This window comes from Eleftheria terrae (assembly GCF_030419005.1).
In the GTDB taxonomy this organism is placed as follows: domain Bacteria; phylum Pseudomonadota; class Gammaproteobacteria; order Burkholderiales; family Burkholderiaceae_C; genus Caldimonas; species Caldimonas terrae.
This window is the reverse complement of sequence record NZ_CP106952.1, coordinates 57672-114045: the sequence shown is the minus strand read 5'-3', so window position 1 is coordinate 114045 and position 56374 is coordinate 57672. Positions and strand designations below refer to the sequence as shown.

The 56374-nt window shown below is 68.9% G+C and carries 47 protein-coding genes (2 of these 47 only partly in view); 29 read left to right on the top strand and 18 right to left on the bottom strand.

The features are described from left to right. On the top strand, nt 1–533 hold the 3' portion of the coding sequence (locus tag N7L95_RS24860) for an HAD-IA family hydrolase (RefSeq protein WP_301260308.1). Its footprint begins 190 nt before the window's first position; only the last 533 of its 723 coding nucleotides appear in the window; its start codon lies beyond the left edge, outside the window; the stop codon is at nt 531–533. 25 nt (nt 534–558) lie between these two features. On the opposite strand, the gene N7L95_RS24855 is transcribed toward N7L95_RS24860, so the two are convergent. Both N7L95_RS24855 and tsaE read right to left on the bottom strand, forming a co-directional pair. Next, a complete protein-coding gene (locus tag N7L95_RS24855; RefSeq protein WP_301260307.1) occupies nt 559–1935 on the bottom strand; it encodes an N-acetylmuramoyl-L-alanine amidase in 1377 nt (458 codons plus the stop codon). Between the two features lie 4 nt (nt 1936–1939). Then, a complete protein-coding gene (gene tsaE, locus N7L95_RS24850; protein ID WP_301260729.1) occupies nt 1940–2413 on the bottom strand; it encodes a tRNA (adenosine(37)-N6)-threonylcarbamoyltransferase complex ATPase subunit type 1 TsaE in 474 nt (157 codons plus the stop codon). Here tsaE and queG point away from each other — a divergent pair. Together queG and N7L95_RS24840 are read left to right on the top strand one after the other, a co-directional pair. Continuing rightward, entirely contained in the window at nt 2408–3517 is a 1110-nt protein-coding gene (queG, locus tag N7L95_RS24845; RefSeq protein WP_301260306.1) for a tRNA epoxyqueuosine(34) reductase QueG, read from the top strand. The genes tsaE and queG overlap by 6 nt on opposite strands. Nucleotides 3518–3982: 465 nt before the next feature. Further along, nucleotides 3983–4528, top strand: coding sequence for a DUF4256 domain-containing protein (locus N7L95_RS24840; RefSeq protein ID WP_301260305.1), 546 nt, complete (start codon nt 3983–3985; stop codon nt 4526–4528). A 117-nt stretch (nt 4529–4645) separates the two neighbouring features. Here the strand turns inward: N7L95_RS24840 and N7L95_RS24830 are convergent, their stop codons facing one another. Next, nucleotides 4646–7138 carry an oxidoreductase gene (locus N7L95_RS24830; protein ID WP_435870115.1) on the bottom strand — a complete coding sequence of 831 codons (2493 nt, stop codon included), beginning with the start codon at nt 7136–7138 and terminating at the stop codon, nt 4646–4648. Nucleotides 7139–7254: 116 nt separating this feature from the next. Between N7L95_RS24830 and N7L95_RS24825 the strand changes: the two genes are divergently transcribed. From N7L95_RS24825 to N7L95_RS24790, 8 genes are all read left to right on the top strand, one after another. Further along, nucleotides 7255–7791: a PadR family transcriptional regulator gene (locus N7L95_RS24825; RefSeq protein WP_301260304.1), complete on the top strand. Its 537-nt coding sequence runs from the start codon at nt 7255–7257 to the stop codon at nt 7789–7791. Between the two features lie 281 nt (nt 7792–8072). Next, nucleotides 8073–8708 carry a PIG-L deacetylase family protein gene (locus N7L95_RS24820; RefSeq protein WP_301260303.1) on the top strand — a complete coding sequence of 212 codons (636 nt, stop codon included), beginning with the start codon at nt 8073–8075 and terminating at the stop codon, nt 8706–8708. After that, entirely contained in the window at nt 8705–9691 is a 987-nt protein-coding gene (locus N7L95_RS24815) for an NAD-dependent epimerase/dehydratase family protein (RefSeq protein ID WP_301260302.1), read from the top strand. The genes N7L95_RS24820 and N7L95_RS24815 overlap by 4 nt, the downstream gene beginning before the upstream one ends. Beyond that, entirely contained in the window at nt 9657–10406 is a 750-nt protein-coding gene (locus N7L95_RS24810; RefSeq protein ID WP_301260301.1) for a WecB/TagA/CpsF family glycosyltransferase, read from the top strand. The genes N7L95_RS24815 and N7L95_RS24810 overlap by 35 nt, the downstream gene beginning before the upstream one ends. Before the next feature lie 40 nt (nt 10407–10446). Beyond that, nucleotides 10447–12000, top strand: coding sequence for a B12-binding domain-containing radical SAM protein (locus N7L95_RS24805; RefSeq protein ID WP_301260300.1), 1554 nt, complete (start codon nt 10447–10449; stop codon nt 11998–12000). After that, the gene (locus N7L95_RS24800) at nt 12000–13496 is read left to right on the top strand and encodes a B12-binding domain-containing radical SAM protein (RefSeq protein ID WP_301260299.1); all 1497 of its coding nucleotides are present in this window, start codon (nt 12000–12002) and stop codon (nt 13494–13496) included. Before N7L95_RS24805 ends, N7L95_RS24800 begins: the two co-directional genes overlap by 1 nt. Nucleotides 13497–13501: 5 nt before the next feature. After that, nucleotides 13502–14551, top strand: coding sequence for an NAD-dependent epimerase/dehydratase family protein (locus N7L95_RS24795; protein ID WP_301260298.1), 1050 nt, complete (start codon nt 13502–13504; stop codon nt 14549–14551). Nucleotides 14552–14579: 28 nt separating this feature from the next. Then, nucleotides 14580–15749, top strand: coding sequence for a glycosyltransferase family 4 protein (locus N7L95_RS24790; RefSeq protein WP_301260297.1), 1170 nt, complete (start codon nt 14580–14582; stop codon nt 15747–15749). Nucleotides 15750–15768: 19 nt separating this feature from the next. Here the strand turns inward: N7L95_RS24790 and N7L95_RS24785 are convergent, their stop codons facing one another. Further along, entirely contained in the window at nt 15769–16914 is a 1146-nt protein-coding gene (locus N7L95_RS24785) for a glycosyltransferase family 4 protein (protein WP_301260296.1), read from the bottom strand. A gap of 318 nt (nt 16915–17232) precedes the next feature. Between N7L95_RS24785 and N7L95_RS24780 the strand changes: the two genes are divergently transcribed. The 4 genes from N7L95_RS24780 (at nt 17233) to ahpF (ending at nt 22845) form a co-directional block, all read left to right on the top strand. Then, nucleotides 17233–17601, top strand: coding sequence for a VOC family protein (locus N7L95_RS24780; RefSeq protein WP_301260295.1), 369 nt, complete (start codon nt 17233–17235; stop codon nt 17599–17601). Nucleotides 17602–18094: 493 nt separating this feature from the next. Further along, nucleotides 18095–20050: a hypothetical protein gene (locus N7L95_RS24775; protein ID WP_301260294.1), complete on the top strand. Its 1956-nt coding sequence runs from the start codon at nt 18095–18097 to the stop codon at nt 20048–20050. Between the two features lie 549 nt (nt 20051–20599). Beyond that, complete coding sequence (ahpC, locus tag N7L95_RS24770; RefSeq protein ID WP_301260293.1) at nt 20600–21163, top strand: alkyl hydroperoxide reductase subunit C; 564 nt, start codon at nt 20600–20602, stop codon at nt 21161–21163. A 119-nt stretch (nt 21164–21282) separates the two neighbouring features. Then, nucleotides 21283–22845, top strand: a complete 1563-nt coding sequence (gene ahpF / locus N7L95_RS24765) for an alkyl hydroperoxide reductase subunit F (protein WP_301260292.1) — start codon at nt 21283–21285, stop codon at nt 22843–22845. A gap of 82 nt (nt 22846–22927) precedes the next feature. Here ahpF and N7L95_RS24760 read toward each other — a convergent pair whose 3' ends face one another. Next, a complete protein-coding gene (locus tag N7L95_RS24760) occupies nt 22928–23383 on the bottom strand; it encodes a GNAT family N-acetyltransferase (RefSeq protein ID WP_301260291.1) in 456 nt (151 codons plus the stop codon). Between the two features lie 287 nt (nt 23384–23670). Between N7L95_RS24760 and N7L95_RS24755 the strand changes: the two genes are divergently transcribed. Both N7L95_RS24755 and N7L95_RS24750 read left to right on the top strand, forming a co-directional pair. Beyond that, a complete protein-coding gene (locus N7L95_RS24755; protein ID WP_301260290.1) occupies nt 23671–24129 on the top strand; it encodes an Rrf2 family transcriptional regulator in 459 nt (152 codons plus the stop codon). 97 nt (nt 24130–24226) lie between these two features. Further along, nucleotides 24227–25120: an NAD(P)/FAD-dependent oxidoreductase gene (locus N7L95_RS24750; protein ID WP_301260289.1), complete on the top strand. Its 894-nt coding sequence runs from the start codon at nt 24227–24229 to the stop codon at nt 25118–25120. 280 nt (nt 25121–25400) lie between these two features. On the opposite strand, the gene N7L95_RS24745 is transcribed toward N7L95_RS24750, so the two are convergent. Continuing rightward, entirely contained in the window at nt 25401–25952 is a 552-nt protein-coding gene (locus N7L95_RS24745; protein ID WP_301260288.1) for a hypothetical protein, read from the bottom strand. A gap of 131 nt (nt 25953–26083) precedes the next feature. After that, nucleotides 26084–26902, bottom strand: a complete 819-nt coding sequence (locus N7L95_RS24740; RefSeq protein WP_301260287.1) for an aminotransferase class IV family protein — start codon at nt 26900–26902, stop codon at nt 26084–26086. A gap of 158 nt (nt 26903–27060) precedes the next feature. On the opposite strand from N7L95_RS24740, the gene N7L95_RS24735 reads away from it, so the two are divergent. Continuing rightward, a complete protein-coding gene (locus N7L95_RS24735; protein ID WP_301260285.1) occupies nt 27061–28059 on the top strand; it encodes a LysR substrate-binding domain-containing protein in 999 nt (332 codons plus the stop codon). A gap of 189 nt (nt 28060–28248) precedes the next feature. Here the strand turns inward: N7L95_RS24735 and N7L95_RS24730 are convergent, their stop codons facing one another. From N7L95_RS24730 to N7L95_RS24720, 3 genes are all read right to left on the bottom strand, one after another. Beyond that, nucleotides 28249–28377, bottom strand: a complete 129-nt coding sequence (locus N7L95_RS24730) for a hypothetical protein (RefSeq protein WP_301260284.1) — start codon at nt 28375–28377, stop codon at nt 28249–28251. 338 nt (nt 28378–28715) lie between these two features. Then, on the bottom strand, nt 28716–29909 hold the full coding sequence (locus N7L95_RS24725; RefSeq protein WP_301260283.1) for a glycosyltransferase family 4 protein: 1194 nt from the start codon (nt 29907–29909) through the stop codon (nt 28716–28718). A gap of 149 nt (nt 29910–30058) precedes the next feature. Next, nucleotides 30059–30367 carry a hypothetical protein gene (locus N7L95_RS24720; RefSeq protein WP_301260282.1) on the bottom strand — a complete coding sequence of 103 codons (309 nt, stop codon included), beginning with the start codon at nt 30365–30367 and terminating at the stop codon, nt 30059–30061. 384 nt (nt 30368–30751) lie between these two features. Here N7L95_RS24720 and N7L95_RS24715 point away from each other — a divergent pair, with 384 nt between their 5' ends. Beyond that, nucleotides 30752–30922: a hypothetical protein gene (locus N7L95_RS24715; protein ID WP_301260281.1), complete on the top strand. Its 171-nt coding sequence runs from the start codon at nt 30752–30754 to the stop codon at nt 30920–30922. A gap of 87 nt (nt 30923–31009) precedes the next feature. Here the strand turns inward: N7L95_RS24715 and N7L95_RS24710 are convergent, their stop codons facing one another. The 3 genes from N7L95_RS24710 to N7L95_RS24700 all read right to left on the bottom strand — a co-directional run bounded on the left by N7L95_RS24710 (nt 31010) and on the right by N7L95_RS24700 (nt 35189). Beyond that, nucleotides 31010–32233: an MFS transporter gene (locus tag N7L95_RS24710; protein ID WP_301260280.1), complete on the bottom strand. Its 1224-nt coding sequence runs from the start codon at nt 32231–32233 to the stop codon at nt 31010–31012. Between the two features lie 92 nt (nt 32234–32325). Further along, nucleotides 32326–33636: a hypothetical protein gene (locus tag N7L95_RS24705; RefSeq protein ID WP_301260279.1), complete on the bottom strand. Its 1311-nt coding sequence runs from the start codon at nt 33634–33636 to the stop codon at nt 32326–32328. Nucleotides 33637–33890: 254 nt separating this feature from the next. Beyond that, on the bottom strand, nt 33891–35189 hold the full coding sequence (locus N7L95_RS24700; RefSeq protein ID WP_301260278.1) for an MFS transporter: 1299 nt from the start codon (nt 35187–35189) through the stop codon (nt 33891–33893). 70 nt (nt 35190–35259) lie between these two features. Here N7L95_RS24700 and N7L95_RS24695 point away from each other — a divergent pair, with 70 nt between their 5' ends. From N7L95_RS24695 to N7L95_RS24675, 5 genes are all read left to right on the top strand, one after another. Next, nucleotides 35260–36156: a LysR family transcriptional regulator gene (locus N7L95_RS24695; protein WP_301260277.1), complete on the top strand. Its 897-nt coding sequence runs from the start codon at nt 35260–35262 to the stop codon at nt 36154–36156. A gap of 252 nt (nt 36157–36408) precedes the next feature. Further along, nucleotides 36409–37146: a glycoside hydrolase family 16 protein gene (locus N7L95_RS24690; RefSeq protein WP_301260276.1), complete on the top strand. Its 738-nt coding sequence runs from the start codon at nt 36409–36411 to the stop codon at nt 37144–37146. A gap of 296 nt (nt 37147–37442) precedes the next feature. Continuing rightward, the gene (locus N7L95_RS24685) at nt 37443–38648 is read left to right on the top strand and encodes an acetyl-CoA C-acetyltransferase (protein ID WP_301260275.1); all 1206 of its coding nucleotides are present in this window, start codon (nt 37443–37445) and stop codon (nt 38646–38648) included. 12 nt (nt 38649–38660) lie between these two features. Further along, nucleotides 38661–40808 carry a 3-hydroxyacyl-CoA dehydrogenase NAD-binding domain-containing protein gene (locus tag N7L95_RS24680; protein ID WP_301260274.1) on the top strand — a complete coding sequence of 716 codons (2148 nt, stop codon included), beginning with the start codon at nt 38661–38663 and terminating at the stop codon, nt 40806–40808. Nucleotides 40809–40946: 138 nt separating this feature from the next. After that, nucleotides 40947–41582: a TetR/AcrR family transcriptional regulator gene (locus N7L95_RS24675; protein ID WP_301260273.1), complete on the top strand. Its 636-nt coding sequence runs from the start codon at nt 40947–40949 to the stop codon at nt 41580–41582. 431 nt (nt 41583–42013) lie between these two features. Here N7L95_RS24675 and N7L95_RS24670 read toward each other — a convergent pair whose 3' ends face one another. Next, nucleotides 42014–42925, bottom strand: a complete 912-nt coding sequence (locus tag N7L95_RS24670) for an SDR family oxidoreductase (protein ID WP_301260272.1) — start codon at nt 42923–42925, stop codon at nt 42014–42016. A gap of 518 nt (nt 42926–43443) precedes the next feature. On the opposite strand from N7L95_RS24670, the gene N7L95_RS24665 reads away from it, so the two are divergent. From N7L95_RS24665 to N7L95_RS24650, 4 genes are all read left to right on the top strand, one after another. Next, nucleotides 43444–44691 carry an aminotransferase class I/II-fold pyridoxal phosphate-dependent enzyme gene (locus N7L95_RS24665; protein WP_301260271.1) on the top strand — a complete coding sequence of 416 codons (1248 nt, stop codon included), beginning with the start codon at nt 43444–43446 and terminating at the stop codon, nt 44689–44691. Between the two features lie 157 nt (nt 44692–44848). Then, complete coding sequence (locus N7L95_RS24660; protein WP_301260727.1) at nt 44849–45526, top strand: class I SAM-dependent methyltransferase; 678 nt, start codon at nt 44849–44851, stop codon at nt 45524–45526. A 6-nt stretch (nt 45527–45532) separates the two neighbouring features. Further along, nucleotides 45533–47971 carry a GNAT family N-acetyltransferase gene (locus N7L95_RS24655; RefSeq protein WP_301260270.1) on the top strand — a complete coding sequence of 813 codons (2439 nt, stop codon included), beginning with the start codon at nt 45533–45535 and terminating at the stop codon, nt 47969–47971. Nucleotides 47972–48063: 92 nt separating this feature from the next. Then, nucleotides 48064–48408 (top strand): DMT family transporter, encoded by a 345-nt coding sequence (locus N7L95_RS24650; RefSeq protein ID WP_301260269.1) that lies wholly within the window; start codon nt 48064–48066, stop codon nt 48406–48408. Between the two features lie 386 nt (nt 48409–48794). On the opposite strand, the gene bla is transcribed toward N7L95_RS24650, so the two are convergent. Further along, entirely contained in the window at nt 48795–49700 is a 906-nt protein-coding gene (gene bla / locus N7L95_RS24645) for a class A beta-lactamase (protein ID WP_301260268.1), read from the bottom strand. A gap of 924 nt (nt 49701–50624) precedes the next feature. Here bla and N7L95_RS24640 point away from each other — a divergent pair. After that, entirely contained in the window at nt 50625–52961 is a 2337-nt protein-coding gene (locus tag N7L95_RS24640; protein ID WP_301260267.1) for a peptidase inhibitor family I36 protein, read from the top strand. 176 nt (nt 52962–53137) lie between these two features. On the opposite strand, the gene N7L95_RS24635 is transcribed toward N7L95_RS24640, so the two are convergent. From N7L95_RS24635 to N7L95_RS24625, 3 genes are all read right to left on the bottom strand, one after another. After that, nucleotides 53138–53911, bottom strand: a complete 774-nt coding sequence (locus tag N7L95_RS24635) for a ferredoxin--NADP reductase (protein WP_301260266.1) — start codon at nt 53909–53911, stop codon at nt 53138–53140. Nucleotides 53912–54021: 110 nt separating this feature from the next. Then, on the bottom strand, nt 54022–55077 hold the full coding sequence (locus tag N7L95_RS24630; RefSeq protein WP_301260265.1) for an MDR family NADP-dependent oxidoreductase: 1056 nt from the start codon (nt 55075–55077) through the stop codon (nt 54022–54024). Then, on the bottom strand, nt 55074–56374 hold the 3' portion of the coding sequence (locus N7L95_RS24625) for a phytoene desaturase family protein (RefSeq protein ID WP_301260726.1). It continues 403 nt past the right edge of the window; the window shows 1301 of its 1704 coding nt (coding positions 404–1704); the start codon falls outside the window, past its right edge; the stop codon is at nt 55074–55076. Before N7L95_RS24625 ends, N7L95_RS24630 begins: the two co-directional genes overlap by 4 nt.

Sequence of the window (56374 nt, the reverse complement as noted above, 5' to 3'; positions counted from 1 at the left end):
CGGACGCCCCGCCGCCGGGAGCCGCGCGCGAACGGCTGGCCGGCGAACTGCACCGTCGCAAGAACCGCTTCCACCTCGAGCGGCTCGCGGGTGCCGGCCTGCCGCTGCGGCCGGGTGTCCGGGCGCTGATGGAGGAGGGCCGCAGCCTGGGCGTGGCCCAGGCGATCGCCACCACCAGTGGCCGGGCCAATGTGGAGGCCCTGCTGCGCCCCGCGCTGGGAGCCGGCTGGCCGGGCCGCTTCGCCGCGGTGGTGTGTGCCGAAGACGCGCCTCGCAAGAAGCCCGACCCCCAGGCCTACCGGCTGGCCTTGCAGCGGCTGGGCTGCCGGCCCGTCGAGGCGGTGGCGCTGGAAGACTCGCCAAACGGGCTGGCCGCGGCCCGGGCCGCCGGCATCGCCACCGTCATCACGCGCAGCGCCTACTTCGCGGCCGGCCCGTTCGACGGTGCGCTGCGGGTCTGCGACGACCTGTGCACGCCGCAGCCTGTCACGCTGGCACGGCTGGGCGAGTGGCTGCGCGAAGGGGGAGCGTGAGGGTCGGCCGGCCGCCGCTGCGCCGTCAGAGCTGCCGGTTGCGGGCCAGCGGCGGGTTCTTGGCGAAGTAGCGCCGGATGCCGGTCATGATGGCATCCACCAGTTCTTCCTGGTAGTCGGCGCTCTTGAGCTTGGACTCTTCCTCGGGATTGGAGATGAAGGCGGTTTCCACCAGGATCGAGGGAATGTCGGGGGCCTTCAGCACCGCGAAGCCGGCCTGCTCGACCCGCGACTTGTGCAGCTTGCCGACCTTGCCGATCTGGCCCAGCACCTCGCTGCCGACACGCAGGCTGTCATTGATCTGGGCGGTGGTGGACATGTCGAGCAGGGCCCGCATCACATGGCTGTCGGCATGCTTCACGTTGACGCCGCCCACCAGGTCGGCCGCGTTTTCCTTCTGCGCGATCCAGCGCGCGGCGGTGCTGGTGGCCCCGCGCTCGGACAGCGCGAAGACCGAGGCGCCGCGCGCCTGCGGCGTGATGAAGGCATCGGCGTGCACCGAGATGAACAGGTCGGCCTGCACCCGGCGGGCCTTGTCCACCCGCTGGTTCAACGGCACGAAGAAGTCCGAGTCGCGGGTCATCAGGGCCCGCATGTTGGGCTCGGCGTTGATGCGCTCGCGCAGCTTGCGCGCGATCTGCAGCACCACGTCCTTCTCCTTCAGCCCGCTGGGCCCGATGGCCCCCGGGTCCTCGCCGCCATGGCCGGGATCCAGCGCCACGATGACTAGGCGGTCGATCTTCTTCTTTTCCTTCGCGTCCAGCTCGGCCTTGCGCGTACCGGGGCCCGGGGGCGCCGCCGGCCCGGCGGCCGGTGACTCGGGCGGGGCCGAGGCCGCTGCCACCGGCGGCGGGGCGGCCGGCGGCTTGCTGTTGTTGCCCTTGCTGCGGTCGATGAACTCGCCGAGCGCGTCGTTGATGGCCGCCTGGGCCTGTCGCTCCGCCTTTTCCTTGTCGCGGATCAGCGCCAGCAACGGATCGGGCTCCACGGTGGGGTGGAGGTCGAACACCAGCCGGTGCTGGTAGTGGGCCACCGGTGCCAGGGTGAACATCTGCGGCAGTGCGGCCTGCTTCAGGTCGATGACCAGCCGCACCACGCGGGGCTGGTTCTGGCCGACCCGCACGCCGGCGATGTAGGGATCATCCGCCCGCACCTTGCCGACGATCTCGCGCAAGGCCGGGCTCAGCTCCAGGCCCTCGATGTCGATCACCATGCGGTCGGGGTTGCCCACCACGAAGTGCTTGGCCTGCAGCGGCGTGTCGCTTTCCAGGGTCACGCGGGTGTATTCGTCGGCAGGCCACACCCGCACCGCCACGATGCTGGCGCCGAAGGCGAGGCGGGGGGCGGTGAGCAGCAGCACCAGGCTGCCGGCATGTCGAAGGAGTTCGCGCCGCTGTGTCATGGGGTCATGCAGCCAGCAAGGCCTGGCCGAGGGGGGTGTGGGCAGTGAGGGTCACTTCGCGTTGGTCATCCGGCGCCGTGGCAAGTTCCATGCGCAGGTCGGCGACCGGCAGCAGGCCACCGGCGCGCTCGGCCCATTCCACCAGCTTGAGGCCGGGGCTGGCGAGGACATCGCGAAAGCCGGCGTCCTCCCATTCGCGGGGGTCGTCGAAGCGGTAGAAGTCGAAATGCCAGGCCGGCAGGCCAGGCAGCTCGTAGGGCTCCATCACCGCGTAGGTGGGGCTCTTGATGCGGCCGGTGACGCCCAGGGCGCGCAGCAGGTGGCGCACGAAGGTCGTCTTGCCGGCGCCCAGGGGGCCCTGCAGTTCGATGAAGGCAGTGCGCAGTTCGGGCCGCCGGGCGAGGCCTTGCGCAAAGGCGGCACAGGCGGCCTCGTCGGCCCAGTGCAGGCGGCGGCTTTCTAGAATCGGGGGATGCATCAATCCAAGGTCGTCGATCACGCCGCCCTGCTGGCCGAGGTCGGACAGTGGGCGCGTGAGCTGGGATTTTCACAGATCGGCGTCGCGGGCGTCGACCTGGCCAGTGCCGAGGCCGGCCTGCTGGCCTGGCTCGCCGAAGGATTTCACGGATCGATGGCCTATATGGAGGCGCACGGCCTGAAACGGGCGCGGCCGGCGGAGCTGGTGCCCGGCACGGTGAGCGTGATCACCGCCCGCATGGACTACCTGCCGCGCGGCACGCCGCCCGGCTGGCAGGCGGTGGAGTTCGACCGGCTGCGGCGACCCGAAGCGGCCACCGTGTCGCTCTATGCCCGCGGGCGCGACTACCACAAGGTGATGCGCCAGCGCTTGCAGAAGCTGGCCGACCGCATGGCCGAGCGGCTGGGGCCCTTCGGCCACCGCGTCTTCACCGATTCGGCACCGGTGCTGGAGGCCGAGCTGGCCAGCCGCAGCGGGCAGGGCTGGCGCGGCAAGCACACCCTGGTGCTGCACCGGGAGGCGGGCTCGATGTTCTTCCTCGGCGAGATCTACCTCGACCTTGCGCTGCCGCCGAGCGCTCCCGAGAGCGCGCATTGCGGCTCCTGCAGCGCCTGCCTGCAGGCCTGCCCCACCGGCGCCATCGTGGCGCCGCACCGGCTGGATGCCCGGCGCTGCATCTCCTATTTGACGATCGAGCATGCCGGGCCGATTCCGCCGGAGCTGCGGCCGCTGATGGGCAACCGCATCTATGGTTGCGACGACTGCCAGCTCGCCTGCCCTTGGAACAAGTACGCCCAGCGTGCCTCTCTGCCGGACTTCGACGCCCGCGCGCCGCTGACCGATCCCCCCCTGCTAACCCTGTGGGCGTGGAGCGAAGCCGATTTCCTGCGCTACACCGAAGGCAGCCCGATCCGCCGCATCGGCCATGAACGCTGGCGCCGCAACCTGGCGGTGGCGATGGGCAACGCGCTGCGCGCCGGGCCGCAGCCGGCGATGGAGCAGGCCCTGCGCGAGGCACTGGCAGCGGCCAGCCCGCTGCTGGCGGAGCACATCGAGTGGGCGCTGCGGCAAGGCGGACCGGACGCCGGGAGCCGGAACCCCTGAACGGCCGCCAGGGGCGCCCTTCGGGGAAGGCCCCCTCCTGCGCACCCCCCACAGGCTGGACGTGCAACGCTCGGCACGAGAACCGCTCCGCGAGGGCGCGGGTGGGGCTGGTGGACGCCGATGACCCGCCTTCCTCCCTCCCCCGGGCCAGAGCGTACGGGACCGGCCCCGGCCCCAGTCCCCGCTGCCCCGGCAAGGCACGGCGACCCCAGGCGATCGCAGGATGGCAGGTTCGGAGAGGCGGCGCCGGACGGCCGGCGATATAAATGGGGCCGCAACAAGCCGGGGCGGCCCCGCGATCGGGGAGGGCCGACGGTGGGTCGGTGCCTGCCCGGCCGCAAGGGGCGCTCGCCCGTGACCCAGGCCGGCGCTGCCGCCCGGACCGGCCAGTTGCGCCACCGGAGGTGCCAGCCGTCGCGGCCCTGGCGCCTGTCTTGCAACTCAACACCAGCTGGCTCCAAGAACATGAAGGCACAAGAACGCAGCGAACTGCTCCAGGCATTGAAGGCGCGGTTCGAGAAGAACATGCAGCGCCACCACGGCATCGCGTGGGCGGACGTCCAGGCCCGGCTCGAAGGCAGCGCCGATGCACTGAAGTCGCTCCTGGCCATGGAGCAGACCGGCGGCGAGCCGGACGTGATCGGCAGGGACCCGCAGACCCAGCGCCTCACCTTCTGCGATTGCTCGCGGGAAAGCCCGAGCGGCCGCAGGAGCCTCTGCTACGACCGTGCCGCGCTGGACGCACGCAAGGAGCACAAGCCCGAGGGCAGCGCGATCGAGATGGCGGCCGACATGGGCATCGAGGTGCTCACGGAAGACCAGTACCGGGCGCTGCAGGCACTTGGCGAGTTCGACACGAAGACCTCCAGCTGGATCCGGACGCCGCCGGAGCTCCGTTCACAGGGCGGGGCGCTCTTCGGCGACCGCCGCTATGGCAGGGTGTTCGTGTATCACAACGGCGTGCAGTCCTACTATGCCGCACGCGGCTTCCGCGGCCTGCTTCTTGTGTGAGCAGGCGCCGGCAGTGAAGGGTCCTGGCGGGCCGCGCCGGGGGCGCTGCCGTGGGTCGGCGCCGGGCCAGGCCGGCGCTGGAGCACGGCGCTTCCCGCCCCGTGCTCGCAGCGGCGTTCAGGCGGTCTTCATCGCCGCCAGGTAGGGCGCCAGCCGGCGCCCCATTTCCTCACCCAGCGCCTGCAGGCCGCTCATTGGCCGGATCATCACCTCGAAGTCGACGATCTTGCCGTCCTCGTCGAAGCGGATCATGTCAATGCCCTTGAGCTGCTTGCCTTGCACGGTGGCGCTGAACTCGAGCACCACGCTCTGGCCGTCCGCATCGATGAACTCACGGTGGTAGGCAAAGTCCTCGAAGACCTGGATGACGGTGCCCAGGATCAGCTGCACCGCCTGGGCGCCCGGGTAGGGCGTGTGGGCCATTGGCGAGCGGAACACCGCACGGGGGTGCAGCAGCTCCGGCAAGCCGGACATCCGGCCCTGCTGCACCATGGCATGCCAGGCCTGCAGCGACTGCGCGGCCTTCGGAGCAAGCCGCGGTGCCGGCATGGATGATGGCGCCGGCTCTGCGGCCTGCGGCGCATCCGGGTCAAAGCGCAGCGCGAGCTCGGTCCCCTGGCCGATCGCCCGCTTGGCGTCGAGCTCCATCGCCCGGTCGGCACCGCCGATGAGGTGGACACGGCAGCCGGCGGCCTCCAGCCCGGCCTGCAGCTCCCGCTGCGGCTCCTGGCCGGCGCAGACGATCACCTGGTCCACCGGCAAGGTGAGGTCGCGGCCGTCCACCGTGATGTGCAGGCCTTCGTCGTCCACCTTGCGGTAGCTGACCCCGGGGATCATCTCCACGCCCCGCTGCTTCAGCGAGGCGCGGTGGATCCAGCCCGTCGTCTTGCCCAGGCCGTCACCCACCTTGCTGGTCTTGCGCTGCAACAGCCAGATCTTGCGAGGCGCCGGTGGCCGCTGCGCCGGCTTCAGGCCGCCGCGTGCGGTGCCGCTGCGGTCCACGCCCCATTCATCGAAGAACCGGGCGGCGTCCAGGCTGGGCGACACACCCTCGTGCAGCAGGTACTCGGCCACGTCGAAGCCGATGCCGCCCGCGCCGATGATGGCCACCTTGGCGCCCACCGGCTGCTGGGCCCGCAACACGTCCAGGTAGCCCAGCACCTTGGGATGGTCCACGCCCTCGAACTGCAGCGTGCGCGGCGTCACCCCGGTGGCCAGCACGACGTGGCGGAAGCCGGCCTCGACCAGGTCGGTGGCGCTGACGGCCTGCCCCAGGCGCAACTGCACGCCGGTGATTTCGAGCTGCCGCCGGAAGTAGCGCAGCGTCTCGTGGAACTCCTCTTTGCCGGGCACCTGCTTGGCGATGTTGAACTGGCCGCCGATCTCGTCGGCGGCGTCGAACAGCGTGACGTCGAAGCCGCGGCGTGCCGCGGTGGTGGCGAACGCCAGCCCCGCCGGGCCAGCCCCGACCACCGCGATGGACTCGCGCCGCGGCGCGGGCGACGCGACCAGCAGCGTTTCATGGCAGGCACGCGGGTTCACCAGGCAGGAGGTGACCTTGCCCGCGAAGGTGTGGTCGAGGCAGGCCTGGTTGCAGCCGATGCAGGTGTTGATCTCGTCCGCCCGGCCGGCCGCCGCCTTGGCGACGAAGTCCGGGTCGGCAAGGAAGGGCCGCGCCATCGACACCATGTCCGCCATGCCGTCGGCCAGCACCTGCTCGGCGACCTCGGGCGTGTTGATGCGGTTGGTGGCCACCAGCGGAATGCCGACCTTGCCCTTCAGCTGCTGCGTCACCCAGGCGAAGGCCGCCCGAGGCACCTTGGTGGCGATGGTGGGGATGCGTGCCTCGTGCCAGCCGATGCCGGTGTTGAGCAGCGTCACGCCTGCGCCTTCCAGTGCCTGCGCGAGGCGGACCACCTCGTCCACCGTGGAGCCGCCTTCCACCAGGTCCAGCATCGAAAGCCGGAAGATGATGATGAAGTGGGGCCCGACCCGCGCCCGGGTGCGACGCACGATCTCCAGCGGGAAGCGGATGCGGTGCTCGTAGCTGCCGCCCCATTCGTCGCTGCGCTGGTTGGTTTGCTCGGCGATGAACTCGTTGATCAGGTAGCCCTCAGAGCCCATGATCTCCACGCCGTCGTAGCCGGCGCCCTGAGCCAGCGCCGCGGCATTGGCGAAATCCTCGATGGTCTGCTCGACCTCGGAAGAGGTGAGGGCATGGGGGCGGAACTGGTTGATGGGCGCCTTCAGGGCGCTGGGCGCCACCAGCTGCGGGTGGTAGGCATAGCGGCCGAAGTGCAGGATCTGCATGCAGATCTTCCCGCCGGCCTCGTGCACAGCCCGGGTCACCACGCGGTGCCTGTCGGCCTCGGCTTGCGTGGTCATCGCGGCGCCGCCGGGCATGGGCCGGCCCCGGTCATTGGGCGCGATGCCGCCGGTGACGATCAGGCCGACCCCGCCACGGGCCCGCTCGGCATAGAAGGCGGCCATCCGCTCGAAGCCGTTGTCCACTTCCTCCAGCCCCACATGCATCGAGCCCATCAGCACGCGGTTGCGAAGGGTGGTGAAGCCCAGGTCCAGCGGGGCCAGCAGGTGCGGGTAGGGGGTCATCGGTGTCTCCTCTCGAATCGTGGGCGGTGGAATGCAACCAGTTGCATAGTCTAGTGGCGGTCGGCGCATTCATGCAACTGGTTGCATAGCCGGGCCGTGTCGTATGCTTCGCCCCCATGTCCTTGCCCCATGCCCTGTTGACCTCGCTGACAGAGAAATCGTCGTCTGGCTACGACCTGGCCCAGCGCTTCGACAAGTCGATCGGCCACTTCTGGCACGCGACCCACCAGCAGATCTATCGGGAGCTGGCACGCATGGAAGAGCGCGGCTGGATCGCGTCCCAGCCGGCTGCGGATGCCGGCAAGACGCGCAAGCGCGAGTACCGCGTGCTGCCCAAGGGCCGTGCCGAACTGGCGCGCTGGGCCAACGAGGCGAGCGTGCCGATCGACTTGCGCGATGGCTTGATGGTGAAGGTCCGCGCAGCCGCGGCGGTGCCGGCGATCGAGCTCGACGGCGAGATCGAGGAACGGCTGCAAGCGCATGCGCAGCAGCTGGTCCGCTACCGCGAGATCGAGCGGCGCGACTTCGCCGGCCCCGACCTGACGCGCACCCAGCGCCTGCACCACCTGCTGTTGCGGCGAGGCATTCTTTACGAGGAAGCGTCCATCGCCTGGCTTGAGGAGCTGCGGCAGGTACTGCAACAAGGGGCTTGAGCGGCCAGGGGCCGCTGCCGCGCGGCAGCGGCGTCGCACCGGTCGCGGGCCGTTTCGGCGTGGGCGACGCCAGGCCGCGGTGCCCGCGGAATCGAAGACACGAAGTTTCATCTTCAAGTCGAAGCTGTCGGCACGGAGCCGCCATGCCCCACGGGGCCGGGGCTGCTGGCTGGGAGGAGCCGGTTGCAGCAAAGTCACAAATGCATCGTTGACAGGCGGGATCGCACCACCCAGCATAGGTCGCGATGGCTTCGGCTCAAGCGCCCTGCGCGACACACTCCATGCCCACCGCACCCGAACGTGTCCTCGTCTTTTCCCCGCATGCGGACGATGAAGTTCTCGGTTGCCACTCGTTCCTGACGCCGTCCTGCCATGTCGTGTACTTCGGCGTCGAAGATCGTGCCGAGGTCTCCCGGCAGGAACGCCTCGACGAAGTCGAGCGCAGTGCGCGGAAGTCCGGTTTCCGGTGGGAAGCGCTGGAGCACACGGTCAATGCCTACCAGGTGACGGCCTTGATTCCGGTCATGGAGCAACTCCTGCAACGCCACCGGCCCGACACGGTGCTCTTGCCCCAGCCCTCCTACAACCAGGACCATCGCGCCGTGCACGATGCAGCCATCACCGCCCTGCGCCCGCACGACAGGAACTGGTTCGTGCGCCGCGTGCTGGCGTTCGAGCAACCCGACTCGGTGCTGTGGCCCCATGGTGGCGAGCAAGGGCCGAACTACTTCCGGCCGGTCTCCATTGACGACAAGCTTCACAGCTATTCCTTGTATGCCTCTCAGGTCCGCGGTCATCGCTCGCCTGAACTCGTCACGGCGCTGGCGCGGCTGCGCGGGGCGCAGTCGGGGCATCCCTTCGCGGAAGGCTTCACTGTCAAACGTTTGGTCGAAGTTCAGGGAGCGACACATCCATGAGAGTGCTGGTGACGGGCGGACTCGGATTCCTTGGGCAGCATCTGGTCCGGCAACTGCTTCTGGACGATCCCGGCATCCGCCTGACGGTGGTCGATGACCTCAGCTCCTCGCGCATCGACCACCGATGGTTGCAAGGCAAGGCGGAGATCGTCATCGGCGACTTCGCGGCAATGCCGACTCACCGGCCGTTCGACCGCATCTACCACCTGGCCAGCCCGGTGGGCTCGCTCGGCATCCTGTCGATGAGCGGCTACGTGGCCAAGCAGATCACCGACCTTGCGGTCCATGCCGGGGAAATCGCCGCGGCCTGCGGCGCGCGCCTGTTGTATGTGTCCTCGTCGGAGGTCTACGGCAAGGGCGGCAGCCAGCACGAAAGCGACGACCTGACGGTGGCGGTGCAGACCGGCACCCGCATGGAGTACGCACTCGGCAAGCTCGCGGCGGAGCACCTCTTGCGGAACATGGCGGCGCGCTACGGGTTTCGCTTGACCGTGGTGCGGCCGTTCAACGCCCTGGGCGAGCACCAGAGCTCGCGCATCGGCTTCGTGGTGCCGACCTTCTTCGAGCAGGCCATGGCCGGCCGGCCCCTGCCCCTGTTCCACGGCGGCAGCCAGGTGCGCTGCTTCTGCCATGCCGAGGACACGGTGCGTGGACTGATCGCGGTGCAGGAGCACGGCATCAGCGGCGAGACCTATAACGTCGGCCACCCGGGCAATGCCGTCAGCATCCGCGACCTGGCAGCCCGCATCCGGGACCTGTGCGGGTCGGACTCGGTGCTGGAGCCGGTCGACCCGGTGCAACGCTTCGGCCCGAGCTATCTCGAGGCGTCCGCCAAGTCACCTTCCATCGAGAAGGTGCAGGCCCACACCGGATGGCAGCCTCGCATCGACCTGGACGCTGCCTTGCAGCGGGTCCACCGCCACTACGCGGCCCACGGAGCACCTGCCCTTGCACACGGTCAAGATCGGGTCGCTGCGGCTTGAGGTCGGCAGCCTGCAGGAGTCGGTCGCCCTGGTGCGGCGGCGGCTCGGCGGGCAGATGGCAACGGCCGCGAGCTTCGGCTTCCTCAATCCGCATGTCTACAACCTCAGCGTGGCTGAACCGGGCGTCGCGGCATTTCTCCAGCGGTGCGAGGCGGTTTGCCTGGACGGGGTCGGCGTGGCGGTTGCCGGCAGCCTGCTCAACCGCGCGCGGCTGCCACGGGTGGTCATGCACCACGTCTTCGACGATTGCGTCCGCACCGGACTGCTGCGGGGCCGCGTGGTGTTGCTGGGGCTGACCGCGGCCGAGATCGGGCAGGCCCGCCAGCATTTGGCCCGGGCTGCGCCGTCGGCCGAGTTTGTCGCCTGCCATCACGGCTTTCTGCCAGACCGGGACTATGTGGCCATCCTGCAGGAGCACCGCGATGCGGACCTCGTGCTGGCCGGCATGGGCACGCCCCGATCGGAACAGGTGCTGCTGCTGGCCGCGGACATCTGCTCGCGGGCCCTGTGCTGGCATGTGGGCGGCGGCAGCCTGCGCCACTGGGCCGGCACCAAGCGCCGGGCCCCGGCCTGGGTATCGCGCTCGGGTCTGGAGTGGCTGCACCGCATGGCCTACGAACCGGAGACCCGCCCCCGCTACACGCGCGGGCTTGCCCGCTTCGTGCGCCACCTGCTGCTGCCCGCCGGTCCACCGCCGGGCGGCCATCCACGCTGACGCCAGCCTGTTCTTCGACGCTCTCACGGAAGACCGAATCATGCGCATACTGCTTGCCAATCCTGCCTTCACGCGAGACCTCGGGAACGGGCTCGAACGCTACATGCTGGGGGCGGGCATGCGCTTTCCCTGGTCGCTGCTGAAGCGCAAGGAGGAGCGGCCGCGCTATGCGATGTTCCCGTTGTTCATGGCGTATGCGGCAGCCCTGCTGGAGCAGGACGGCTTCGATGTGCGGGTGATCGACGGCGTGCCGCTGAACCTGCGTGAGGACGAGCTGATCGAGCGAGTGCGCGAAAGCCAGCCGGACGTCGTGGTGTTCGAGCCGAATGCCGCCATCATCGACGACACCTTGCGCCTGCTCGGCAAGCTGCGCCGGGTGACCGCCGCCCGCTTCGTGCTCGCCGGCACGCACGCGACGGCGACCGCGCGCGACCTGCTGGCCCACCATGAGGTGGTGGACTTCGTGCTGCTGGGTGAATACGAGCGCACCTTGCTGGCACTGATGCGTGGCCTGCGCGAGCAGCGCGCGGTGTCCGGCCTACAGGCCGTGGCCTGCCGCGACGAGCTCGGCGGGCTGATCCTCAATCCGAGGGCCGATCCCATCGACCCGCTGGACGATCTGCCGTTCCCGGCGCGGCATCTCTTCCCGGCGTACTTCGAGCGCGACATGGGCGTGTACCGGGACGGCTTCTGCCAGCACAGCCCGTCCTTCCACATGCACACCAGCCGGGGCTGCCCCTTCCGTTGCAACTTCTGTGACCGCATCCAGGTCCTGTTCGCCAACGGCAAGCAGCGCTATTTCTCGGCACGCCGCGTGGTGGACGAGATGGAGGCGGTGAAGCAGGCGGGCGCGAAGGAAGTCTATTTCGACGACGACAACTTCACCACCAACAAGGCGCATGTCCTGGCGCTGTGCGACGAGATCGTCCGCCGGCGCGTCGGCCTCCCGTGGTCGGCCATGTGCGATGCGATCGCCCTCACGCCGGAGGTGCTCGCCCGGATGGCCGCCGCCGGCTGCATCGGCATCAAGTTCGGGCTGGACAGTGCCGACACCCAGGTCCTGAATGCCATCAAGAAACCGCTGAAGCTGGTCAACCTGGAGAAGGTGGTCGACGCCGCCAAGGCCTTGCGTATCAAGACCCACATGAGCGTGGTGCTCGGCCTCACCGGCGAGACGCCGAAGACCTTGCAGGCCACCTTCGACTATGCCTGCCGCATCGACATCGACTCCGTGCAGTTCAGCCTGGCCACTCCCTTGCCCGGCACGTCGATGTACAGCACCTTGCAGGCGGAGGGCGGCCTGACGGCCAGGCACTGGAGCGAGTTCGACGGTGCGAACACCACCGTGATCCGCTACCGGAACATGGCGCAGGCGGACCTCGAAGCCTTCATGGCGGCCTCCCACACCCGCTGGCTGCGTGCCAAGTTCAAGGACCCGCGGTGGCTGCTGCGGCAGGGCCGCTTCCTCGCCAGGACAGCCGCGAGCCAGGGCCTGCCGGGCCTGTGGAAGCGGCTGCTGCGTGCGGCACAGCTGCTGCGCGGCGATGCCCGCCAGGTCCGGGTGGCAGGCCGGCTCAAGACGATGAGGTTCTGATGAAAGTCCTGCTGTGCCACCCCAACCAGAAAGTCAGCCTTGAAGGCATGAAGGGCCGGCCGATGGTCGGCCCGCCGCTGGGGCTCCTGCTCGTGGCAGCGCATTTGCGCAGCAGTGGCCTGCCGTGCGAGGTCGAGGTGTATGACGCTCGCCTGTCGGCGGTGTTCTCCCGGAACGAGAAGGGCGAGACCCTGTTCGGCGACACCGACGCCGAGAGCGTCGAGCGCATCCGCCGAGCCAGGCCCGATGTGGTCGGCATCTCCAACATGTTCACGGTGCAGGTCGATCGGGCCTATGCGCTGGCGCGCCTGGTCCGGGAGGTACTGCCCGAGGCCATCATCGTCATCGGCGGGCCGCACGTCACGGTGTTTCCCCAGGAGGCGCTGGCGGTGCCCGCCATCGACTATGTCGTCCTCGGGGAAGGCGAGGAGCGCTTCACCGAGCTGGTGCGCGCGCTGATGGAGGGACGCACGCCGGCGGTCGAGGGGGTGGTGGGCAAGGTCCAGGTGGTGAGCCTGCCGACGCACAAGAAGCCCACCATCCGATACATCGGCGACATCGACCGGCTGCCGCTGCCCGCCTACGACCTCGTCGACCTGCCGGCCTACTTCGAGCTGGCACGCCGCGGCTTCTCGCCACGCTACCGGGAATGGGGCCAGCGGGCCATGACGGTGATCACCAGCCGGGGCTGTCCTCACACCTGCACCTTCTGCTCGATCCACGCGACCATGGGGTACAAGTACCGCTTCCACTCGCTGGACTACATGAAGCGGCACATCGACCTGCTGGTGTCGCGCTATGGGGTGGACTTCATCCATTTCGAGGACGACAACCTGACCCACATCCCCGAGCGCTACGACGAGATCATCCAGTACATGTCGACGCTGCGCCCGAGGATAGGCTGGGACACGCCCAATGGCGTGCGAGGCGATTCCTGGACACGCGAGCGCATCCGCCAGGCGAAGGAGTCGGGCTGCGAGTTCCTGACGGTGGCCATCGAGTCGGCCGTGCCGCGTGTGCTGAACGAGATCGTTCACAAGCGGCTCGACCTGGCGCGGGCCGAGGACATGATCCGCTGGTGCCACGAGTTCAACCTGCGCCTGCATGCCTTCTACATCATCGGCTTCCCGGGCGAGACGCTGGACGAGATGCGCACCACCATCGAGTTCGCGCTCGACCGCTACCGCCGCTTCGGCGTGACTCCGTTCCTACAGACCTTGATCCCGCTGCCCGGCACGCCCATCCACCGCATCATCCTCAAGTTCGGCTTCTTCAAGGGCCAGATCGAGACCAAGCACAACCAGGTGACCACCGACGACTTCGACCCCGAGCAGGTGCGCCAGCTGTACCGGCGCTACCTGTGGCGGCGCCTGGGGCTGTTCGCTTGGCGCAGCCTGACGTCGCGCCACGATTTCCTCTACAACCTGCGGCTGGTCTTCAAGTACCCCAAGGCCGTGGTGCACGCCGCTCGCAATGCGATCAGCGCGAGCTGGTGAGGACGATGGGGGTGCTGGTCACCGGCGGCAGCGGCTTTGTCGGGCAACACCTGCTGCGAGCCTTGATGCAGCGGGGTCGCACGGTGCGTTCCCTGTGCCGCGCGCCGGTGCCTGAGGCGCCGGCGGTGGCCGGCGCCGTCCAGCAGGTGGCGGGTGACCTCAACGATGCTGCCTCGCTAACGGTGGCCCTTGCCGGGGCCACCACGGTGTACCACGCGGCGGCCGTCGTGCCGGGCCGCGGCAGCGGCGACTCCATGTGGGAGACCAATGTCGCCGGTACGCAGCGAGTGGCACAGGCTTGCGTGCGCGCCGGTGTGCGCCGGCTGGTGCTGGTCAGCTCGGTGGCGGTGTATCGGCCGCCGCTGGACGGGGTGGTCTGCGAATCGGCGCCGAGCGGCGGCATCGAACCCTACGGGCGGAGCAAGTCGGAGGCCGAGAACGCCGCCCTGAGGGCCTGCGGCGACCGGGTGGAGTTGGTCATCCTGCGGCCCTGCCAGGTCTATGGTCCGATGGACCGCAGCGGCTACACCGCACGCCTGCTGCGGCTGGCAGCGTCGCCGGTGCTGCCGGTGGCGGGGGGCGCCGCGCGGGGCTTCAGCCTGCTCCATGTCTGCGACCTGGCCGATGCGCTCTGTGCGGCCGGCGAAGCGGAGGGCGTGGCGGGCATGCTCTTCAACATCGCGCCTCGCACGAGGACGTCCTTGCTCCAGCTGGCCGATGTCCATGCTGCCTGGGCGGGGCGGCGCAGGGGCCTGGCGCTTGCGCTGCCACCGGCGGCGCTTCGTGCCGCGCTCTCACTGCGCTGGATGGCCGGGCACCTGCGGCAGGGCAACGGCTTCGCCTTCAAGTCCTACGCCCCGGGGCACACGCATGGGTCGCTGCTGCTCGGGGGGCCGCTCTATGACAGCCAACGGGCAGCGGTCCACCTGCGTTTTCGCGCCAGCATGACCCCCGAGCAGGCCTGGCCGCACTTGATGGCCGGCGCCGGCGGGCCGCCGCAGGCTGCCGCATCGCACGCCAGGGGCTGGGCGGCCGGTGGGCGAGGACGACGGTGATCTCCGGCAGCTCATCGGTCGGCTCGCGATGAAGCGCATTCTGGTCGTCCAGAACCACTGCGTCGGCTTCGGCGGTGACGACGTGGTGGTGGCCAACGAGTCGGCCATGCTGGTAGCGCATGGCCACGAGGTCTCGCTCTGGGCCATGCGCAATGACGAAGCACAGGGCCTTGGTGGCCAGATCCAGACGGCATGGCGGCTGACCCACAACCCGCATGCCCACGAGCAGCTGGCAAAGCACATCGCCCGGTTCCGGCCGGACGTCGTTCATTGCCACAACCTGTTCCCGCGCGTCACGCTCGCGGCGTATGAGGCGGCGGCGCAGGCGCGCGTTCCGGTGGTACAGACGCTGCACGACTTCCGCTCGGTCTGTTGCGCCAACGGCTTCCTCTACCGGCAGGGGCAGACCTGCGACCGCTGCGTCACCGGCTCCACCTATTGGGGCGCCTGGCATCGCTGCTACCGCGGGTCCTGGCTGGGATCGCTGCTGGTGGCCCGGTCGCTCGATGTGCATCGGCGGGCAGGGACACACCGCCGGCGGGTGCACCGGTTCATCGCGCTGTCGGAGTCGTCCCGCCAGCGCTTCATCGAAGCCGGCCTGCCGCGCGAACGCCTGGTGGTGAAGCCCAACTTCATCGCGGACCCTGGATCGCCGCCGCCAGCGCAGGCACGGGATGGCGCCTTGTTCGTCGGCCGCCTGAGCCCGGAGAAGGGCCTCGTGACCTTGGCCGAAGCGTGGAAGCACCTCTCGCATCCCCTGCAGGTGCTGGGAGCCGGGCCGCTGGAGCCGGCCCTGCGTGCCGTCTCGACACCCTGGATGGAGCTGCGGGGCCACTGTGGCGCCGCTGAAGTGACCCAAGCGATGCGGCAGTCGCGCATTCTCGTGATGCCCTCGGAATGCCTGGAAGGGTTCCCCCTGGTGATCGTGGAGGCGTTCGCGAACGGCCTGCCGGTCATCGCCAGCCGGCTGGGGGCCATGGCCGAGATCATCGACGACGGCGTCACCGGCCTGTTGTTCTCCCCCGGCCGTGCCGACGAGCTGGCGGCCCGGGTGGCCTGGGCCATGGCGCATCCACAGGAGATGGCGCAGATGGGACGGGCCGCACGGCACCGCTACCGGGAGCGCTACGGCGCCGAGGCCAACTATCGGCAGCTGTTGCAGATTTACGAAGAAGCGGTCGCCGCTGCCGCGACCTGATGTCCCGAGGGCGGCCGCCTCAGGGCCGGGCCAGGCAGTCCCGGATGCCCTGCGCGAACCGCCCGGCCATGTCCTCGATCGAGTGGTGCCGTGCGGACTCGAGCGCGGCGCGGCTCAGCTCGCGCCGTTGCGCCTCGCACCGGAGGAGCCGCAGCACGGCGTTGGCATAGGCGCGAGGCTCCGGCACGGTCATCCAGCCGTTGATGCCGTGGCGCAGGTAGTCGATCTCCGGGCTGTGCCCGGGGAGGTCGGTGGTCAGCAAGGGCAGGCCGGCAGCACAGGCGTCCAGGATGCCCAGGCCGACCAGTCCCGGGCACAGCGCGAGCTGGGCCAGTCGGAAGGCCCGCGCCTTGTCCTGCCCGAACAAGGCGCCGAGAGCATGCACCCTGGTGTCGCGCGCTGCCTCCCGCTCGACGGTCGCGCGGCAGGCACCGTCGCCGATCACCAGCAGCTGGAAGTCGGGACACTCTCGGTGAATCAGCCGCAGGGCCTCGAAGAGGAAGTCGAGCCGCTTTTCGCGGTGCAGCCCGCCGCAGAACAGGGCCACCGGTGCGCCCGCGGGGATCTTCCGTCGGCGGCGGAATTCGCTCAGCTCCTCGGCTCCGACCGCTGCAAGCAGGGCACGGAAGCCGGCGACATCGACGCTGTTGTTCAGCACGGTGATGCGCTCGTCCACCGCGCCGTTCATCAGCAGGTAGTCCCGTGTGCCGGCGGTGTAGGCGAACCACCAGTCAGCGCGCCGCATCATGCGACGGCTCACGGCTTCCTTCAGCGAGCGGTCGGCCGCTCGCTCGCGCGTGTGGTAGACCCAGAAGCCGAGGCGCGGCGGCCGTTGCCGGCCCTTCAGCCAGAAGAGGTAGTTCGGCAGGTAGCCGGCGGCGTTGGGGAAGATCGCCAGGTCTGCCTGCAGCAGGCGGCTGACAACCGGCTGGTAGAGCAGGCGCTCGGTCAGCCGCAGGTTGTTCACCTTCAGGCCCACCGGCGGCGGCAGGTCGACCAGGTCCTGCTTGGCGGCTTGTTCCCGGTTGGGGTTGCCGTGGACCACCGTCAGCTCGATGCCGACTTGCGCGAGCTGCGCGTGCAGCAGTTCGAAGAGCCGCAGCCGGTAGTGCGGGACCACCTCCTGGACCACCATTACCCGGACGCGGGAGCCAGCAAGCACCATGGAACTCCAAGTTGCGGGGCATTGTAGGTGGCCGGTCGCATGAAGGGCCCGGCGCAGCAGCGGCCTTGGCGGACTTCCCGCACGGCGTAAGGGCCCGGCGCCCGAGGTGCCGCCTCTGCTACAGTGCCGACGTCGAAAAAGGCAGGGTCGGTTCCGGTAAGCCCGACCCCTCCTCGAGCCGCCCCGCGGCGCGGGGAGCTCTGTTCCACAGCGCCTGTGAGAACCCACGACGATCCCGACACGCTGGTGTCCCGGGCTCGTCCGTGTGCGTTCTCGTGCTGGTGCACCGGCGAGCCCATCCATTCCTGGAGGCTTTCGATGCACATCAATCACCTGCACCTGTGCAGCACCGACGTCCCGGCAACGGCCGCGTTCCTGTGCGAGCACTTCGGTTTCTCCTTGCTGGCCGCAAGGGCCACCCGCGCCTTTGCCGCGCTCGAGGATGACAGCGGCCTGAGCCTGGTGCTGATGCCCCTGCCGCCGGGCGAGGCCCATCCGCAGATGTTCCACCTGGGCTTTCTCCTGGACCATGAAGCGGAGGTGATCGCCCAGCATGCGCGCCTCGTGCAATCAGGTGCCTACCTTGCGCCGCTGGAGCGCAGCCGCGGCGCGCTGCGCTTCTATTGCCGGGCACCGGGCGGCCTGCTGATCGAAGTCGGGCAGGCCGGGCCGGGGTCGGGCGGCTGATCCTTCCAGGGCTGGGTGGCCGGCGCCTGCCCGGGTGCGGCGGCGGCCATCCGCCGCGGTTCGGCCGAAGGAGGCAGCGGCGCTGGCCGATGCCGGCTACGCTGCCTGCCAACCCACTGCGTGGTGCGCGGGCCGCTCGCTGAGTGCTGCCACCTTGCCCTCCTGAAGCCGGTCACTCGCGCTGCGCTCCGAGCACGGCGCCACTCTACCGGGTTGCCCCGGGTCAGGGATACCGTGTTGAGGGGACACGCAGCCTTGCTGCAGAGGGCAACGGTCCGATTCACATCTTCACCACCTCGGCAAACGCCGGACTCTCGCACGCTCGGCGGGGTGCCTGATGTCCCACGTCCGCGGGACATCGCGGATGGGGAATCGCGCCTATGTTGATGCCATCGGTCCACCACGGCCTGTCCGCGGCGGGCCGATGGCGCGCCGCCGGGCCCTGGCCCGGGATGCGCGCTGCACGCAGTTCCAACCACTTCAGGGAGTTCCCATGCGTCGCCGCGACCAAGACACCACCGACCCGACCGACCCGGACGATCGCCCGCCGGTGATCCACGTGCCGTCCCCCCCGGCCCCCGTGCCGCCGTCTCCTCCACCCCCCACGGTGGCGCACGGGGACGTCATGTGGGCCGAACAGTACCTGCCACCCGGAGCGTCGCTCACCTCGGCCAACGGGCGCTACTCGCTGGCCTACGAGAGCGATGGCCACCTGGTGCTGTACAAGCACTATCCCTACCACGGGCGCAAGGGCCTGTGGGACCCGCTGCGGCCCTTGTCCATCATCCCGCGCATTCCGGTCTCGGCCGGACGCTGCTTCATGCAGGGCGACGGCAACCTGGTCGTCTCCGGCGCCGACGGCAGCCATGTCTGGGACAGCGCCACCGGTGCACCCGGCAGCCGCCTGGTCTTGCAGGACGACGGCAACCTGGTGCTCTACCGGCCGGACGGCGTCGCCGTGTGGGCATCCAACACGGTGCAAGGGCCGCTGCCCCCCACCGGCCGCACGCCGCAGGGAGACACCCTGCGTCCGGAGGATGCCTTGCACCCGGACGGCGCCATCACCTCGGCCGATGGCCGGTTCTCGCTGGTGTTCCAGGGTGACGGCAACCTCGTGCTGTACCGCAACCGGATCGGCCAGGACCGCACCGCCCTGTGGTCGTCCGGCACGCACGGCAAGGCGGCCGAGGTGTGCCTGATGCAGGGCGACGGCAACCTGGTGATCTATGGACCCGATGGCGAGCCCGTCTGGGACAGCGCCACCCATGGGCATCCCGGTGCCCGCCTGGTTCTGCAGAACGACGGCAACCTGGTCCTCTACGATGGTGATGCCGCCGTATGGGCCACCGACACGCCGCGGCTGGAGTACTTCCGCAAGTGGGAAGGCAACGATGGCTGGCTCTCGGTGACGCTGCGGCCCGACGGCAGCGTGCGCTTCCAGGGGCATGAGCACGGGGAAGGGCAGTCGGTCGACTTCCGCATCGTCGCCCACCTTACTTATGGCGACACCTACCAGGGCGGGCAGACCGTGCTGGCCTTGCCCAAGTCTGGCCACCTCGGCGCCAAGATCCTGAGCAGCAGCCCGCGCGACGTGAAGTGGGACGAGACGACACACAGCGAGGACGTGCGCCGCGACTTCGAGGAGATCGAGCGCGCGGCCCGCTTCGACGTGGCGCATGAGCGCGACGGACGCATCACCGGCCTGTTGGAGGACGCTTTCGACACGATGGTGAAGTGGACCATCGGCACCGTGCTGTTCTCGACCGGCATCGGCAAGGTGGTGTTCCTCGTCACGCAGCTCGTCGCCTGGCCCCTCACCGGCTCATTCTCCTCCGGCCTGCGCATGATCGGCGGCTACCTCTGGCTGGCCGGGCCCAACGGCACGCTCTATGCGTTGCTGGCCGATGGCCTCGCCCGGCTGGGCGAGCGGCAGCGCTTGCTGACCTCGGCGGACGATCCGGACCGAGCAGGCCAACCGGGCGAGTACGAGTGGGCACAGGCCATCTTCAAGGGGACCTTGCCGGCCCGCGACCGGATGGTGGTCACCGACACCACCGGCGGCCGCGGGGCGAAGTTCGTGTTCCCGGGGCCCGGAGGGAAGATCTACATCAACCTGACCGACAAGTGGTTCGAAAGGAACACGTTGATGGACCAGAAGCCAGCATTGTTGGTGCACGAACTGGTGCATGCCTGGCAGATCGAGCACAACGCCTCGAACGGCGCATGGCTGATGGACGCACTGTGGACCCAGACCATCCATGGCACCGGTGGCTATGAGATCAACCTCGAGGAGCTGCGACCCTGGGGTGACTACAACCTGGAGCAGCAGGCCGAAATCGTCGAGAAATGGTATGTCGGCACCCTGGCGGACGCGTTGCCGGAGGACAAGGCGACGAGCGATCGCCTGCTGCCTTACATGCTGGAGCACATCTGGGTCGGCCGCGCCTAGTGCCGTGTCGGCATGCCGAGGGCTCCGCAAGGAGCGGCGGCATGCCGGTGCGGCAATGGATCGCAACCGCCGCGGCCCGGTGCGGACCGACCGAGGCAAAGGCAATGAGGCGGCCGGCGCGCGAGGTGTGCTGACCGGCGCTGCTCCCGTGCAGCTTGCGCCGCAGCGCCGGGCAGGCTCGCCGCAGCCAGCCGCAAAGCCGCCGCTGGGACGCTCCCCGGTGTGTTAGGGTGATCCGGCACCGCGGTGTGCCGGCCGCGCCGGCGTTCCAGACACAGGGACGGTCCTGAGGCGCAGGCCCGGGCGACCGGCCGAATCGGCCACCGAAGCGGCACACCCCACGCGCTGCCGCCACGGACGCGGCACTGACCGCTGATCCACCCCCTGCCGGCCGCGCCGGCGCGGCGCAAGGACGTGAATGCCACCGAATGGCGATCGCGCTCATAGCCCCCGTCAATGGCGGCATTTGGAAACTATGAAAGACAAGCCGCTTATAGCTTTGTACCATACAGTCTTCCGATCCCAACCAACCCAATCCCAGGAGTAGCGATGTCTCTGATCAACACCCAACTGCAGCCGTTCAAGGCCACCGCATTCCACAACGGCAAGTTCGTCGACGTCAGCAACGATTCGGTGAAGGGCAAGTGGTCCGTGTTCATCTTCATGCCGGCCGCCTTCACCTTCAATTGCCCCACTGAAGTGGAAGACGCGGCCGAGAACTATGCCGAGTTCCAGAAGCTGGGCGCCGAGGTCTACATCGTGACCACCGACACGCACTTCGCCCACAAGGTGTGGCACGAGACCTCGCCGGCTGTCGGCAAGGCCAAGTTCCCGCTGATCGGCGACCCGACCCACCAACTGACCCGCGCCTTTGGCGTGCACATCGATGAAGAAGGCCTGGCCCTGCGCGGCACCTTCGTTGTGAACCCCGACGGCGTCATCAAGACCCTGGAAATCCACGACAACGCGATTGCCCGCGATGTGAAGGAAACGCTGCGCAAGCTGAAGGCAGCCCAGTACGTCGCGAAGAACCCGGGCCAGGTGTGCCCCGCCAAGTGGCAGGAAGGCGCCGCGACGCTGACCCCCTCGCTGGATCTGGTCGGCAAGATCTGAGGTCCGACGGCACTCGGTGCCGTTTGTTGAACTCCGGCCGTCGACCAGACGGCACCGGCCGCCCGCCTCGGGCGAGGCGCGCGGCCTTTCTTTTTCCGAATTCCTGAGAGGTGTATTCCATGCTCGACGACAGCCTGAAAACCCAGTTGAAGTCCTACCTGGAGCGCGTGACCCAGCCGATCGAGATCGTGGCGGCGCTGGACGACACGCCCGCCTCCCAGGAAATGCAGGGCCTGCTGAACGACATCGTGTCCCTGTCGGACAAGATCTCGCTCAAGCTCGACGACGCGAACCGCACCGATGTGCGCCGTCCCTCCTTCAGCCTGCAGCGCGTCGGCACGTCAATGGACCTGCGCTTCGCCGCCATTCCGATGGGCCATGAGTTCACCTCGCTGGTGCTGGCCCTGCTGCAGGTGGGCGGCCATCCGCCCAAGATCGAAGAGGAGCTGATCGCCCAGGTGAAGAACCTGCAGGGCGAGTTCCGCTTCGAGGTCTTCATGTCGCTGACCTGCCACAACTGCCCGGACGTGGTGCAGGCGCTCAACCTGATGGCGGTGCTGAACCCGAACGTGCATGTCGTGACCATCGATGGCGCGCTGTTTCGTGACGAGGTGGAGCGCCGCGAGATCCTGGCCGTGCCGATGATCTTCCTGAATGGCCAGCAGTTCGGCCAGGGCCGCATGGACCTCGAGGAGATCGTCTCCAAGCTGGATACCAACCGGGCAGCGCGCGATGCCGAGTTGCTGTCGGCCAAGGCGCCCTACGACGTGCTGATCGTCGGCGGCGGGCCGGCCGGTGCGGCCGCCGCCGTCTATGCGGCGCGCAAGGGCATCCGCACCGGCGTGGTGGCCGAGCGTTTCGGTGGCCAGGTGATGGACACCCTGGGCATCGAGAACTACATCTCGGTGCTGGCCACCGACGGGCCCAAGTTCGCGCAGGCGCTCGAGTCGCACGCCCGGGCCTATGGCGTGGAGATCATGAACCTGCAGCGTGGCGAGAAGCTCATCCCGCCGTCCCAGCCAGGCGAGCCGGTACAGGTGCAGCTGGCCAATGGTGGGGTGGTGCGCGGCCGCACCGTGATCCTGTCGACCGGTGCCCGCTGGCGCAACGTCAACGTGCCGGGTGAGCAGGAGTACCGCAACAAGGGCGTCGCCTACTGCCCGCACTGCGATGGCCCGCTGTTCAAGGGCAAGCGGGTGGCCGTGATCGGCGGGGGCAACTCCGGCGTCGAGGCCGCGATCGACCTGGCTGGCATTGTCGAGCATGTCACCCTCATCGAGTTCGCCGACCAGCTGAAGGCGGACGCGGTGCTGGTGAAGAAGCTGCACAGCCTGCCGAACGTCACCGTGCACACCAATGCCCAGACCACCGAGATCAATGGCGACGGCAGCAAGGTCACCGGGCTGACCTTCAAGGACCGTGTGAGCGAGGAGCTGCGCCAAGTGCCGTTGGCCGGCGTGTTCGTGCAGATCGGCCTGGTGCCCAACACCGAATGGCTGAAGGGCACCGTGGAGCTGTCCCGCTTTGGCGAGATCGTGGTGGATGCCAAGGGCCACACCTCGGTGCCCGGCGTCTTCGCTGCTGGTGACGCCACCACGGTGCCGTACAAGCAGATCGTCATCGCCGCCGGCGACGGCGCGAAGGCGGCCCTCAGCGCCTTCGACCACCTGATCCGCGGCTGACGCTCGGTGCGCGGCCCAGGCAGCGCACCGGAGCACTGCCCGGCGCGCGGGCGGGGCACCACCGGCACCGCGCCCGGTGTCCTCAGGCACCGCCGGCCGGCTCCGTGCGAGCCGCCGGCAAGCGCTTGACGAAGTGGTAGCGCACGATGCCGCCCGGAAAGCCGGCCTGCTCGTGCGCCAGCTCATACCCCAACCGCTGGTACATGGCCGGGCTCTGGAAGCTGAAGGTGTCAAGGTAGGCGTGGCGGCAACCGCAGCCCGCCGCTGCCGCCTCGAAGGCCAGCACCAGCTGGCGGCCGAGGCCCTGACGGCGGAAACGCTCCGCCACCCACAGCTGCTGCAACTCCACACAAGCGCCCCAGCGGCGGCCCACCGCGCCGCCCACCACGCCTTCTCTCTCCGAGCGCGCGAAGCAGGACAACGGTCGAACGTCGTGCAGCGGCGCGACAGCAACGTTGTGGTCGCCCAGGCCACGGTCGACGGCGGCTGCTGCGTCCGCTTCGTCGTCCAGGTGCGTGGTGACGGTGATGGGGCTCATGGGTCAGCGCCTGAAGGTGCCGGGAGGTGAGGGCAGCATATCAGTGGCCGATGGCCTTGCTCCAATGGCCGGCAGGCGCGCTGCGGCCCCGCTCCGCACCGCGATGGGCAGGGGCGGTTCGCCTTCTGCCACGCCGATGCTTCAGCAGTGAGTGTCTGCCTCGGGATGCAGGAGATGCGTGCCGGACCCAGGGGCACACCGGCCTGCCGGCCTTGCGGCACCCTGGCTCGGTGTCGTCCCCTGCCCGCTGGCGCCCAAGCGCCGCCGGGTGTGCGACAGTACGCCCTATGCGCCCAGACAGCCGCCTTTCGCGAATGCTGCATGTCCTGCTGCACATGAGCAGGCAGGACCAGCCCTACACCTCAGAACAAATCGCTGCCATGCTGAACACCAATGCCGCGGTGGTCCGCCGGACCATGGCTGGCCTTCGGCGGGCAGGTTATGTGCATTCGGAGAAGGGGCACGGCGGGGGATGGACGCTCGCCTGCGAGCTGGAGCGGGTGACGCTGCTGGACATCCACACTGCCCTTGGCGGCCCGAAGATCTTTGCCATCGGCACCGGCGATGACAACCCGTCATGTGCCGTCGAACAGGTGGTCAATGCAGCGCTGAAGGACGCCTTGCAGACCGCGGAGGCCCTGCTGATCCAGCGCCTCGGCTCGGTCTCACTGGCGTCGCTTGCGCGCGATTTCGACGGGCGCTGCCGGCAGGGTCGCCACCAGGCCACAGCCGGACACCACGACTGAAACCCCCCCCTACGGCAAGGCAGAAGCCGACCGCTGCGCTTCGTCGGCCTATCATGTAGCATATGAAGTTGCATGAAGCGAAGAAGGAGTGGAACCGATGAACTACGACGTGATCGTTGTGGGTGGCAGCTATGCCGGCCTGTCGGCCGCGCTGCCGCTGGCACGGGCCCGGCGCCGGGTGCTGATGATCGATGCCGGCGTGCGGCGCAACCGGTTTGCCGCCACCAGCCATGGCTTCCTGACGCAGGACGGAAGCGATCCTGCGGCGGTGGCGGCGCAAGGGCGGGCGCAGCTGATGGAGTACCCCAGCGTCGACTGGCTCAGCGGCGTCGCCGAGCAGGCGCGGCCGGCAGAGGGCGGCTTTGTCGTATCAGTCCAGGGCGGCGGCTCGCATTTCGGCCGGCAACTGATCCTTGCCGGCGGCGTCCGGGACCACCTGCCCGATCTTCCCGGGCTGGCCGAGCGGTGGGGCCGGCATGTGTTTCACTGCCCCTATTGCCATGGCTATGAGCTGAACCAGGCGCCCCTCGGCGTGCTGGCGACATCGGAGGTGTCGCTGCACCAGGCCTTGATGCTGCCCGACTGGGGACCCACCACCTTCTTCCTGAACGACGCCTTCGAACCGGATGCAGAGCAGCGGGCGAGCCTGCATGCGCGGGGGGTCACCGTCGAGCCGGGTCGCGTCGATAGCCTGGAAGGGGCGGGGGGAGTGGAAGTCGTGATGCAGAACGGTCGCCGGTTGGCGCTGGCAGGCCTGTTCGTCGCTCCGCGCAGCAGCCTCAGCAGCCCGCTGGCGAGCCAGCTGGGCTGTGAACTGGAGGACGGGCCGCTCGGCAGCTTCATCAAGACCGATGCCATCAAGGCCACCACCGTTGCCGGCGTCTTCGCCTGCGGCGACGCGGCGAGGATGGCCGGCTCGGTGAGCCTGGCGGTCGGCGACGGCGCCATTGCCGGCGTTGCCGTGCATCGCGCCTTGATGGGCCTGGCCTGACCCGGCCCTGCCCGTTGCTGCCGGTGCGCCTGCCTGCCCGCCGCCGTGGCGCTCGAGCGGTGGCTGCCGGCCCTCGGTGTCCCTGCGGCGGCCAGGTCGCTCAAGGAGGTCGAGGCGTCGGCGCCCGCTCATCGGTGAACCACTGGCCGGCACGCGCCCGCCTGGCGCCGCTGTGGCCCGTCCCGTGCAGCAGGCCGGTGTGGCCCGGGTTGGTCGTCTCCGCGCCGGACCGCTTGCGCGGGCCGGGTGGCGCGCAAGCGGCGGCAGCACCGCATCCGGCCTATTGCTCGTCCTCGGGTTGCAGGGGCGAGCAGGTCCAATCGAGCGAGGCCAGCAGCTCCACCGCCTGTGCATCGCATTCTTTGCGGTAGTGATGGCGGTGGGGCACGGGAAGCGCGCACTCGCCCGGCTGAAACCCCAGCCTTCGAAGCTCGGCGACAAATCGCTCGACCGGGCCATAGCCGAACAGCTGGTTGTGCCGATCCCAGACGAGGGTCGCCTGGTCTGCGGGCGAATGCGCCCAGAGGTCGAAGCGCGCATCCTGCGACAGCAGTCCACCGAATCGACGGATGAACTCCTGCACCTGTTGCAGCGAGAGTTGCGTGCTTTGATAGCGACCTGCCGGCGCTTCGCCCCGGGGCGTGTGCAACACATAGAGCAGGAAGCAGGGCGGCTCGAGCGACATCACCAGGCGCTCGAACACCTGTGGATCTCCAGCGGGGATGCCGGCGACCAGCGCCTGCCCGCCGGCATCGGTGCTCCATGTTCGATAGACGGGCGGGAACGAGTGCGCGACCCATTCACCGCCGGATAGCTGCGACAGTTTGTGCATGACCTTCCGGTGCAGGGATGAACCCGGGAGAAGCAGAGGCGCCATTCCGGCACGCCGTGCCGGGCGTGCGTGCATCGGTGCTGCGCCTCTGGGGTGCGCGCATTGTGCGCGCGTTCTTCACTGCGGCGCGCTCATGGCGCGCCGAAGGCCTCGGCCTGGTAGGCCTGGTGAAGCAACTCGATGAAGGCCGGCGCGTGGGGCAGGGCCGTGTTGCCGATCCGGTGGACAGCGACGGCGGGTGTCCAGGAGTTCATCACCACCGCCCCGCGCAGCGCGGGCAGATCGGCCAGCGTGATCTCCTGCTCGCGCTGCGGTACCTCCAGACGCTGCAGTTGCCGGCGCAGGATGCCCATCGTGACGCCCTGCAGCATCTCGGCTCGAGGCCACACCACGGCATGGCCGTCCCAGAAGGCGAGGTTCCAGATCGACGCTTCGCTCAGCCGGCCACGACGGTCGAGAAACGCGGCATCGTCGAAGCCCTGCGCCACTGCCTGCCGGAGGTAGTGGGTCTTGGCGATCTCACCCACATGCTTGATGCCGGGAAGGACTCTTTCGTACTCCACGGCGCACAGCGACAGCGGGCCGGCCGGGCCCGATGCGGCCGGCGTGGTGCGGATCAGGATGTCGAGCGCCTCGTCCATCCGGCCTGCGGTGAATTCACCGGACGGCGAGTAGACCGTGGCCACCAGCGAGTGGTCCGGTGGGCTGGCCTGCAGGGCCGACCGCAGGCAAGCCCTGACAGGGTCGTCTGCCAGAGAGCGGCCATACAGCAGGATGGATGAAGAGCGGAGTCGCTCGAGATGGAGGTCGAGGCCGCGGACGCGGCCGTGCCGCACCTGCATGGCGGTGAAGTGCGCATGACCCGCGAAGGCCAGCGGTGCCAGGTCCGCCGCTGCGGCGGCCCGGCCGTTACGGTGCACGACGAAGGAAGGTAAGCTGTTCGAGGACATTCATCCGCTCCGATGGATCGGTCGACAGACCGACAGTGACAGTGACCGCCACACGGCCGCGCGGCCTGCAGCGCTGGTGCGGCGGGATGATGTCGCGTCCAAGCCGTCATGAAAATCGAGAAGTTTTCAAGGCAGCGTCAACCCAGCTTTGAAGATCCATGTCACGAACCTTTCCCGGTACGCGCGCCCTCCGGACATTCGAGGCCGCCGCGCGGCACCTGAACTTCACCCGTGCGGCAGAGGAAGTCGGCCTGACGCCGGCCGCGGTCAGCTACCAGATCAAGGAGATGGAGGACCAGTTGGGCCTCGTGCTCTTCACGCGAAGCAGTCGCGCCATCCAGCTCACGCCCGCGGGCGCGGTGCTGTCGGAGGCGGCTGCCGGTGCCCTGGGCAGCCTGCAGGAGGCAGTCAGCCGCGCGCGTCGCATGGTGCGCGGTTCAGCGCATCTGCGCCTGTCCACCAGCGCCAGGATCGCGAGCAACTGGTTGCTGCCCAGATGGCCGCGCTTCAAGGCCTTGCATCCACAGCTGGAGCTGAGCTTCGACATCACCGACCAGCTTCGCGAGTTCGGCACCGACGACATCGACCTGGCCATTCGCTTCGGCACCGGCCAGTACGACGGGCTGCGGGCCCACCGGCTGTTCGAGACCATCGTGGCCCCGGTCTGCAGTCCCCGGCTGCTGGCGGGCGGTCCGCCGCTGCAGGCGCCGGCAGACCTGCTCAGCCACACCCTGTGCCACGTGGACTGGAAGACCGACGGCATGGTGTGGCCGAACTGGCCCATGTGGATGGCAGCGGCCGGCGTCGACGACTTCGATGACAGCCGGTGCATTGCGTTCGACGACTCCAGCCATGTGGTGCAGGCCGTGATCGAAGGGGGTGCCGTTGGCCTGGTGGATCTGGCGATGATCGCCACTGATGTGTCAGAGGGACGGCTGGTGCGCTTGTTCGATGTCGCGGTCGGCGTGGCCCAGGACTATGCCTATCACCTCGTGTACCCCGCGGAGGCTGGTGATCGTCCTGCGGTGTCGGCCTTCAGGGCGTGGGTGCTTGATGAAGCGCGCCGGTCGAATGCCGAGCTCGGTGTGTCGCCCCGGCCGGTGGATGCCGGCCAGGGGCATCGGCCATCGGCCGCTCCCAGCGCTGCCGGGGATTAAGAGCGGCTAACAAAACTCTTCTGGCGTCGTTGCGCCGCCTTGCCGTACCGGTCGTACTGTCTGCGGCGGCGCGCCTAGCCAGAACCGCTGCGCTGAGTTTTGTTAGCCGCTCTAAGGGCGAAGGCCGGGGCAGCGAGGCCGGCCGACGCTGCAGTGGCCGGTGCCACCGGCAGGCCCGCAGGCAGGCTCTCACTTGCCGCCGTTGCGGCGCTGGCGGCGGGCCAGCTCGGCATGGTCGATGGCGGCCTCCAGGCTGAGGAAACGCTGGTGCTCATGACGATAGGTGCCGTCGAGGAAGTCGACATTCATGTCGCTCATCAGGTCCCTTTGCAATCCTGTCGGCTGCAGCACCGCGACCGTGGCCGCCAAGGGGCGGTAGGCGGAACACAGGTCCTCGGCGCGCTGTCTTGCGATGACGGCCCCTGGTATTGGCCGGGTCCGCGCGGCAAGACGCGGCGCGGGCAGCCGGTCGGCGGGGGCGATGGTGCCTGTGGTTCCAGTCCGAGGAGGGGGTACCGGGCCCGGTCCCGTTCGCGATTCATTCATGGTGTGGTCCCTTCATGCTGTTGGCTCAATCCCTGCTGAGGGCAGTCTGCCAGCCGGCGGCAGCGCCGTCGGTGGGGCGGCGCACAGTCGGTGCAGGTGCCGGAGGGACATCAGCCAGGCGGCGGCCAGGCGGGGTCCAGGGGCGTGGCTTGCGGCTCATCCGGACGCTTCACGAGCGCCAGGCGGCTGCGCGCCCGCCTGTCTGCCGCTGGGGCAGAGCGAGCCACCGAAGCCGCCAGCGTGCCGCGCGATGTGCCTGCCGTGTCGTGGCTGGTGCCGCGGTCGGCGGCGAGCCGGCGGTAGACCTTGCCATACTCGTCGGCCATGATCGACGACAGGTAGCGCCGCTCGAAGACCCTTCGACAGGCGCTGCGGTCGATGCTTTGCACCCGCCGTGCCGCATCGATGGCCTGCTCCTGGTTGCTGACGACAAATCCGGTCAAGCCGTGCTCCATGACCTCCGGCACCGATCCACAGGCGTAGGCGATGACGGGAACGCCGCAGGCCATGGCCTCGACCATGACGAGGCCGAAGGGCTCCGGCCAGTCGATGGGGAACAACAGCGCGCGTGCATTGCCGATGAAATCGTTCTTCTGCACTTCGTCAATTTCATCGACGAAGTGCACCAGCGGATGGCGCATCAGCGCCCGGATCTCGGTGTCGAAATACGCTTGATCGCAGGGGTCGATCTTGGCCGCCACCCACAGCGGGGTGTTGCACGCCACGGCGATTTCAATCGCCCGGTCCAGGCGCTTCTCCGGCGAGATGCGGCCGACGAAGGCAAAGTAGTCCTGACCAAGCGGATGGAAGTCGTACAGCTTTTGGGGCAGTCCATGATGGATGGTGGCCATCCAGTTGGCGTCGGGAAGGCTGGCGCGCTGGGCACCCGAGATGGCGACCACCGGATGCTCGGTGAAGTGGTCATGCAAGACCGCGACGTCCGCAGCGTCGAGCCGGCCGTGCAGGGTGGTCAGGCACGGGGTGGCACAGCGCCGGGCCATCGCGTAGTGGGTGCAATCGACGTGAAAATGAATCACATCGAAATCGCTCGCCCGGCGGCTGACCTTGTCCAGCATGATGGTGTGCCAGACCGCCGGATTGCAGACCTCGGGGGAAGTGCGCAGGCCCTGCCGGGTGATGGGGACGAGGTCGGCCGAGGTGATGGAGTCGCCGCTGGCGAACAGCGTGACCTCATGGCCCTGGTCGACCAGCGCCTCCGTCAGATAGGACACCACGCGCTCGGTGCCGCCATACCCCTGCGGGGGCACGCTCTCGGCCAACGGCGCGACTTGCGCAATTCTCATGGCTTCACCTGTTCGGAGTTTGCCGGCGGTTCAGCGCGCGGCCGTGCAAGGTCGCGGCGTGAAACGCGCCGCGCTGGCTTGCACATGGTGGCAGGGCGCGCCCGCACCGTGCGCGGGCAGGTGAGGAGCGCGCCGCAGGAACCGGCCCGTCAGGCCCGGGAGACCAGCACGCCAAAGGCCACGCCGACCGCCGCCGACGCCAGCAGGGCGCCCCACGGGTAGGTGCGGATGTAGCTGTCCACATTCTGTGCCGCCGTCCTGACACCGGAGGACACCGAGTCTTCCCAGCGGTGGAACGCGGGGGCGCTCGCATGCTGCGGATCGTTCGTGTCGTTGGTGTGGGACTCGGTGGCGGCGTCGAGGCCGAACCGGGTGTCGGTGCCCGGCGGCCTGAGCGTGGCTTGCGTCGCGCTCAATCCATCTTCAAAGGCCTGGGAAGGCTTCAGCGGGTCGTTCATGTGATGGCTCCAAAGTGAAGGAATGGCGGGCAGGGGATGTCACACGATGGCCGTGCTTTGTCTGTTTCTGCTGGCGCCACGAACATTTGCATCTTCGTGCTGCGGCGGCTGCACGTATGTACGGTGGCGCACATTCCATGCAGGTGCCTGATGGGCCACGAAGCCGGCGCGGCCGTGGACGTGAGCTGCTGCGCGACACGGTGCAGCGCGCCCGGGTGCGGTCCGTCACAGCGCATGCTGGCCACCGCGCCGTTCTTGCCTCCGGGGCCTGCCGCGTGCGTCAGGGCGCCCCTGCGATGCAACGGGCCGCACGTGCGGCTCCGCACAGACGCCGCGGGACGGCGCTGCGATGCTTGAGGCCTTCATCTGGCTTCAGGAGCCGTCATGCCACTTCAGAACGAGATCGCCGCTGTCAAGGACAGGATCGCCAAGGCCCACTCGGCCTGCAGCGCCTGGCGTTTTGCCTGCAACCCGGAGAAGTACGCAGAGAGCATGCGCCTCGTCGAGAGGCTGGAGCGGCAACTCGACCAGCTTCACAGCTTCAGGAAGCACTGAAGCTCAACCCCGTTGCCAGCCTTCCTCGGCGGGCTGCTGGCGGCCTGCGGTGCTGCGCATGCCATTGCGCAGGCCATGTGGCCTGCCCTACCGGGCCTGGCGCACCACCTTGCTGCCACAGGCGCAGGCGGCACACGCCAGCGTGATGCCCAGGCCGCCTGTCGTCATGATGAGGGCCACGTCAACGCCCAACGACAGCAGGCCCGAGGCGAGGCCGACCGACACCGGCGCGAGGCCCATCCAGCCGATGGTGTTGAGCGACATCACCCGGCCGATCTTGTCCTTGTGAGTGTTCTCCTGGATGAGGGCGACCATCGCGACGTTGTTCCCGGCGATGCACAGGCCAATGAGCGCCATCAGCGCGACCAGCCATTGCAGCTGGCCGGCGTGCGGCAGCAAGGCCACCAGCACGCCGGTGACTGCGATATATGCCACCATGGCCGCCAGCCGGCGGCGCCTCTGCGGCCGCCAGGCCAGCCACAACCCGCCAAGCACCATGCCGGCCGCCAGCGCGCTTTGCGCGCTGCTGAAGGCCAGTGCATCAGCGTGCAGCCGGTTGGCCACCACCAGCGGCAGCCCCACCATCATGGGGCCGGCGAACATCAGGTTGGTGATGAGCTGGACACCCATGACGTTGCGCAGCACCGGCGTCGCCAGCACATAGGCCACGCCGTCGCGCAGGGCGCGGGCCAGCGGCTCGTGCGCCGAGGGCGGGACGGCGGCCGCGGTGCGTCGGGTGGCCCACAGTGGCGCCGCCGCCAGTACCAGGCCGATGCTCACCAGCAGGAACACCGCCTGGTACGGCAGGTGGGCGATCAACAGCCCGCCCGCCATGGGCCCGAGGACCAGGGCCAGCTGGTTGGTGATCAGCATCACCGAGTTGGCGCGGCCCAGCTGGGCGGCCTCCACGATGTCGGGCAGGGCGGCGTCACGGGCCGGCCAGAAGAACGCGTCGATCGCGCCGTAGACCAGTGCGAACAGCACCACGAAGGGCAGCGTGAACCCGCCGGCTGCCACCAGCCCGGCGGCGGCAAGTGTGACCAGCCCGCGCGCCACGAAGGAATTGCACATGATGGCGAAGCGGCTATGCCGGTCTGCGACCACGCCACCCACCGCCATCAGCAGCACCCGCGGCAGCGAGCCGGCCATCATCACCAGGCCGAGCGAGGCTTCCAGCCGCAATTCCTTCACCACATACCACTGCTCGACGAGCGCGGCCACCGAGAAGGCGAGGCCCGAGGCCACGCTGGCGACCCAGAGGCGCCGGAAGTGCGGATCGAGAAGCAGGGAGGCAAGCGAGGTGGAGGACATGGCAGCGGAGGTGAGGTACGGGCAGGCAGCCCGGCCGGCGTGGTGCCGGCTGCGGGCGCCGGCGGCAGCGGTTGCGCCGGAATCGGCAGGGATCAGCTCAGCGCCTGCACCGGATCGATGACCAGCAGCCGCATCTCATAGGGGTTGGTCTGGGCGCGGATGCCGACGTCCACCTTGGCGGGCGTCGTGGCGAGGAAGGCAGCGTGCTGCGTGTGCGGCAGGTCCACCAGGCCGGCGCCGACCAGGCGGCCGTCCGGGAAGTGGTCCAGGGTCTGCAGGTAGATCACCTCGCGGCCGTCGTCAGTGCGAATGCGGCCCAGGTCGGCCACTTCCTGTCGCACCGGGTCGTAGCGCACCAGGCGGGCACGGATCTTCGGGTCATCGGCGGCTCCGAACAGCTCGGTGCCGATGTGGTAGAGCCGTCCGTCCGGCGTGCGGGTCAGGGTCAGCGAGGTGCTGGTGCCGACGTCGTACCGGCCCCGGTTGGCGGCGATGCAGACCTGCTCGACAGGGTCGATGCGCCCTGTGCGCGGGTGAAGGCGCAGCAGGCAGGAGGAGGTGTTGGTGAGCACCAGGGCGGCCGATTGCCCGGCATCGGCGATCGCCGGGTGGTACAGCCGGCTCCAGCCCGGCTGGGCGGCCAGGGCCTGCGCCACGGCAGGGATGTCGGCGGCCGACGCCGGTGCCAGGTCCTCGGGCAGGGACCAGCCCTGCCGCAGGGCGGCCTCCAGTACCACCGACTGCATGTCGCGGTCGAAGCGGCGGAAGCACTCCTGGTCGCGGCTCCAGGCATGCACGGCCCCGTCACCGGTGCAGAACAGCAGGTGGCCATCGACGAACACCGGTGCCCGGCAGCAGGTGTCGCTGGTGTCGCTGTGCCGGAAGTTGCCGAGGTGGCGGACTTCGCCGGTGCGGCAGTCGTAGCGCAGCAGGTCGGTGCGCGGCCAGGTGAACAGGTAGACCTGCTCGCGCTCGGCATCGACTTCCAGGCTGATGATGCCTTCGCCCGGCTGCAGGATGCCCAGGTCTTCCAGGCGCAGGTCGTCGTCCAGGTGGATGCACACCAGATGGCCGCCGGGATAGGGCCGTCGCCCCTGCAGGTCACGGCGGTAGTAGCCCAGATGGGTGCCGAAGTAGGCGCGGCGCCCGATGACGCGGAAAGGCGTGTGGATCTTGCCGTGTGCGACGGCGCCGGCTTCGGGTGCCAGGATGTCGTCGAGTGCCGGAAGACGGCGCACGGCCGGCGTGCCGTCTTCATAGACGCACAGCGTGACGTTCTCGTCGACGCGGTGGGAGCAGAGCCCGAAGAAGGCCTGCTTGCCGATGACGGACAGGCCGCCCCAGTTGCCGGAGGCAAAGGGCTTGGGCACTCGGAATGACTGGGCGTGAACGGGGCTGTTCATGGTTCTTCCTCACCTGATGCATATCGATTGCGCAGCCGCCGGTGCGGCATGCAGTTTCTCGGGCAGCTGCGGCCGGCCAGGGGGTCGGCGGGGCGCAGCTGCAAGCGCGCGAGGGCAAGGGGCTTCGCTGCCTGGGTCTTGCCTCGTCTGCGGCACGGCTGCAGGGCGACCGAGCCGCTGCATGCCGTCGCCTCAGGGCACTTCACCTGCGCAGGGGCTGCCTCCGCGCAGCGCTCGCGCCGACGCCCACCGCGTCAGCGGGCCGGTCCCTCCTTGTCGAAGCCGGTGACCACGCGACCGCTGCCGGGGCGACACCTGGCCCCCGAGATGGAGCGCCACCGAGGTGGCCGTGTCGAGCGATCGACCGGGCCTTGGCGGGGCGGCGGCCGGGCGGCGCCGAGGGACAGGGCAGCGCCCAGCGCCACCATCACGCGGGTCAGGCCCAGCGCGGCACCCAGGCCGCCCAGGCCGATCGGCAGGGCGATGGCGCTGACGTTGAGCACCACCAGGCGCAGCCCGAGCACCTCGCCATCGTGCCCCGGCGGCGCGTGCGTGTGCAGCAACCCCAGCACGCTGGGCAAGGCGCCCCCCAGGCCGAGCCCCAGGACGAACTCCAGCAGCAAGGCGACCGCGAACCGGTCCGCCCAGGGAAACAGCAGGAAGCACAGCGCGCTCGACGCCAGGGCGATGCGTATGGCCTGCCAGTCGCCCAACCGTTGCCGCCAGGAGGCCGGGACAGTGCGCACCAGCATCACCGCAGCGCCAAAGAGGGCGAGCAGCTGGCCCACCGAGGCCGCCGGCCAGCCCTGTTGCGTGCCATGCAGCGGCACCATGAAGCTGTTGGCATTCCACGCCACGGCCATCAGCAGGTCGAGCAGCACGATGCGGCGCAGCAAGGGTTGCTGCAGCAAGCGGCGCAGCGGCAGCCGGCTTTGCGGTGTGCCCGAGGCGGCGTGGCCCTGGCCGGCCAGGCCGCTGCGGCCGAGCACCAGGCCGGCAGCGGCAGCCAGGCCGATGCCGGCCAGCACCGCAAAGGTGGCCGGTGCGCCGGCAAGGCTCAGGCACTGCCCGGCCACCAGCGGGCCGAGGCTGCCCGACAAGGCGGTGCCGAGCGCGAAGCCGGAGAAGCCGCGTGCCCGGCGGGCCGGGTCGGGCAGCCGCCCGAGCTGGCTTTGCAGCGCAAGCAGCGCGGCGGAATAGCCACCGCCGACCAGCGCCGCGGTCAACCACAGCGCGGCCGGCGTCAGTTGCACCAAGGGCAGCAGCAGCCCGGCGCTCATCGCCGCCATGCCGGCCAGCGCGGGGAGCCGCGTGCCGTGGTGGTCCACCCAGCGACCCAGGGCGACCGAACCCAGCGTGGGCAGCAGCGAAAACGTGGCGATGAGCAGGCCCACCTGGAAGGCCGAGCCGCCCAGGGCCAGGGCGCTCAGCGACACCGCCACCCGGCTGCCGGACAGCGCGGTGTGGTTCAGCATGCACAGGACGACCAGGGCCCGCGCCTGCAGCGCGGCAGGAGGGACAGGGGCGCGAGGAGACGGCGGCAGGGCTGGCATGGCGCTATCCTGCCGCGGTCCGCGCCATTGAAGAAGTTGCGTTTTCTGGGCGGTGCTATCAGGAAAAATGATGCGTGAACTGAACCTCGACCAGCTGCGTACGCTGGTCGCCGTCATCGAGCTCGGCAGCTTTTCGGCGGCCGCGCGGGCCTTGCACCTGGCACAGCCGACGGTGAGCCTGCATGTCAGTGAACTGGAGGCTCGCCTGGGCACCCCGCTGGTGGTGCGTGGCGGGCGCCGCGTCACCCCCACCGGTGCGGGCGACGTGCTGGCGGGGCGCGCAAGGCGGCTGCTGCGAGACGCGGCGGAAGCCGTGGACCTGGTCAAGCGCCATCGCGAGGGGCGGCTGGCCCGGGTGCGGCTGGGCAGCTCGTCCGGGGCCATGGTGCACCTGCTGCCGCAGATCCTCGAGACGCTGGATGCGGAGCTGCCCAGCATCGACGTGCAGGTCACGGTGGGACGCTCGACCGAGTTGATGGGCAAGCTGTTTGTCGGCGATGTCGACATTGCACTGGTCGCGATGCCGCAGGCCGGCTACCCCGGCCTGGGGCTGACCCCGTGGCGCCACACGCCCATGATGGCCCTGGTGCCGGCTCGCTGGGAGGCGCCGCGGCTCGTCACGCCGGCCTGGCTGGCCAGCCGGCCGCTGATCGTCAACGAGCCCAGCACCCATGTCTATCAGCAGGTGATGGCCTGGTTCGCCGCTGCCGGGCTGCGTCCGACGGGGCGCATCGAGATGCAGTACAACGAGGTGGCGCGCCGGCTGGTGGCCGCCGGCTATGGCGCCACCATCTTGCCCTTCGAGGACCCGAGCGAGACGCTGGAAGGGCGTATCCAGGTGCTGCGGCTGCGGCCGGCGCTGACGCGGCAGCTCGGTGTGGCGCATCGCCATCCCAGCCTGCTGGACGAGCCGACACGCCGGGTGCTGGCGCTCATCGGCAAGTTCCGCGCGCTGCGGGGCGGGTGAGGGCTGCCGGGGATCAGGGCGCCGCGGTCCACGGACCCTTGGTGGCATCGCACACGAATCGACACCGGCGAGCGCCGCTTCCCGGCACACGATGGCGACGCAACGCGTCGGCCGGTGCCGCGGCTCGACAGGGCGCGAGGAGCGCAAGCGGCCGCGGCGACGGCCGGCCGGCTGCAGACGCAGCCGGCACGGCTCCTGCAACCCCGGGGCAGCGCCGGCACATCGCCCACCGCCATTCAAAGGATTCCACTCATGCCTTCCTCTCTTGCACACCGGCTGCTTGTCGCGGCCGCCCTGATCCTGCCCGGCTTCTGCGCCACGGCAGCCACCTTGCAATTCGCCGGCTACACCTGGACGGTGCGCGACGGCCAGGGGGGGCCCGGCCCCAATACCTGGAGTGCCGACAATGCCTGGGTGGACGAGGACGGCCTGCACCTCAGGGTGTCCTACCACGACGGGCAATGGCGCTGTGCGGAAGTCACCACCACCCAGCCGCTCGGCTTTGGTCGCTATCAGTTCCAGATCACCGGCCGGCCGGACCAGTGGGACCGCAACGTGGTGCTGGGACTGTTCAACTACACCACGCCTGAGATCGGGCCCGACGGCAGCAACGAGATCGACATCGAGTTTGCCCAATGGGGTGCCGCCGACAACCCCCGCCGGCTGAACTGGACGATCTACCCGGCCGTGGCCGGCCTGCCGCCGCTGCACCATGCGGTGCCCATCGTGCTGACCGGCAGCGCCACCACCCATCGCTTCGACTGGACCGCCAGCGGCGTGCATTTCCAGTCCCTGCATGGCTACCAGGCCAGCGGCCTGCGCAACCTGTTCGCCGAATGGAGCCAGACGCCGGCCGATCCACAGCTGCGCATTCCGCAGCGCCCGTTGCCAGTGCACCTGAACCTGTGGTTGTTCCGCGGGCAGCCGCCCAGTGACGGCCAGCCGGTCGAAGTCGTCATCCGCTCCTTCAGCTTCACGCCGCACCGCTGAGGCTGGCGACCCACGAGCGATCGCCCAGCCGCCCCCCGGCGCGGCTGGGCGATGCGGCTGGCACCGCCTCACGGCTGGCTGGGCGGCCTCCTTCTCGCTGCCTCCACCCGCTCTTCCACACCCCCTTCCACCCCCTCTTCCACGCCTCCTCTACGGCCGCCGGACCCGGTGCCTCCGCCGGGCAGACCCCGCAGCTTGCAGGGCACGCCGACTTGAAAGTAAGCTTGCACCATGAACTAGGTCGACTGACCTATTCTGCTGCCATCCTTTCCTTCAACCGGACGCCAGAGGCCCGCATGACAGACGCCCTGATCTTCGACGCCGTGCGCACGCCACGCGGCAAAGGCAAAGCCGACGGCAGCCTGTACGAGGTGAAACCCATCTCTCTGGCAGTCACGGTGTTGCAGGCGCTGCGCGAGCGCAACCGGCTGGATACGGCGGAGGTCGATGATGTCGTGATGGGCATCGTCACCCCGGTGGGCGACCAGGGCGGGTGCCTGCCCAAGATCGCGGCCCTGGCGGCAGGCTGGGACTGGAATGTCTGCGGCATGCAGCTCAATCGCTTCTGCGCGTCCGGGCTGGAGGCGGTGAACCTGGCGGCGCAGCGGGTGCGCTCGGGCTGGGACGAGCTGATCGTTGCCGGTGGCGTCGAGAGTATGAGCCGCGTGCCGATGGGCAGCGACGGCGGGGCCTGGGCGCTCGACCCGCGCACCAGCTTCGACACCGATTTCGTGCCGCAGGGCATTGGCGCCGACCTGATCGCGACACTCGACGGCTACAGCCGGGAGGACGTCGATGCCTACGCGCTGGCCTCGCAGCAGCGGGCCGCTGCGGCCCGTGCGGCCGGTCGCTTCGAGCACGGCGTGGTGCCGGTGCGGGATGCCAACGGCCTCACCGTGCTGGCGCAGGACGAGTTCATCCGGCCCCATACCACGCTGGCCGGGCTCGCGGCGCTCAAGCCGTCCTTCGAGCAGGCGGGGCAGCTGGGGTTCGATGCGGTGGCCATGCGCCGGTACCCGCAGGTGGAGCGCATCCGGCATGTGCACACGCCGGGCAACAGCTCCGGCATCGTCGACGGCGCGGCTGCCGTGCTGGTTGGCAGCGAAGCCAAGGGCCGGGCGCTGGGGCTGCGGCCGCGGGCCCGCATCGTGGCCGCCGCGCTGGCCGGCAGCGACCCCACCATCATGCTGACCGGGCCGGCCCCTGCAGCGCGCAAGGCCCTGGCCCGTGCGGGCCTGCGCATCGACCAGATCGACCTGTTCGAGGTGAACGAGGCTTTCGCCAGCGTGCCGATGCGGTTCATGAAGGAGCTGGGCGTGCCGCACGACAAGGTCAACGTCAATGGCGGAGCGATTGCCCTGGGCCACCCGCTCGGCGCAACCGGCGCCATGCTGGTGGGCACCCTGCTCGACGAGCTGGAGCGGCGCGGCCTGCGCTTCGGGCTGGCCACGCTGTGCGTGGGCGGTGGCATGGGCATCGCCACCATCATCGAACGCTGCTGAGGACCGGTTGCCATGAACACCCTGAGCTACGACTTCGACACCGCCACCCAGGTGGTCACGCTGACCTTCGACGACCCGGCGGCGCCGGTCAACACGATGAGCGAGGCCTGGACAGAGGACCTGCGCGCCGCGGTGGACCGCCTGGTGGCCGGGAAGGAGGGCCTGCGCGGCGTGATCCTGGCCTCCGCCAAGGAGAGCTTCTTCGCCGGGGCCGACCTGAAGGCGCTGCTGCAGGCCTGGCCGCCGGGCCAGGCGGCGGTGTTCGATCGGGTGGAAGCCATCAAGCGGCAGTTCAGGCGGCTGGAGACGCTGGGGCGGCCGGTGGTGGCCTGCCTCGGCGGCAGTGCGCTGGGCGGCGGTTTCGAACTGGCACTGGCGGCCCATCACCGTGTGGTGCTGGACGATCCCCGGATCCAGCTGGGCTGTCCCGAGGTCACGCTGGGGCTGCTGCCCGGTGCTGGCGGCGTGACCAAGCTGGTCCGCCTGCTGGGCCTGCAGGCGGCGATGCCGTTTGTGGTGGAAGGCCGAGTGGTGGGCCCGGCGCAGGCCCTGGCGGCCGGCCTGGTGCATGAACGGGTGGCTGCCGAAGGCGAGCCGGCCGAGGCACTGCGGGCGGCGGCACTGGCCTGGATCGCCGCGCATCCGCAAGCGGCCCAGCCCTGGGACCTGCCAGGCCACCGCATTCCCGGCGGCATTCCGGGCGACCCCCGGCTGGCGCAGGCCTTGATGGTGGCGCCGGCCCTGGTGCGCGCCAGGACGCGCGGCCTCTACCCGGCGGCCGAGGCAGCGCTGGCCTGCATGGTGGAAGGGGCGCAAGTGGACCTGGACACCGCCTTGCGGCTGGAATCCCGGGCGCTGGCCGGCGTGGCCAACGGGCCGGTCGCGCGCCATCTGATCCAGTTGTTCTTCGACCGCTCGGCGGCGCGCAGCGGTGGCTCGCGGCCTCCGGGCGTGCCGCCCTGGAAGGCCAGCCGGGTGGGGGTGCTGGGCGCCGGCATGATGGGTGCCGGCATCGCCCATGTGGTGGCGTCCCGCGGCATCGCCTGCGTGCTCAAAGATGTGAACCGGCCGCGCGCCGAAGCCGGCAAGGACCATGCGGCGCGCCTGACCGGGCAGCGGGTGAAGGCAGGCCGCATGACGGCCGAGCAGCAAACCGAGCTGCTGGCCCGGATCCGGCCCACCGCCGAGGCCAGCGACCTGCAGGGCTGCGACCTCATCATCGAGGCGGTCTACGAGCAGCGCGAGCTGAAGGCCAGCGTCACCCGGGAAGCCGAGCCGATGCTGGCCGAAGGCGGCTTCTTCGCCAGCAACACCTCCACGCTGCCCATCACCGGCCTGGCCCAGGCGGCAGAGGCGCCGCAGCGTTTCATCGGGCTGCACTTCTTCTCGCCGGTCGACAAGATGGAGCTGGTGGAAGTCATCACCGGCGCCGCCACCAGCCGCGAGACCCTGGCACAGGCCTGCGACTTCGCGCTGCAGATCGGCAAGACACCGATCGTGGTGCGCGACTCCCGTGGCTTCTACACCAGCCGCACCTTCGCCACCTACATGGCCGAGGGCGCCCAGATGCTGGTGGAGGGCATCCCGGCCCCGGTGGTTGAACAGGCCGGCATGGCGGCCGGCATGCCGGTGGGCCCGCTTGCCGTCACCGACGAGATTGCGCAGGCCACCGCGGTGACGATCATGGAGCAGAACCTGGCCGACCTCGCCCGCCAGGGCCGCCCTGACGTCCGCACCGAAGGCGAGCGATTCATCGAGATGATCTGCAAGGAACACCAGCGCAAGGGGCGGGTGCATGGCGGCGGCTACTACGACTATCCCGACGGCGGCCCCAAGGCCTTCTGGCCCGGGCTCCGGCGCTTCGAGAAGCCGGGTGTCGCCTGGCACCTGCCCGAGCTGAGCGAACGCCTGCTGATGCGGCAGGCGCTGGAGACGCTGCGCTGCCTGGCCGAAGGCGTGCTGGGCAGCGTGCGCGATGCCAACGTCGGATCCGTCCTCGGCATCGGCTTTCCGGCCTGGACCGGCGGGGCCTGGCAATACATCGACTCGATGGGGCTGGACTCGTTCATCGCGCGCTGCAGCGAACTGGCCCGGCGGCATGGCGAGCGGTTTGCGCCGCCCGCCTTGCCACCGGGCTGGCAGCCTCCGCAGGGCGGCTGACGCGCCGGTGGTGCAGTGTGGGGCGGCCGGGGGGCGCACGCCGCTCGCCGCTCGCTGCCGCAAGAGGAGCAGCGGCTGGCAGGGCAGGGCCCGGTGGCCCAACGGCCGGCTGACCGAGCCCTGCGGTATAAAGCGCGCGTGAAGCCCTCCCTGGAACCTGCCCTGCAGGAGAAACCGTCCACCACCACCGAGCGCGGCCGGGCGCGGGCCCAGGCCATCCTGCAGGCCGCTTACGCGCTGTTCGTGGCCCAGGGCTATGCCGGGTTCTCCATGCGCAGCGTGGCGGCCCGCGTCGGCATCAGCCTGAGCAACCTGCAGCATTACTACCCGAGCAAGGACAGCCTGATCGAGGAGATGCTGCTGTCCGCCTATGGCGACTACCAGCACCGCATCGACCAGTTGTTCGAGGCAATGCCGCAGGCCACGCCGCTGCAGCGCTTCGAGGCGGCGATGGATCTTTTCCTGGCGGCCCTGAAGAACCCGCAGGCCGCGGGCAGCATCACCCAGACCTGGGTGATGGCGCTGCAGCATCCGGCGGCGGTGAAGACGGTGGCCAAGCTGCAGGCGCGCGAACGCAAGACCATCTTCAAGCTGATCCGCGGGCTTTCCCCGCAGATCAGCGACGACGAGTACCAGGTGCGTGCCGCCCTCATCGTCGCGCAGATCGAAGGGCTGGCCCTGCAGTTCGCCGGCCGGGACCGGCGCCCCTTCACCTCCGCGCAACTCGACGCCGCTGCCCGCGCGTCCTTCCTGCGCTTGGCGACACAGCCCTGACATCGCCCCCGGGGCTGGCCGCCATCGCGGCCAGCGAGCGGGTAGCGAGCGAGTCGCGGCGGTGCGTTCGACCACCGTCGCGCCCTGAGCGCTGGGCAGCACGCGGGCGGCGCCCTGGCGGTGCCCGGCCCATCAGCAGGCCGCCGGATGGCTCCTCGATGTCGCGCGCCACGTCCAGCATGGCCGGCTGGCCGGCAAGCCGCACTGGCTGAAGGTCGCTGCAGTGCATGCTGAGCGGGGACCCGGCGGGACCTGGCGGGACCCGGCGACCGCGCGTGCATCCCGGGGCGAAGCGCGGCCTCGGCCTCAGGCCGCTGGGTGGCCGCGTCCTTCGGGGCGAGCGGGAGGCGGGCCGGCCGCTTCGCGTCGCGGCAGCGGCATTTCCATGGTGGAACAGGGAGGGCGTAGTGCCTGGGTGGGACCCAGGTGGCTCAGCGGTAGCCGGTCACGTCGGCAGGCCGACCGGCGTCCTGCACCTCGACCAGGTAGCGCCAGGCATCGGGCTGGCTGCCGTCAAGGTCAGTGTAGCCATAGACCTTCGCCAGCTGCCCGCTCGACAAGGACTGGCCGTTCCAGCGCGACACCTCCGCATCCTGCGCGAGCGCGACCACCGCCCGGCCGACATAGGCGGGGCTTTCCGAGATGGCGAAATGCGGCTGCACGCGGGTCGCGTCGCGCCAGTTCGCCTCGCTCACGCCGAAGGCATCGAGCATGGCCTCCGAGCGCAGCCAGCCGGGTGTCAGCGAGACCGCCGTGGCGCCATGCGGCCGCAACTCGTGGCCGAGCGAAAAAGCCATGCGCAGCACGGCGGCCTTCGCCAGGTCATAGAAGAAGGAGTTGCGATAGTGGCTGCTGTTGTAGTCGGCGGTGCCGTCGTTCACTTCCACCACCAGGCCACCGGCTGATTCGATCAGCAGCGGGATCGCAAAGTGGCTGGTGATGGCATGCGTGTCCACCGCGAGCCGCAGCAGGCGCAGGCCGTACTCAAGGTCGGAGGTCCAGACCGACTGGTTCCATTCGATCTTGGTGGCCCCGAAGATGTCGTTCACCAGCAGGTGCAGGGCGCCTTGTTCGCTGCGGATGCGGGCCACCAGCGCGCGGACCTGGTCGGGCACCAGGTGATCGACCTGCACCGGCACGGCATGGCCGCCGGCGGCCTCGACCAGGGCCGCGGTGTCTTCGATGGTCTCGGGGCGGTTCATCTCCGACGGCTGCGAACGGGTGGTACGCCCCGTCACGTAGACGGTGGCGCCCGCCGCGCCGAGCTGTACCGCGATGCCGCGTCCGGCGCCGCGCGTGGCACCGGCCACCAGGGCCACCTTGCCGGCCAGGAAAGTGCTCATCGAAACGGGCCTCCTTGTTCAGTGCGCATCGGGACGGTGCTGGGGCAGCTCGTAGTGCGCCATGCTCGCACGGCCTGCGCCAGGTGCTGCGCGCTCATTCGCTGCAGGCTACCCAATGAGAAGCGGCTTCAGCCGCACTCCCGTAAGGCACGCACGGTCTTCGGACGCCAGCAACGCAACGAGGAGGCAAGCCGCCAGCCAACTCCGACATCCCAGGTCGCTGACTTGCATGCCCTCTGGCCTTGTTCTCATTTCCATCCGCTGAATCGCTTGGCGAATCAATTGAAAGACGCTTTCCGAAAACGCGCGATCGGGTTTTCCCTTTTGCTTGAATCCATTGGGTCGACTATTGCGAATCGATCGCCGGGAGCCGCGAGACTCGATTTGCCGAACATGATCCCTGGCGTACCGGGCAGCTTGTGAGGTCCTGCCTGTTGCCGTACTTTTCATTGACTGGCTCGCTTTTCCTTGTCCAAGGAGAGTCACTGTGCCGACGCTCATATCAAAGGGGCAATGACATGATCGACGCGGTCCAGCGGAATGAGCTGCCGGTGCAGCACGATCGGTTCGGCTTTCGCGAATTTCTCGATACGTCCACCGAGCGAGGCTATCTATACGACGTGCCGCTCTCGGAAGGAATCGTCGGGGCCAGGATCCGTCGAGGCAAGCGCGAATTCGTCAATTTCGCCTCCATCAGTTTCATGGGCTTCCAAGAGGATCCGCTGATCCTCGATCACTTCTGTCGGGCGGCAACGACTTATGGAATAGTCACGGGCGGTTCGCGCGCCACCCAAGGCGTGGGCGAGCCACACGCCATGCTGGAAGCATGCCTGAGCCGCATCACCGCCCGCGAGTACACCATCACCTTCGCAAGCGGGCTCCTCGCCAACATCGGGTTCCTCAACGCGATGACCACCCAGTTCTCCTTCGACGAGGCGTGCTCGATCGACAACCAGGACGCGGTCATCGTCATGGACAGGAATTGCCATTGGAGCTTATGGAAAGGCGCTTCCCACCTGAAATTCGGAAGAACGCTTCTTGTATTCCGGCATAACGATCCAGATCACCTCGAAACAGTCTTGTCCCGAGTTCGATCCTCAAAAAAGGTGGTGGTGTTCGAAAGCATTTACTCTTCCGATGGCGGCATTGCACCCATTGGCGCGCTACTCGATGTCTGCGAGCGTCACCACGCCCTGTCGTATGTGGACGACGCCAACGGATTCATGATCTACGGTCGCCCTGAGCGTCCCTATTACACGCATTACCAGGAGCTGCGGCGCGCGACCTTCCTGATGGTCTCGCTCTCGAAAGCCGTCGGCCTCGAGGGCGGCGCAATCAGTGGCCCACGCGAGTATGTGCAGGGGTTCGAGGCGCTTTCCGGCACATCGCTCTTCACTGCAGCGATACAGCCGCCGACCGCCGCGACGGCGGCCTACCTCCTGGACCGATTGGACCAGGAACCGTCCCTGATGAACCGGTATCTGGCGCGCGCAGCGAATTTCCGGCGACGCCTCCTCGACAAGGGTTTCCGTCTCTACGATACCGAGTCCTTCATCCAGTCGGTCTTCATCGGTCCTGATCAAACGGCCGAGGACGTGCGCCGGTTCCTGGCTGCGGAGGGATTCGCCGTGCCGGTGTTCCGATACCCCGCGGTCCGCCACGGCCAGGCGGTCATACGGCTGATCCTGAACAGCCGCCATACGGACGACGATATCGATCGATTCATCGATACCTTGCTCATCGCACGCCAGCGCTATGAGTTCTGACGCAGGCCCCGCTCGGCACGCCCGGAACCGCATGCCTGGGTGGCTCATGGTGCTGTTGCGATGCCCGCTTTGCGAGAGCGTCGCCTTGCACAGTGAGAACGGCATGCGTTGTGCCGCCTGTGGACACCGGCCTGCCATGGTGGACGGCATCTTGGACATGACCGCCGCCGACATGACCGGGTCGTCGGGCGATCATGCATATGAAGGGCTGCTGGGCGAGAGTTACGCGCGGTTCATGGACTCCCCCTGGCTGCAGCGTCTCGACGCATGGCTGCTCGGCATGAAGGTAGACCGCTACTACGAGGGGGTCCTCTCGCAATTGAGCCGCCTGGGTTCCGGGCCCCATCTGGACCTGCCGGCCGGAGGCGGTCCCTTTCTCCGCCACGCACCAGCCTATCGCCACAGTGGACCCTGGCTGTTGGCCGACCTGTCCTGGACGATGTTGCGCCGGCTGCGGCAGAAGTGTCAGTCAATGGGCTTGCGCGACACCTTCTTGATCCGGGCAGATGCCCGCCGCCTGCCGTTCAACACAGGCGCCATAGGCAACATCGTTTCGCTGTTCGGGTTCCACTGCTTCCATGAAAAGGACCGGGTGTTCTCCGAAATGCGCCGCTGCCTGGCGCCTGAGGGCAGGATCATCGCCAGCACGCTCACCACCGACGGATCAGCCTTGTCCCGGTTCTACCTGCGCTTGCACGAGCGCGATGGCACCTTTGCCACCGACAACTCACTGGATGAATTGCAGCACCATGCGCTGGCGCATTCCCTGGACTTCCACCTGGTGCAGAGGCTTGGCGCGGCGATTCTGTTCGAAGCACGTCACGCTGTGCGGTGAGCGCGAATGGCAGCCACCGGTGATGAACTGACGGTCGAGGTCGCGGGGACGGTCTCGGCCTTCCCGCCCGGTGAATGGGACGGCTTGCTCGCGCCCACCGATTATTTTCGGCATGCCTACCTGGCCTCACTGGAGCACAGCGGGCTGGACTGCCGATTCGACTATGCGGTGCTGCGAAGGGGCGCTGCCTTGGTCGGGCTCGGGTTCGGCTGCCTCCTCCGGTTCAACTTCGGCTGCCTGCACCCGAAAGTCTGGATGAGTGGCACACCGGTCAACCTCGGCCTGCCCTTTGCGTTCCAGGCGGGGTGTGACACGCCACAAGCCCGCGGCCTCCTCCAGCAGGCCCTATTCGAGCGTGCGTGTCATGCCGGCGCGCTGTATTTCGTGCTGCGGGACTTTCCTGCACCCCAGGCAGCGGGTCCCACCGCGATCGCCGCGCCCGCGCTGAAGCTCCTGCCCATGCCCCTGCATTGCACGGCCATCCTGCCGCTGACGTTTCCCGACTTCGACGCCTATTTGGGAAGCCTTGGCGGATCGGGGCGAAAGTCGGTGAAACGCGACCTGCGCAGGGTGCAGGAGGCCGGCTTTCGCTGGCGGGCCGAGCGCCCCTCGCCCGAGCTGGCGCCGCGTCTGCTGGAGCTGTGGCTGCCGCTTTATCGCAAGTATCGAGATCCGGACCAGATTCGCCTGACCGAAGGCTACTTCCGGGCGTTGATCGCCAGCCCGGACGCTGTCTTCCTGCTGTTGTGGCGCGCCGGCGAGCTGGTGGCCTTTGATCTTTGCCTGCGCCACGGCGACCTGCTCAGTTCCATCTTCTCCGGCATCGCGCCAGGCATCGGCCGCCTGCCGATACACCGCTACATGGGATATGCGATCGTGCAGCATGCCATGGCGCTTCAGTGCCACGCGATCGATTTCGGTATTTCCAACGAGGAGGCGAAGGCGCGAATGGGCTGCCGCCTCCGGATGCTGTACGGATACGGTCGGCCGGTGTCGCCGGCACTTCACTTTCTCGGGGTGGGAAAGCTGGTGAAGGTGGTGTTCTCCGCCCCGGCTGCAAAGGTCGAGGCCGAGGCGCAACCCTGCCCCGGTCGGCCCATGCCGGCCGCCTCCTCCGGCCCGGCCCATTTGCAGGGGTGGCGGCGCGCGATCGTGATCGGGGCCGGCCTGGGTGGGCTCGCCGCTGCGGCGCGACTGGCCAGCGCACCCCGCGTGGAGGTGACGGTGCTGGAGCGTGCGGCCGACATCGGTGGCATGTGCCGCATGGTGGCGTTCGGCGCAGCAGGCCCGCAGTTCGTTGCCGGCTGCAACTTGTTCTCGCCGGGTTTCTTCGCGCTGTTGGCACGGTACTACGGCATCCGGCTGCCGACGCGCCGTGCGCGCATCCTGACCTTTCACGCCGGCGTGCCGTTGAGCCTCCGCCGGCTTGCCGGCCGGGGGCTGAGCGTTGCCGAGCTCGCGGCCGTGTGGCGAGTCGCCCAGGCAGCGCTGCTGAAGCCGGGCAGCTCGATGGCGCAGGCCGCCATGCCAATCGGTGCGCCCACTGCCTTGGCGGCCGATCTGGCCTTGCTGCCCTTCCTGCTGCAGGGGCAGGATGCCGACCAGTGGCCTGTCCGCGCTGGCCTGGCCAAGCTGCGTCATGCCGATGCCTGCCTCTACCCGACGCCGGGGCTGGCCGCCGTGCCGCAGTCACTGCGGCGGTTCATGGAGCGCCACGGCCAGGGCCGCGTGCAACTCGGGGCAGCGGCTACCGCCATCGAAGTGCAGGCGGGCCAGGTGGTCGGCGTGCGGACGCAGCAAGGCAATTGGCCGGCCGACATCGTGATCAGCAGCCTGGATGCGGAAGCCACCCTCCAGCTCATGGCCGGGTGTCCGCATCCAGTGCCACAGCGTGTCGCCGGTCTCTCGGCCATGGCCGTGTTCCTGCTGCTCGATGCGGCATTCCCCCTTCCGACCGGCTACCACAGCCTGGCGTTCATTGCGCCCGGCGTGCTGGACCAGTTGCACCAGCTCTTCAATGGCCGAGTGCCACCGCAGCCGAGCTTCGAGTTGGTCTGCCCGGATCTGTCGCAAGGGCGAGCGCCGGATGGAGGATGGCCGGTCACCATCTTCTCGACGTGTCCCGCCGGTGAAGATTCGGGTACAGAAGCCGCGCAGCTCCTCTGGCAACGGATCGGCCACTGCCTGGAACAAACCCTGCCTGGATTCGGGGCAGCCATCCGTTGGTCCAAGGTGGTGGCGCCGGCGGAGTACCTGCGGGACGTCGGTTGCCTCAGTCGCTTGTCGCCGTATGCAGAGCGCGGGTGTGAGCCGCAGCCGGGGCCGCCCATGCCGCTCGGGCTGTCCTTGTCCCACAGCGCGAGCGGGCCGCCGGTGGCCGACACCCTGGCTGCACTGCGCGGTGGCTTGGATGCGGCCCACCGGGTCCTGGCCGGGCGGGATTAGCGGTGGGCCAGCTGCCGACCGGGTGGCGGGGCCACCTGCCGTCAGAGGCCGTGGGGTGAGAACCAGCGGCTGGACAAGAAAGGGCATCTCCAATGGACAGCGTGCGAGCCTATCTCCTGCTGACGGGTGCAATCGGCGCAGAAATCGTCGGCAGCACGGCGCTGAAGTACTCGGACGGATTGACGCGCCTCCGCCCATCGCTGGTGGTCCTGGTGGCCTACGGACTCAGTTTCTGGTTGTTCGCGCTGGCGCTGCGGGTCCTTCCGCTCGGCATTGCGTCTGCCATTTGGGCGGGGCTGGGCATCGTCGGCGGGGTGGTGGTGGGCGTCGTGCTGTTTGGCGAGCGGGTGGGGTGGACGGAAATCGCGGGCGTCGCCATGATCCTGTGCGGCACGACGCTGCTCATGTTGTTCTCGAATGCCGGCACCCATCGCTAGAGTGAAGTTGGAAGGCAGGGCGGGAGCGGCGTCTTTCAACGGCCCGAACGGATGCAGCCGTTCGGCCGAGATGCCTCGCTGATGCATCCGCCTGCCAAGGCAAACGCGGCTTGCCGGGGCGCCCCGCACCGGCGGTGCTGGTGCGGCTCGCTCCATCCACCGACCGGCAGGGCCGCAGCCTACCCAAGGCGCAACGACGATTGCTCCCGCGGCGGGCTGCCGGACAGGGCTCGACGCCGTTGGCCGCCCCCCCGCATGCCGTTGGCCGGGCGGCCGGCTTCGCCCGGCTCGCAGGCGGCAAGGTCCCGGGCGGCAGCGCCCGGCGGGTGATCGAGGTGCCGGCCGGCCGTCCCGGCATCCCTGCCGCCGGCCCTGCCTGTGCACGCTCAGGCGAAGCGGGCCGACACGATCCTGGCCACTTCTGCATGCACCGCGTTGAGCTGTTCCAGTGCCTGGCGGGAGCCACGCATGTACACAGCCAGCACGATCGGGGGGCGACCCGGTGGCCAGGCGATGGCGACGTCGTTGGCGGCGCCGTTCGCGCCGGTGCCGGTCTTGTCGCCTGCGCGCCAGCCCGCCGGCAGGCCGGCTCGCAGCCGGCTCATGCCGGTGGTGGCTGCTTCCAGCCAGCCGCACAACTGAGTGCGCGACCGCTCGCTGAGCACCGTGCCGGTGGCCAGGCGCCGGGTGGTCTCCACCATGGCGCGCGGCGTCGTCGTGTCGCGCGGGTCGCCGGCCAGGTTGCTGTTGAGCTGCGGCTCGGTGCGGTCGAGGCGGGTGACCGGATCGTCGCAATGGCGACGCAGGAATTCGGTCAGGCCCGCGGGGCCGCCGATCAGCGGCAGCAGCAGGTTCGCCGCGCCGTTGTCGCTGACCGTCATGGTGGCGTGGCAGGCTTCGCGCACGGTGAGGTAGCCGGCCGCAACACGCTGCGAGGTGATCGGCGAGTGTTCGATGATGTCGCTGGGCCGCAGGGTCAGGCGCGTCTCGAGCAGGCCGTCTTCACGGTCGTGCCGGTGCAGCACCGCGGCAGCCAGCAGGAGCTTGAAAGTGGAGCACATCGCAAAGGGCAGGCCGTCGTTGAGGCCCAGGGTGCGACCGGTCGCGGTATCGAGCGCATGCACGCCCAGTTGCCCGCCGGTCTTTCTCTCCAGGGCGGCCAGTGCGGCCGTGTCCTCGGCCTGGCTGCGAACCGATGGGGACGCGCAGGCAGACGCCAGGCCAGCCGAGAGGGCGCTGGCCAACACGGTGCGGCGCGAGACGCTGGCGCCGGAAGCGGAGATCTTCGTCATGGTGAAGGTGGTGTAGTGAAGCGAAGTCCGCAGCATCTCCCGGACGCACCGGGCTGGCAAAGTGCATGTCATAACGGTCGTAACCGGCTGCCTTCGGCTCGGGCAGCTGGCAGGGGGCCGAGCGCTGACGGAGCCCGGGCGCCGAGAGCGGTGACGCTGAAGAGGCCGGCGCTGTCGGCGCGGCGCTGAAGAAGCCAACGCGCGAGTGGCCGGCGCGCCGGTGGCAGGTTGAGCCACTCCTTCCGCAAACGCGCCGGCGGTGGAGCTGCGGCCCGGATCCTTCGCCGGCTGGTCCACCCGCACCGGGCGGCCGCTGACGACGCGGCTCGGCCAGGTCGAAGCCGATCCCCACAGCTGCCTTTCAAGTCGAAACCCCGGCGGTAGTGAAGATCGAAAGCATCCGCCGGGCAGCTGCGGCTGGGTCACCCTCATCGAATCGAGCGCATCGCGGTATTCACGCCGGCCCGGCCGAAAGGCCCGGCCACCGGCCCGCGAGGTGCAATCGCGGCGGGGTGACTTCGCAGGGCCTTGTCGGCCCCCCGTGCGGTGGCCGGCCGGGGTGCGTTTCGGCGATTCCCTCAGATGTAAACATTCAGCAGAACGTAACGCTGCAGTGCCGCAATGGAGATGCCGCCCCTCGCGCCTGCCCGGCCTCCAGGCTGCGTTGAATTTGGAACCGGTACCAAGTCCGCCGCTTGCTGCTGTGCAGCACCCGCGTAGCTTCCAGTTACGAGCATCGAAGGCGTGCCGGGCACCTCCGCTCAAAATCGGCAGGCCTTAACTTTCGCTTAAAGACTGTTTACGCGAGATTTCAAGGGCGGGTATTTCTGCGGACCCCGGGCGAGTCCTGGCCAATTGCCAGGGCAGGGAGCGTGGCCGGGCTCGTGCGGAGACGTTTGTTCAACTCCACCTCTCAAGGTACCCATGCACTACCCTCGACTACGCGCGCCGCTTTGCGGCTGGGCCCTGGCGGTCCTGTCCTTTGCCTGCGCCCATGCGCAGGCCGCCGACTACACCCAGGGCGTGGCGGTGTCCGGCGACAGCGCGACGCTCTGGTTCAAATCGAACGTCAACACGACCTGGGTCGACGCGCACTACCGCATCGACAACGGCACCCAGCAGAACGTGCGCATGAACTATGTCGCATCGGCCCTGCGGCACGAGCACCGCGTGCCGGTGAGCAGCGGCAAGGTCATCAGCTATTCCTTCACCTACAACAACGGCAACCCGGCCTACGACACGCCCACCTTCAGCTACACGGTGGGCGGGACGACGCCGACCGAGCCGCCGCCCGCCACGGGTGCGGCCTGCTTCTATGACGGCGCGTCCTATGGTGGCACCCCCTACTGCGCCGACGCCGACAGCGGCTATGTGGGCGCGGCATGGAACGACAAGATCTCTTCGTTGAAGATCCGGGCGGGCTATGAGGTCGAGCTGTTCGAGCATGCCAACTACGGCGGCCGCAGCCGCAAGCTGACGGCCGACACTGCGACGCTCGGCGACTTCGACAATGTCGCCTCGTCCTTCCGCGTGAAGAAGAGCGGGCCCGGGCTGCCGACTTCCGACACGCCCGACTTCGGCCCCAATGTGGTGGTGTTCGATCCGTCCACCCCCGCGAGCACCATCCAGTCGAAGCTGGATGCCGCGTTCAAGCCGCAGCTGCTGAGCCCCACCGCCCAGTTCGGCCCGCAGCGTCACGCCTTCCTGTTCAAGCCGGGCCAGTACTCCGGCATCTGGGCCAACCTCGGCTTCTACACCTCCATCGTCGGGCTGGGCCTGCGGCCGGACGACGTCACCATCAACGGCAACGTCAACGTCGACAGCGGCTGGAACTACGGTGATGCCGGCAACGCCACCCAGAACTTCTGGCGCTCGGCCGAGAACTTCGCGCTGGTGCCCTCGGGGGGTACCAACCGCTGGGCGGTGTCGCAGGCGGCACCGATGCGGCGCGTCCACATCATCGGCAACCTGCACCTGGGACCCTCGAACCAGGACCACGGCCAGGGCTACGCAAGCGGCGGCTATCTGGCCGACAGCAAGGTGGACGGCTCGGTGTCCTCCGGCTCGCAGCAGCAGTGGTACACCCGCGACAGCCAGATCGGCGTGTGGTACGACGGTGTGTGGAACATCGTGTTCTCGGGGGTGACCGGAGCACCGGCCACCAGCTTCCCGGCGGTCTGGGGTTCGGCACCGCCCTACACCACGCTGGCCACCACGCCGGTGTCGCGCGAGAAGCCCTTCCTCTACATCGATGGCGCCGGCAAGTACCGGGTGTTCGTCCCGGCGCTGCGGAGCAACGCCGCAGGCGCCAGCTGGACCAGCGGCAGCACGGCCGGCACCTCGCTGCCGATGAGCCAGTTCTATGTCGCCAAGCCGGGTGACAGCGCCAGCACGCTCAATGCGGCACTGGCCCAGGGCCTGAACCTGTTCTTCACGCCGGGCACCTATCGCCTGAACGAAACCATCCGGGTCACGCGGGCCAACACGGTGGTGCTGGGCATCGGCTTCGCAACGCTGGTGCCGGAGAACGGCGTGACCGCGATGTCGGTGGCCGACGTGGACGGCGTGAAGATCGCCGGCCTGTTGTTCGACGCCGGCACCGTGAACAGCCCGTCGCTGCTGACGGTGGGCACGGCCGGCTCGACGGCTCGCCATGCCAGCAACCCGACCAGCGTGCAGGACGTGTTCTTCCGCATCGGCGGCGCGGTGGCGGGCAAGGCCGGCACCAGCCTGGTGGTCAACAGCCATGACACCCTCATCGACCACATCTGGGCCTGGCGTGCCGACCATGGCAGCGCACCGACCGGCTGGACCGTCAACCCGGCCGACACCGGCGTGATCGTCAACGGCAACAACGTGCTGGCCACCGGCTTGTTCGTCGAGCACTACGAGAAGTACGAAGTGATCTGGAACGGCGAGAACGGCAAGACCATCTTCTTCCAGAACGAGAAGCCGTACGACGTGCCCAACCAGTCGGTGTGGATGAGCCCGGCCGGCAACGGCTATGCCGCCTACAAGGTGGCCGACCATGTGAAGACGCATGAGGGCTGGGGCATGGGCTCGTACTGCTACTTCAACGTGAACCCGAGCGTCAACGTGTACCACGGCTTCGAGGTGCCCAACACCCCGGGGGTGCGGCTGCACAGCGTCTTCACCGTGTCGCTGGGCGGCGTGGGCACCATCACGCATGTGGTCAACGACACCGGCGGCATGGCGCAGGGCGTGCAGACGATTCCGCAGAACGTCGTCAGCTATCCCTGACCCGCGGCCGCCGCGAGGGGTTGTCTTCCAAAGGGGGCTGCGGCCCCCTTTCTTCTGCGCGGCACCATGTGGCTGGACCGAAAGGCAGGCGGCCAGGACGGCCTTGCCGAACGCGGCGCGGCTCGCGTGGTCGCGCAAGCGGTGGCACCGCCCTCCTGTCGTGGGGCAGGACGGCGCTACTGGTCGGCGAAGGCCCGCTCCACCACATAGTCGCCCGGCGCATGTGTGCTGCCTTCGTGCAGGCCCCGGCCGTCCAGCAAGGCCTTCAGGTCCTTCAGCATCTGCGGGCTGCCGCAGATCATCACGCGGTCGTGCTCGCGGTCGAGCGCGGGCAGGCCCAGGTCGGAGAACAGCTTGCCGTTCTCGATCAGCGTCGTGATGCGGCCCTGGTTGCGGAACGGCTCGCGCGTGACCGTCGGGTAGTACAGCAGCTGCCGCGAGGCCAGCTCGCCAAGGAACTCGTGGCCCGGCAGTTCCTGGGTGATCAGGTCCTGGTAGGCCAGCTCGTTGACCTCGCGGCAACCGTGCACCAGCACCACCTGCTCGAAGCGCTCATAGGTGTGCGGGTCGCGGATCACGCTCAGGAACGGTGCCAGCCCGGTGCCGGTGGCCAGCATGTACAGCCGCTTGCCGGGCAGCAGGTAGTCCAGCAGCAGCGTGCCGGTGGGCTTGCGCCCGACCAGGATCGTGTCGCCTTCCTTCAGGTGCTGCAGCCGCGAGGTGAGCGGGCCGTCGGGCACCTTGATGCTGAAGAACTCCAGGTGCTCTTCATGGTTGGCGCTGGCCACGCTGTAGGCGCGCAGCAGCGGCTTGCCGTTGACCTTCAGCCCGATCATCGTGAAATGGCCGTTCTGGAAGCGGAAGGCCTGGTCGCGGGTGGTCGTGAAGCTGAACAGGCGATCGGTCCAGTGGCGGACGCTCAACACACGTTCTTCGTTGAAATGGCTCATGTCGAATGCAGATGAAAGGCGGCGCTCGGCAGAGCGCCCGGGCGGTGCCGGGGCACCGGGCGGCGCCCGGGGTAGCGTTGCGCGGCCACCCCGGCGCGGCAGGACATGCGCTAGACCTGCACCAGCACCTTGCCCTGCTTGGCCGCGGCGCCGGTGAACAGGCTCTGGTACGCCTGCGGCAACTGGTCGAAGCCGCGGTGCACCGTCTGCCGGTAGCTCAGCTCACCGCGGCGCAGCATGCCGCCGAGCTCGGCGTGCAAGGCCTCCCAGTTTTCCTCGGTGAACCATTCGAGCGAAAAGATGCCGCGGAGGGTGGCGCGCGGAAACATGATGTAGGGCAGCAGCCGAGGACCAAGGTGGTCCTGGCCGACCTGGCTGGCCCACTGCCAGCACACCGCCACCTGGCTGTGGACGTTGAGCATCGAGAACACCACGTCGGTCACCCGGCCGCCCACGCTGTCGAGGTACTTGTCGACGCCATCGGGCAAGGCATCCTGCAAGGCGGCGCGCACGGTGGCCTCGTCGTCGTCATGTCGGCAAACCACCACCTCGTCGAAGCCCAGCTCGTGCAGCTGTGCCGCCCGGGCGGGCGAGCTGGTGAGGCCCACCACGCGGGCGCCGTCACGCTGGGCCCATTGGCCGATGAGCGAGCCGATGGTGCCAGAAGCACCGCTGACCAACACCTGGTCGCCTCGCTTGATCGTCATGAACTTGCGCAGGATGCCCCAGGCCGTCATGCCCGGGCCGCCCAGCACGCCCAGCGCGGTGGACAGCGGCAGTGCATCATCGTAGTGGTGCGGCTGCAAGCGGCGATAGGCGGGGAAGACCATCGGGAAGGTGCCGGTCTGCCAAAGCGCCGGCTCACCGTTGCTGACGACATGGCTGCGCCATCCGCCGAAGCCCTGCACCAGGTCGCCTGCCCGGTGCGGCGCCCGCGGGCCGGCCTGCAGTACCTGCATCACGGAGTCGGCACCCATCACGTCGCCCAGCGGTGTGTCCCGCGCAATGCCCTGCAGGTAGGGATCGACGGACACGTACAGGGTTTTCAGCAGCATCTCGTCGTCGGCAAGGCGGACCTCGACGTCCTCCACCACCTTCTCATAGATCCTGCTGGCGTCCGGCACGCCTTCCACGTGCTCGCGCACGACCCATTTCTCGATTCTCATGTGGTACTCCTGGTCCAGCGGACCTCTTGGGGGAAACCTGCGGCGCGCCCCGTGGAGGGAGCGGGCTTGCCCACCGGCACCACCAGGTGCGTCGGTGCGGGGGCGCTGTCGTCGATGCTGGCGCTGAAGGGCTTGCCGTCGTCGCGGCAGATGAACTGCATCACCTGCCGTCCGGCGGCTGCCGCCCGGATCAGGCCGCCGGTGGTGGCCCAGACGCCCGAGAGGTAGAAGTTCCGCAGGCCGGGCAGCACCGGGCCATGGCGCTTGACCTGCTCTTCCAGTGTTTCGCCGCTCTCGACAAAGGGCTGCCAGCCCAGCACGGTGCCGTCGTAGTTGCCGGTGTAGCGCACCTGGGTCAGCGGGGTGGAGACATCGCGCACCTTGACCGCGTCCTTCAGGCCCGGGTAGCGGCGCTCGAGGATGTCGAGCATCGCATTGCACACCTGCCGCTTGGCCGCGCTGTACCGTGCGCCGCGCCGCACCGGCAGGGTGTGCAGCTGTTCGCCGCGGCGCGGCCGGCTGGCCTGCTCGGGCCCGTCGGTCAGCTCGCGCCAGGGGGCCACGTCGCAAAAGTAGGTGGCGTACACGATGCTGCCGCCCTCGGGCGCCAGCTCCGGGTAATGCAGGCTGCGAAACTGCACATTGATGCTGGGATGGCGGATGCCCAGCATGCGCGCCGCATCCGCCTCGTCCAGCAGGTAGGTGGTGCAGGGCTCACCTTCGGGAAACTGACGGTCCAGCCCGAGGAAGACGATGAAGTAGCCGGGAAACACCATGCCCGGCTGCTCGATGGTGCGGGTGTACAGCCGCTCGTAGGTCTCGTCGAGGTAGCGGCCCTGCAGGAACTTCATCACCGTGGTGTGGCCGTCGGCCGCCGAGACCACGATGTCGGCGAACAGCTCGCGCCCGTCGCTCAGGCGCACGCCGATCGCGCGGTCGTTCTCGACCAGCACCTGCTCGACCTTGGCGTTGTAGCTGAGCTCCCCGCCCAGCCGCCGGTACCTCGCCTCGATGGAGCGCGACAGGCCCAGCGAGCCGCCTTCCGGCACACCGGCCGAATGGTTGGCATGGGCTGCCAGCTGGAAGTAGAAGGGCAGCACCGGGAAGTTCGGGTGCTTCTCATAGAGGATGAAGTTGAAGGCCTCGCGCAGCAGCGGGTCCTTGAAGCGCGCCGAATAGTCCGTCATCAGCACGCTGATGGACTTGCGGATGACGTTGAAGTGGGGAATGAAGGACGCCATCATCCGCCAGCGCTCCGAGCGCCCCATCAGGCCCACCGGCTTGAGGAAAGGGTAGA

What these genes read in the sequence shown, in the direction of transcription:
- N7L95_RS24640 (WP_301260267.1), top strand. Translation starts at nt 50,625, where the DNA reads ATGCACTACCCTCGACTACGCGCGCCGCTTTGCGGCTGGGCCCTGGCG.
- N7L95_RS24635 (WP_301260266.1), bottom strand. Translation starts at nt 53,911, where the DNA reads ATGAGCCATTTCAACGAAGAACGTGTGTTGAGCGTCCGCCACTGGACC.
- N7L95_RS24705 (WP_301260279.1), bottom strand. Translation starts at nt 33,636, where the DNA reads ATGAACAGCCCCGTTCACGCCCAGTCATTCCGAGTGCCCAAGCCCTTT.
- N7L95_RS24800 (WP_301260299.1), top strand. Translation starts at nt 12,000, where the DNA reads ATGAAAGTCCTGCTGTGCCACCCCAACCAGAAAGTCAGCCTTGAAGGC.
- N7L95_RS24750 (WP_301260289.1), top strand. Translation starts at nt 24,227, where the DNA reads ATGAACTACGACGTGATCGTTGTGGGTGGCAGCTATGCCGGCCTGTCG.
- N7L95_RS24775 (WP_301260294.1), top strand. Translation starts at nt 18,095, where the DNA reads ATGCGTCGCCGCGACCAAGACACCACCGACCCGACCGACCCGGACGAT.
- N7L95_RS24680 (WP_301260274.1), top strand. Translation starts at nt 38,661, where the DNA reads ATGAACACCCTGAGCTACGACTTCGACACCGCCACCCAGGTGGTCACG.
- queG (WP_301260306.1), top strand. Translation starts at nt 2,408, where the DNA reads ATGCATCAATCCAAGGTCGTCGATCACGCCGCCCTGCTGGCCGAGGTC.
- N7L95_RS24700 (WP_301260278.1), bottom strand. Translation starts at nt 35,189, where the DNA reads ATGCCAGCCCTGCCGCCGTCTCCTCGCGCCCCTGTCCCTCCTGCCGCG.
- tsaE (WP_301260729.1), bottom strand. Translation starts at nt 2,413, where the DNA reads ATGCATCCCCCGATTCTAGAAAGCCGCCGCCTGCACTGGGCCGACGAG.
- N7L95_RS24650 (WP_301260269.1), top strand. Translation starts at nt 48,064, where the DNA reads ATGGACAGCGTGCGAGCCTATCTCCTGCTGACGGGTGCAATCGGCGCA.
- N7L95_RS24820 (WP_301260303.1), top strand. Translation starts at nt 8,073, where the DNA reads ATGCCCACCGCACCCGAACGTGTCCTCGTCTTTTCCCCGCATGCGGAC.
- N7L95_RS24795 (WP_301260298.1), top strand. Translation starts at nt 13,502, where the DNA reads ATGGGGGTGCTGGTCACCGGCGGCAGCGGCTTTGTCGGGCAACACCTG.
- N7L95_RS24710 (WP_301260280.1), bottom strand. Translation starts at nt 32,233, where the DNA reads ATGTCCTCCACCTCGCTTGCCTCCCTGCTTCTCGATCCGCACTTCCGG.
- N7L95_RS24780 (WP_301260295.1), top strand. Translation starts at nt 17,233, where the DNA reads ATGCACATCAATCACCTGCACCTGTGCAGCACCGACGTCCCGGCAACG.
- N7L95_RS24630 (WP_301260265.1), bottom strand. Translation starts at nt 55,077, where the DNA reads ATGAGAATCGAGAAATGGGTCGTGCGCGAGCACGTGGAAGGCGTGCCG.
- N7L95_RS24785 (WP_301260296.1), bottom strand. Translation starts at nt 16,914, where the DNA reads ATGGTGCTTGCTGGCTCCCGCGTCCGGGTAATGGTGGTCCAGGAGGTG.
- bla (WP_301260268.1), bottom strand. Translation starts at nt 49,700, where the DNA reads ATGACGAAGATCTCCGCTTCCGGCGCCAGCGTCTCGCGCCGCACCGTG.
- N7L95_RS24690 (WP_301260276.1), top strand. Translation starts at nt 36,409, where the DNA reads ATGCCTTCCTCTCTTGCACACCGGCTGCTTGTCGCGGCCGCCCTGATC.
- N7L95_RS24655 (WP_301260270.1), top strand. Translation starts at nt 45,533, where the DNA reads ATGGCAGCCACCGGTGATGAACTGACGGTCGAGGTCGCGGGGACGGTC.
- N7L95_RS24715 (WP_301260281.1), top strand. Translation starts at nt 30,752, where the DNA reads ATGCCACTTCAGAACGAGATCGCCGCTGTCAAGGACAGGATCGCCAAG.
- N7L95_RS24660 (WP_301260727.1), top strand. Translation starts at nt 44,849, where the DNA reads ATGACCGCCGCCGACATGACCGGGTCGTCGGGCGATCATGCATATGAA.
- N7L95_RS24685 (WP_301260275.1), top strand. Translation starts at nt 37,443, where the DNA reads ATGACAGACGCCCTGATCTTCGACGCCGTGCGCACGCCACGCGGCAAA.
- N7L95_RS24805 (WP_301260300.1), top strand. Translation starts at nt 10,447, where the DNA reads ATGCGCATACTGCTTGCCAATCCTGCCTTCACGCGAGACCTCGGGAAC.
- N7L95_RS24725 (WP_301260283.1), bottom strand. Translation starts at nt 29,909, where the DNA reads ATGAGAATTGCGCAAGTCGCGCCGTTGGCCGAGAGCGTGCCCCCGCAG.
- N7L95_RS24815 (WP_301260302.1), top strand. Translation starts at nt 8,705, where the DNA reads ATGAGAGTGCTGGTGACGGGCGGACTCGGATTCCTTGGGCAGCATCTG.
- N7L95_RS24665 (WP_301260271.1), top strand. Translation starts at nt 43,444, where the DNA reads ATGATCGACGCGGTCCAGCGGAATGAGCTGCCGGTGCAGCACGATCGG.
- ahpC (WP_301260293.1), top strand. Translation starts at nt 20,600, where the DNA reads ATGTCTCTGATCAACACCCAACTGCAGCCGTTCAAGGCCACCGCATTC.
- N7L95_RS24830 (WP_435870115.1), bottom strand. Translation starts at nt 7,138, where the DNA reads ATGACCCCCTACCCGCACCTGCTGGCCCCGCTGGACCTGGGCTTCACC.
- N7L95_RS24740 (WP_301260287.1), bottom strand. Translation starts at nt 26,902, where the DNA reads ATGTCCTCGAACAGCTTACCTTCCTTCGTCGTGCACCGTAACGGCCGG.
- ahpF (WP_301260292.1), top strand. Translation starts at nt 21,283, where the DNA reads ATGCTCGACGACAGCCTGAAAACCCAGTTGAAGTCCTACCTGGAGCGC.
- N7L95_RS24670 (WP_301260272.1), bottom strand. Translation starts at nt 42,925, where the DNA reads ATGAGCACTTTCCTGGCCGGCAAGGTGGCCCTGGTGGCCGGTGCCACG.
- N7L95_RS24720 (WP_301260282.1), bottom strand. Translation starts at nt 30,367, where the DNA reads ATGAACGACCCGCTGAAGCCTTCCCAGGCCTTTGAAGATGGATTGAGC.
- N7L95_RS24735 (WP_301260285.1), top strand. Translation starts at nt 27,061, where the DNA reads ATGTCACGAACCTTTCCCGGTACGCGCGCCCTCCGGACATTCGAGGCC.
- N7L95_RS24760 (WP_301260291.1), bottom strand. Translation starts at nt 23,383, where the DNA reads ATGAGCCCCATCACCGTCACCACGCACCTGGACGACGAAGCGGACGCA.
- N7L95_RS24695 (WP_301260277.1), top strand. Translation starts at nt 35,260, where the DNA reads ATGCGTGAACTGAACCTCGACCAGCTGCGTACGCTGGTCGCCGTCATC.
- N7L95_RS24730 (WP_301260284.1), bottom strand. Translation starts at nt 28,377, where the DNA reads ATGAGCGACATGAATGTCGACTTCCTCGACGGCACCTATCGTCATGAG.
- N7L95_RS24755 (WP_301260290.1), top strand. Translation starts at nt 23,671, where the DNA reads ATGCGCCCAGACAGCCGCCTTTCGCGAATGCTGCATGTCCTGCTGCAC.
- N7L95_RS24855 (WP_301260307.1), bottom strand. Translation starts at nt 1,935, where the DNA reads ATGACACAGCGGCGCGAACTCCTTCGACATGCCGGCAGCCTGGTGCTG.
- N7L95_RS24825 (WP_301260304.1), top strand. Translation starts at nt 7,255, where the DNA reads ATGTCCTTGCCCCATGCCCTGTTGACCTCGCTGACAGAGAAATCGTCG.
- N7L95_RS24745 (WP_301260288.1), bottom strand. Translation starts at nt 25,952, where the DNA reads ATGCACAAACTGTCGCAGCTATCCGGCGGTGAATGGGTCGCGCACTCG.
- N7L95_RS24790 (WP_301260297.1), top strand. Translation starts at nt 14,580, where the DNA reads ATGAAGCGCATTCTGGTCGTCCAGAACCACTGCGTCGGCTTCGGCGGT.
- N7L95_RS24840 (WP_301260305.1), top strand. Translation starts at nt 3,983, where the DNA reads ATGAAGGCACAAGAACGCAGCGAACTGCTCCAGGCATTGAAGGCGCGG.